Here is a 47,231-nt window from a genome sequence, read left to right as displayed (position 1 = left end):
GTTCACGTTATGTTCTACGCCGTTTCAGGCCACCTGTCACCACATGATGTGGTCCCGGACTCAAAGGGATAAGCCTTTAATTTTAATGTGTCATCCCGAATGAGCGAAGCGAGACGAGGGATCTCGAGAGGCCCGCTCCGACAGCGAGGAACATGCCGCCATGTTAACCTGAACCCGTTGCCCTGACGCCCGGGACCGCGCCCGCTCACCCCATGGGCTGCGGCGCGCCCCGGCGAACCCGGGCGATCACATCACGCACGGCCCCGCGCACGGCGCCGGTTTCCTCCCGCAGTCCCGCACAGTCATCGCCGATCAGCTCGGCGTAATTGTCGATCGCCCCGAGGGCGTTCACCAGGTCATGACGCAGCACCCGACTGTCCGCGCGGGTCTCGCCGTTGGCATCGAGGGTGTCCGGCCCCGTGGCGTCCATCCGGGCCAGGATGTCGCGGGCGTCGGCCAGGCGGCGGACGATGACCGAGACATCCTCCGCCGCCGCGGCGTCGCCGGCGGCCCGCCGGGCGAGACGATCGACCTCGCGCGACAGGCCCTGCACCGGGTCGTTCATTCCGCCCCCACCACGCGACGCGGGTCCATCATGGTGTCCCATCGCAGCCGCCAGTCCTTGAGGGCGGCGGCATCCATGGGGCGCGCGAAGTGATAGCCCTGCCCCACATCGCAGGCCATGTCGGCCAGTTCACGGACCTCCTCCTCGGCCTCGATCCCTTCGGCGACGGTGGTGGCGCCCAGGGTCTGACCCAGGTTGACCATCAGGCGGACGATCTGGCGGGAGCGGCTGTTGCGCAGCAGGGTGGCGACGAACTGCTGGTCGATCTTGATCTCGTTGAAGGGCATCCGCTGAAGGTGCAGCAACGACGAATGGCCGGTGCCGAAATCGTCCAGCGAGATGGAGAAGCCGCGGATGCGCAGGCTGGTCAGAATGCGCTCGACCCGGTCCGGGTCCTTCAGGGCCGCCGTCTCGGTCAACTCCAGCGTGAAATCGCCGGGCCCCAGGGTGGTGCCTTTCAGGCCTTCGGTCAGCAGGTCGGACAGGCGTTCATCGGAAAAGCACAGCGCGGACATGTTGACCGCGCACCGCACCCCGGCATCCTTCCAGGCGGACGCGTCGTCGGCCGCCTGGGCCAGCACGTAGCGCAGCAGCCGCAGCGACAGGCTCTCGTCGCGCTCCACCACCGGGATGAACTGCCCGGGGGAGATCATGCCCTCCTGCGTGGGCCAGCGGATCAGGGCCTCGACTCCGCGATACTGTCCGCTGCGCAGGCAGATCTTCGGCTGGTAGTGCATCACCATCACCTTTTCGTCCAGGGCGGCCTCGATGGTGGCCGGCGTGATGCCGCACCCGTCCACCTCGAACCGGCCGAGAACCTCGCGGATGTGTTCGCCGGTCACCGGCTTCTGGATCGGCGTCAGCATCCGGATTCCCAGGCGCTCGCCGATCCGGTGGGCCGAGCGCAGCACCTCGGGATCGCAGCCGCTGATGAGCACCACGGCCGTATCGTTGGCCCGCGGGGCCAACTCGGACAGCACCGCCAACCCGTCCATATCGGGGAAGGACAGGTCCAGGAACAGCAGGTGCGGCGCGAACGAGTCCATCGCCGGAATCCCCCGTTCCGGGCCTTCCACCGCCAGGGGAACCCAGCCGGTTCGGGCACAGGCCCGCAGAAAGAACGAACGGAACGCAACATCGTCGTCGATGGTCATCACCTTCAGGCCCTGCCGCGCCGCAGTCATGTGCCAAGCCCCTTTTCCATGGTCTCTTCGGGTATCCAGGCGCGGATGCGCGCCAACAGGTCCGCCAGGTTCACAGGTTTGGGTGCGAAATCCACGCACCCGACCCCCAGCGCCGCCTTCTGATCCTCCAGCATGGCGTGGGCGGTCAGCGCGATGACGGGAATGTCCGCGCAGGCGGGATCGGTCTTGATGCGCCGCGTGGCCTCCAGGCCGTCGAAGTCGGGCAGACCGATATCCATCAGGATGAGGTGAGGGAGGGTTTCGGTCGCAAGCCGCACCGCCTCGGTGCCGCTCGCGGCCACCGAGACCGTAAACCCGCGCCGGGCCAGCAGCCGTTGGAGCGCGCGGGCGTTGTCGGCGTTGTCCTCCACCAGAAGAAGGGACGTCATGAAGTCGGCTCCGTTTCAGAGGCCACGAGGATCCCGCCGGGCGGGCGGATGAGCCGGTCCGGCGCGGTGGCCGGCTGCGCGGATCGCAGCGTCGCCAGCACCTGTTCGGCCAGGTTCTCCAGGTCGAATTCCCCCTTGCGCATGACCACGACACATTGGCTCTGCAGCCACAGCCAGTCCTCGCGGTCCAGGTCCAGCGCCGTGACCACGGCGATGGGCAGGTCCTTGAGGGCCGGGCTCTGCTTGACGGCCCGGATGATCTGCATGCCGCTGACATCGGGCAGGCCCAGGTCAAGGATCAGGATCGACGGGCGCACGCGCGCGAGAAACGTCAGGGCATCGGCGCCGTTGTCCAGCTTGACGGCGGCCAGACCGAAATGATTGACGGCCCGCCCGATGGCGCCCAGCAGGGCCAGATCGTCTTCCACGATCAGCACCGCGCAGTCCGAGCCCTCGCACAGGTCCGCCGCGACCTCGACCGGCATCTTCTGCTCCAGCGCCAGTTCGATCGGACACCGCAGCGCCGTGGCGGAGAAGTCGGCCACCGTGACCGCGGGCCTGTCGCGCAAGACCCCGCGGCGCGGCCCACCATTGCAGCCCGGGCGTCCCGGGCAATCGGTCTTGGTGCAGGATTTGCCGTCGTCCTCGCAGCCGGGCGCCGGCACGGGCGGCGGCACCTCCGGGCTCGGATCCGGCGCGGGGGCCCCGGCGTGCGTGCCCTCCGGGTCCGGATCGGGCGCCGCATCACCGTCGTCCGGCAGAGGAACCACGATCTCGAACGTGGTGCCGACGCCCGGCGCGCTTTCCACCGTGATCGTGCCGCCCATCATCTCGACGAAGCGCTGGGTCAGCGCCAGCCCGACACCGGACCCGCCATGGGCTCCATGAACGTAACTGTTGGCCTGCTCGAACATGCGGAACACCCGCGCCACCTCTTCGGGTTCCATGCCCTGGCCCGTGTCCTGGACGCGCAGGGTCAGCGCCCCCGGCGCGCGCCGCATCGCGAAGGTGATCGTTCCGGACCGGGTGAACTTGGCGGCGTTGGAGACCAGGTTCAGCACGCACTGCCGCAGGCGCACCCGATCCAGGGTCACCTTGGCCGGCAAGCCCTCCGTCTCGATCCGGAAGGTGTTGCCCTGCTTGCGGGCGAGCGTCTCGGCGATGACCTCCAGATCCTCGACGAAGTCGTCCAGGTCCATTGCGGCGGGCACCAGTTCCAGGCGCCCCGACTCGATTCGCGCCAGATCGAGAATGCCGTTGATGAGGTCCAGCAGATGCTCGGCCGCCCGCTGGATCAGTCGCGAATCCTCCTGCAACTCCGCGTCGTCGGTCTCCTCGGCCCGGTCGGCGATCATCTCGGCGTGCAGCGTCACCGCATTCAGCGGCGTGCGCAGTTCGTGGCTCATGTTGGCCAGGAAGCGCGACTTGGCGGCGCTCTCGGACAGGGCGAGATCCAGCGCGGCCTCGCTGGTCATGTCGCGCAGGATGACCAGGAAGCGGCGCCGGAACGGCTGGCCCAGATCGCTGATCCCGAGCGCGGCGGGGAAGCTGGTGCCGTCGCGACGCACGGCCCGCACGGCGCGATAGCGGCCGGGTTCGTCGGCCATGGTCTCCGGACCGTCCGCCTGCGAGAGGTCGTCGGTCAGGGTTCCGGCGTCGTCCGGCGCCAGCAGGGCCGACCAGCGCCGGCCGATGACATCCTGTAGACGCCAGCCGAACGTCTGCTCGGCGGCGCGGTTGAAGCCCTCGATCACCCCCTGGTCGGTGGAGATGATCATGGCGTCGGCGGCGGTATCGAACACCCGCTGGCTTTCCTCCCGCGCCGTGCGGGCGGTGCGCATCTGGGTTTCCGCGCGCATGGTCATGCCGTGCAGGCCGCGGGCGAGCGCGCCCAGTTCGTCCCGCCGGTCCAGCATGTGGAGACCAGGGGCCGGACCCGGCCCGCCCACCTGATAGGCGCGGATCTCGCTCAGCAGGCGTCGCATGGGCGTGACCAGAAGCCGGCCGACCCCCAGGAACAGCACCACGCCGCCCGCCAGCAGGCCCGCCAGAAGCCAGATCAGCCGCGTGTCGCCCAACCCGGCGGCGGCCGGGAGGACGCCCGGGCCCGGCAGCGAGACGGCCAGGATCAGCGCCCGATCCGGGTCCGGCGTCAGGGAAACCCGGCGAAGGTGCACGATCCGGTCGGCCGTGCCCGGCGGCGTCACGATGGCGCCCCGCGCGGCCGCCTCGCCCCGTGGCGGGTCCAAACCGAGAACGTCGGTCAGACTGGTGCCGCGCCCGGTCTCGAAATCGAACGCCAGCGACTCGTCCGGATGGGCGATCACGAATCCCTCGCTGTTGAACAGCATGGTCCCCGCGATATCGCCGAGCAGGGCCTCCAGCCCGAACGTCAGGGAGTGAAACGACACGTTCAGCACGATCAGGAGAAGCGGCCCACCATCGGGGCCGGGCGCCACCGTCCCGAACCGGATCGTGGGCCGGTGCGGCTGTTCGATCCGCCCGTTTTCGCGATTGAGGTTGACATCGGAAACGTACAGGGTGCCCGGCGCCAAGCCCGCCAGATCGCGCACGTAGTCCCGGTTCGCCTTGTTCTGCAGCGGGCCGGGCGCGACCAGGCCGAACTCGCCGGTGCTTTCCACCCGGACCAGCTCGTCGCCCGTCCGGGCGTCGATCACGCGGGCCTGATAGATGGCCGGGCGGGTGGGCACGAAATCCAGCAGCAGGCGTTCCATCCGCTCCGCGAACCGTCGGTCATCGTGGTCCGCCCCGGTCACCATGGCGGTGCGCAGGTTCTTGAGCGGCTTGCTGTTGGCGAGGTAGCGCAGGTCGCGCGCGATGGCGGCGACGAAATCCTGGATGAACCCGGACGCGGCCAGTCCGGCGCCCTGCAGGCGCTCGCTGGCGACCGCCCGATGCTCCGAATAGGCCTGACGATGCACCAGGACACCCAGCACGGACAGCATGACGAGGGAATACGCGACAAAGACCAGCGCGACCTTCGCCCCGAGCGACATGTGCCGGAAGACCTGGAGTCTGGGCAGAGATAAGGACATGCTCTTGCTCCAAGGGCGGCTTCTCCGCCCGTTGAGCCGGATCGGTCCGGTGCAGGACGGGGCTCCCTCCGCGTCCTGCCGCACCGTGGCCGGTGAACGGCCCCCCCGATACCCCCGTGTCCGTCGAGTGTTCGCGATCCTCCCCGATCAGCCGGCCGCCCGGCCCACTTTCGCGCCGAGCAGATCCGGCGGCATCACCATCGGCAACGTCCGCCACGTCTGTTGGGTGGAATGCCTTGGGGGACGCCGCCCCGCCAGCAGACGCTCCGCCAGGCCCCGCATCGCGGACAACCGGAAGGGCTTGGCCAGCACCGCATCGGCGCCGGCGCGCCGCGCGATGTCCAGGCCCACACCGATCGGCCGGCCCTTGCCGGACATGGCGATGACGGGCCTCGCCCGCCCGGCGCGCTTGCCGGCGGCAATCACCTCCAGGCCGGACCGGCCGGGCATTTCAAGATCGGTCAGGATCAGGTCGAACGAGTCGCCTTGATCCAGGCGGGCCAGCGCGATCGCGCCGTCGGCCGCCTCGGTCACGTCGTGGCCGGCCCTGTGCAGGGCCCGCGCCAGTACGGCCCGAAGATCGCCGTCATCTTCCACCACCAGAACGGAGGCCATCCCCATCGCTCCCTTTTCAGACTAAAGGCCAAGCGGTCAACCCAGGGACGAACATACCAACGGGCTGGGCAGACTCCAAGGGCGAAATACGACCATGAAGGATCAGGGAAAACTAAATACTCGCGATATATGATGTCATTCTGACGACCCTCTTTGAGTGCGCCCCCATTGCTCCGGCGCGTTATCCTGTCTCCTCTGGCACCTTGACCCTCAAAATGACCCGTCCGGCGCGTGCGAAACTTGATGATTACACGGCCAGGTGCTGCGCGCTGATCTCCGGGTTGGCGTCCAAGTCGGCGAAGGTGCCGGCGAATCGCACGCGGCCGCCTTCGATGATCGTCGCCCGGTCGGAGATCAGGCGCGCGAAGTGCAGGTTCTGCTCCGACAGGATCAGGGTCAGGCCCTGACGCTTCATCTCGATCAGGGCCTGGGCCATCTGCTCGACGATCCGGGGCGCCAGCCCCTCCGACGGTTCGTCCAGCAGGACCAGCGAGGGATTGCCCATGAGCGTGCGGGCGATGGTCAGCATCTGCTGCTCGCCGCCGGACATGTGGCCGCCCTGCCGCTTGCGCAGTTCGGCCAGATTCGGGAACAGCTCGTAGAGCATCTCCGGCGTCCAGTGGGGCACGCCCGGGCGCGGCGGCTGGGCGCCGACCATCAGGTTTTCCTCGACCGTCAGGCCGGTGAAGATGCGCCGGTCCTCGGGCACGTAGCCCAGGCCGCGCCGCACGATCTCGTGCGCGGGCCGGCCCTGGATGGGCTCGCCGTCGAAGGTGACGGCGCCGGTCACGGACGGCACCAGCCCGATGAGGCTGGCGAAGGTGGTGGTCTTGCCGGCCCCGTTGCGGCCCAGCAGGGCCACGACCGTGCCGCGTTCGACTCCGAGCGTCACATCGAAAAGAATATGGGCGCGCCCGTACCATGCGTTCAGGTCCCGCACCTCCAGCATCATGCCGACGCCTCCGCCCCATAGAGCGCGCCCGAGCCCAGATAGATCTGCTGCACTTCGGCGTTGGCGCGCACCTCCGACGGCGTGCCCTCGGCCACCAGCCGGCCCCGGTCCAGCACCATGACGCGGTCGGCATGGCCGAACACCACGTCCATGTCGTGTTCCGTGAACAGCACGCTCACCCCCTTGTCGCGCACGATGTCGGCCGTCAGCCGCATGAGCTGGACCCGCTCCTGCGGGGCCATACCGGCGGTGGGCTCGTCCATCAAGAGGACCCGCGGCTCATTGGCCAGCGCCACCGCCAGCTCCAGGCGTTTCAGGTCGCCATAGGCCAGGGTGCCGCAGGCCCGCGCCGCCTGATCGGCCATGCCCACCAGATCGAGCAGCGCCATGGCCTCGTCCCGGTACAGCGCGCCCGCGTAGGGAATCAGGGCGCGCAGCCGCCGGTGATGGGACAGCAGCGCGACCTGCACGTTCTCCATCACCGTCATCGACCCGAACGTGGCCGTGATCTGGAACGTGCGGCCCACACCCAGACGCCAGACGGCGCGGGGCGGCGTCCCCGTGATGTCGCGCCCGAACAGGCGGATGGTCCCCACGTCCGGCCGGATCTGGCCGTTGAGCATGTTGAAGCAGGTGCTCTTGCCCGCCCCGTTGGGGCCGATCAGGGCCAGCAACTCGGTCTCGCCCAGGGTGAAGGAAACCTCGTCCACGGCGCGCACACCACCGAAGGACTTGCACAGGGTATCCACCTGGAGGGCCGTCATGAGCGGGCCTCCCAGCCGCGCCCGGTGGCGGCCCGCAGCCGGGGCGCCACCCGCGCCTGCCAGAAGCCGGCGATGCCCTCGGGGAAGGCCACCACCAGCACCACGATCAGGCCACCCAGGATGAGTTGCCAGTACTCCACCTGGCTGGTCATGTAGATGGACAGCGCCTTGTAGGCCACCGCCCCCACGATCGGGCCGGCCACGGTCTGGATGCCGCCCAGCAGCACCATCACCAGCCCGTCCACCGATGTGGCGATGGAGATAACATCCGGAAACACGCTGCCCTTGAGGTAGGCATAGAGCGTGCCGCCCACCCCCGCGAACGCGCCCGCCAGCGCGAAGCACATCCATTGCACCCGGCGGCGGTCGAGGCCGATCGCCTCGGCCCGGGTGGTGCTGTCGCGGCAGGCTCGCACGGCGTAGCCGAAGGGCGAGAAGATGACGCGCCGGATCGCCACCAGACCGGCCACGCACAGCACCAGCACGATGTAGTAGTAGACCTTGGGATCCGAGGCCCAACGCGCCGGCCAGATGCCCAGAATGCCGTTGTCGCCGCCGGTGACGTCGTACCACTGGAAGATGATCGACCAGACGATCTGCGCGAAGGCCAGCGTCAGCATGGCCAGATAGACGCCGGACAGCCTCACGATGAACCAGCCGAACAGGATCGCCCCGGCCAGCGCCAGCAGCGGCCCCAGCAGAATCCCCAGTTCCATGGGCACGCCCAGAAACCGGACCAGCAGCGCGGCCCCGTACGCGCCCAACCCGAAATAGGCCGCGTGGCCGAAGCTGACCATGCCCCCCACGCCCATCATCAGGTGCAGGCTGGCGGCGAACAGGGCGAAGATGAGCAACTCCATGGTCACGATGACCAGATAGGGGCCGGCGACCAGCGGCAGCGCCGCCAGCGCCGCCACCAGCAGACCGGACACGGCGAGCGAGACCGGCCCCATGCGCCGCAGCGGCTCGATCGCCTGCCCGATGGAAGCCCGCGCCTCGGCGTCCGGCTTGCCCAGCAGACCCCAGGGACGCACCACCAGCACGACCGCCATGACCAGGAACATCAGGACCAGGCTGATCTTGGGGAACAGCAGGATGCCGAAGGCGTTCAGTTCGGCGATCAGCACGGCGGCCAGGAACGCCCCGAGCACGTTGCCCAGGCCGCCGACGACGACGATGACGAACACCTCGACGATGATTTGCAGATCAAGCGCGTGGTGCACCGCCTCGCGCGGGATCTGCAGCGCGCCGCCCAGCGCGGCCAGGAAGATGCCCAGCGTGAACACCGAGGTGAACAGCCACTTCTGATTCACGCCCAGCGCCGCCACCATGGTGCGGTCCTGCGTGGCCGCCCGCACCAGCACGCCCCAGCGGGTGCGGTGGAACAGCAGCCACAGGCCCAGCAGCACCAGCGGCCCCATGGCGATGACGAGCAGGTCATAGGTGGGGAACAACTGCCCCATGATGGGGATGGCGCCTTCCAGGCCGGGGGCGCGCGGCCCCAGCAGGTCCTCGGGGCCCCAGATCATCACCACCAGATCCTCGACCATCAGCGTGATGCCGAAGGTCGCCAGCAACTGGAACAGTTCCGGGGCGGCATAGATGCGGCGCAGCACCGTCATCTCGACCACGGCCCCGATCGCGGCCACGACCAGCGCCGACAGCGGCAGCGCCAGCCAGAAGCCGAACGGCTGCGGGATGGTCGTCGCCAGCGTGTAGGCGATGTACGCACCCAGCATGTAGAACGCGCCGTGGGCGAAGTTCACGATGCGGGTGACGCCGAAGATGATGGACAGGCCGCTCGCCACCAGGAACAGCGACGAGGCACTGGCCAGCCCGTTCAGGAACTGCGCAACCAGGAAATCCAAGGCGGCACCCTCACCTTCTGCAGGCACCCGACCCGAGGGCGCGGAGGACGGAACCGGACCGGCCGATCCGCCCCCCGCCCGTCGGGTCGATCAGCGCGACGGCGTCCACGCGGTCCGGTCGATGTCCAGGTCCGCGAAATCATCGGGGTTGAAGACCGGATGTTCGCGCCCCTCCGCCAACTGATGGCGATAGTCCTTCAGCAGGCGCATGCCCACCGGGAACAGCATGGTCAGCGCCACCAGGTTGACCAGCGCGAGCACGCCCATCAGCGGATCGGAGAAGAAGAACACCGCCGTCGCCCCCGGCGCGGTCGCGCCCAGAAACACGACGCCCACGATCGCCAGCCGCATGACATGGCGCATCATCCGGCTTTCCGTGAACACGGTCAGCGCGTTTTCGCCCAGGGTGATGGCCACCGCCACACCGGCGATGTTGCCGCCGCCGACACGGCCGCCGACGCTGACCAGCAGGGCCTCGCGCGAACTCACCCGGTTGGGGCCGACGCCCGTTTCGGGCTTGTAGAGCACGCGGAACATGCGCCCGAAGAACTGGAACTGCACCAGCTTCGAGATCAGCGTGAAGAAGACCCCGAGCACAACGAGGAACGGGATCAGCGACCACCCCCAGGTCAGGTCGCTGATGCGTCCGAAAATGCCTTCGATGAACTCCATGCGGTGCCCCCCTGCCGGTTCAAGGCCCGACCGCCCACGGTCGGCCGCCCGGATCGCTGGGCACAACCAGACCATCGGTTCGCAAGGATGGCAAGAAAACTGTGGCACCCGGTCGGACATTCGGGGGCGGTCCGGCCATGGGGCGCAGGGGACATGCGCGAAGGGCCGCGACACGCCGGTCGCGGCCCTGATCCTTGATCCCTTTGCCGTGCCTGATCGGCCTACTCCGTCAGGTCCTCGAAGAACTCCTTGACCTTCTTGAAGAAGCCGTGGCTTTCGGGACTGGTGGAGTGATCGCCGCTTTCCTTGGCGAACTCCTCAAGAAGCTCCTTCTGCCGCTTGTTCAGGTTCATGGGGGTCTCGACCACGGCCTGAATGAACATGTCGCCGCGCGCGCTGGAGCGCAGCACGCTCATGCCCTTGCCGCGCAGGCGGAACTGGTTGCCCGTCTGGGTGCCGGCGGGGATCGTGACCTTGGCGCGGCCACCGTCGATGGACGGCACCTCGATGGACCCGCCCAGCGCCGCCGTGGTCATCGGAATGGGCACGCGGCACTGGATGTTGGCGCCGTCGCGCTGGAACAGACGGTGCGGAGCCACGGACAGGAATATGTACAGGTCCCCCGGCGGTCCGCCGCGCAGGCCGGCCTCGCCCTCGCCCGCCAGACGGATGCGGGTGCCGTCCTCGACCCCGGCGGGGATGGTGACCTCCAGGGTTTTATCCCGACGCACGCGCCCGGCCCCGCCGCAATCGCCGCAGGGATCGGCAATCACCTTGCCCTGGCCGTGACAGGCCGGGCAGGTCCGCTCGATGGTGAAAAAGCCCTGCTGGGCGCGCACCCGGCCCACGCCGCCGCAGGTGGAGCACGCCTTGGGCTGGGTGCCGGCCTTGGCGCCGTTGCCGTCGCAGGTCTCGCAGGTGACGGAGGTGGGCACCTGGATCGCGGATTTCTTGCCCGCGAACGCCTCCTCCAGCGAGATTTCCATGTTGTAGCGCAGGTCGGCGCCCCGGGTGTTGGCCCGGCCGCCGCCGCCGCGCCGGCCGCCGCCGCCCATGAATTCGCCGAACATTTCCTCGAAGATGTCGGCGAAGCCGCCGGCGCCCGAGAAGCCCTGGAACCCGCCGGCTCCGCCGCCGCCGCCCTCGAACGCGGCGTGGCCGAAGCGGTCGTAGGCGGCCCGCTTCTGGTCGTCCTTCAGGACCTCATAGGCTTCGTTGAGCTCCTTGAACTTCTGTTCGGCGTCCGTGTCGTCCGGATTTCGGTCCGGGTGATACTTCATCGCGAGCTTGCGATACGCCCGCTTCAGATCGTCGGCCCCGGCCGACTTCTCGACGCCAAGGACGTCATAGTAATCCCGCTTGCTCATGGCTTCTGGCCCCTCCGGCGCGCTGTGCGTCGTCCCTGGCATGCGCCGGCCCGCGAGCGACCCGGGCGCATCCTTCGTTCGCGACGGCAACGGGCCGCCATCCGGTCGCGCGGCGGCGCTGCGAATGGCGGCCCGAAGCGTCGGTCAGACGGGCCTATTTCTTCTTGGCGTCGTCCACTTCCTCGAAGTCGGCATCAACGACCCCGTCGTCGGCCTTGCCCGCGCCGCCGGCGGCGGCCGCGCCGCCCGCGTCACCGGCCTCGCCGCCGGCCGCCGCTTCCTGCTGGGCCTTGTACATGGCCTCGCCCAGCTTCATGGCGGACTGCTGCAGGGCGTCGGTCTTGGCCTTGATGTCGTCCACGTCCTCGCCCTGCATGGCCTCGCGCAGGGCCGCAAGATCGGACTCGATCTTGGCCTTGTCCTCCGCCGGGATGCCGTCGCCGTGCTCGCTCAGCGTCTTCTCGGTGGTGTGGACCAGCCCGTCGGCCTGGTTGTGCGCATCCACCAGTTCGCGGCGCTTCTTGTCGGCCTCGGCGTTCTGCTCGGCCTCCTTGACCATGCGCTCGATGTCGTCGTCGGACAGGCCGCCGGACGCCTGGATGCGGATGGTCTGCTCCTTGCCGGTCGCCTTGTCCTTGGCCGAGACATTGACGATGCCGTTGGGGTCGATGTCGAACGTCACCTCGACCTGCGGCACGCCGCGCGGGGCCGGCGGAATGCCGACCAGATCGAACTGACCCAGCAGCTTGTTGTCGGCCGCCATCTCGCGCTCGCCCTGGAAGACGCGGATGGTCACCGCGTTCTGATTGTCCTCGGCGGTCGAGAAGACCTGGCTCTTGCGGGTCGGGATGGTGGTGTTGCGGTCGATCAGGCGCGTGAACACGCCGCCCAGGGTCTCGATGCCCAGCGACAGCGGGGTGACGTCGAGCAGCAGCACGTCCTTGACGTCGCCCTTCAGCACGCCGCCCTGGATGGCGGCGCCGATGGCGACCACCTCGTCCGGGTTCACGCCCTTGTGCGGGTCGCGGCCGAAGAACTCCTTCACGACCTGCTGCACCTTGGGCATGCGGGTCATGCCGCCCACCAGGATGACCTCGTCGATCTCGCTGGCCTTCAGCCCGGCGTCGGCCAGGGCCTTCTTGCAGGGCTCGACGGTGCGCTGGACCAGATCGTCCACCAGGGCTTCCAGCTTGGCGCGGGTCAGCTTGATGTTCAGGTGCTTCGGGCCGCTCTGGTCGGCGGTGATGAACGGCAGGTTCACCTCGGTCTGCATGGCCGAGGACAGCTCGATCTTGGCCTTCTCGGCGGCTTCCTTCAGGCGCTGCAGCGCGAGCCGGTCCTGGCGCAGGTCGATGCCCTGCTCCTTCTTGAACTCGGTCGCGAGGTATTCGATGACGCGGGCGTCGAAGTCCTCGCCGCCCAGGAAGGTGTCGCCGTTGGTGGACTTCACCTCGAACACGCCGTCGCCGATCTCCAGCACCGACACGTCGAAGGTGCCGCCGCCCAGGTCGTAGACCGCGATGGTGCCCGTGTGCTTCTTGTCCAGGCCATAGGCCAGCGCGGCCGCGGTCGGCTCGTTGATGATGCGCAGCACCTCAAGGCCGGCGATCTTGCCGGCGTCCTTGGTGGCCTGACGCTGGCTGTCGTTGAAGTAGGCCGGCACAGTGATGACCGCCTGGGTGACCGGCTCGCCGAGATGGGCCTCGGCGGTTTCCTTCATCTTGCCCAGGATGAACGCGGACACCTGGCTGGGGGCGTAGTTCTCGCCCTGGGCCTCGACCCAGGCATCGCCGTTGTCGCCCTTCACGATCTTGTAGGGGACCAGGCCCTTGTCCTTCTCCACCGTCGGATCGCTGTAGCGGCGCCCGATCAGGCGCTTGATGGCGAACAGCGTATTCTCGGGGTTGGTCACGGCCTGACGCTTGGCCGGCTGGCCGACGAGGCGCTCGCCGCTGTCCGAAAACGCCACCATCGACGGGGTGGTGCGGGCGCCCTCGGCGTTCTCGATGACGCGGGCGTCCTTGCCGTCCATGACCGCGACGCACGAGTTGGTCGTGCCGAGGTCGATTCCGATCACCTTGCTCATAGGTCAGTCTCCATTCTGGCGAAACGCGGCGGCCCCATCAGGCACCGCGGCGAGTCCCGGGAGGGGATGTGGGTCTGCGTTTTGAGGTTCAAGATCCCGATCCCGGCGGGCCGGGGGACGGGCGAATTGGCCGCTATATAAGAACCGGGTCCGGACGCCGCAACAGAAACTGCACACGCCCGAGCCCGCCGGCGCGCTTGCCCGCGCTTGACGGTGTGCGACCCCCGGACGATGCTTCCGCAGAGCAGCCGGCCGTCCCGGGCCGCTGCCCCCGGTCACGCCCATGGGAGGCCCCACATGGTTCACAGGACCCGCAGTGCTTCGCCCTTCGCCACCCTGGCCGCCGCCGGCACCCTGGCCGTGGCCGTCTCCATCGGTCTGCCCGCGCCGGCCCACGCCGACGAGATCGAGGACTCCATCACCGCCGCGCTGGACGCCTACCGCGCCGGCGACGTCGATCTGGCCAAGGAGGAACTGGACTTCGCCGCCCAGCTTCTGGCGCAGATGAAGGCCGAGGGCCTCGCCGGGTTCCTGCCGCCCGCCATGTCCGGGTGGACGCGCGAGGACGGCGAGACCCAGGCCATGGGCGCCGCCATGATGGGCGGCGGCCAGACCGCCGGCGCGACCTATACCCGCGGCAGCGACACGGTGGACATCCAGCTTGTGGCCGACAACCCGATGATCGCCGCCATGGGCGCCATGTTCGCCAACCCCGCCGCCATGGGCGCCATGGGCTCCATCAAGCGCATCGGCCGCGAAAAGGTCATCGTCACCAACGATGGGGAGCTTCAGGCGCTGGTGAACAACCGAATCCTGGTGCAGGTCTCGGGCTCGGCCTCGGTGGAGGACAAGACGGCCTATTTCGAGGCGATGGACATCGCCGGCCTGAAGGATTTCTAGGAGAACGCGCCACGTCATCCGCCATGCTGATCGAGATCACGCCGGAGTCCTACGATCTGGAGTTGGACCTCCGCTACGCCACCGCCGACAACATCACGGGCCGCCCGATCTATGGCCGGGCGGCCTGCTACCTGCACCCGGACGCCGCCGCGCTGCTGGCGCGCGCGGTGGCGCTGGCGCGGCCGCTGGGGCTGCGGTTGCGGGTGTTCGACGCCTTCCGCCCGGCCGAGGCGCAATGGAAATTGTGGGAGGCCAGCCCCGATCCCGCGTTCCTGGCCGATCCGCGCCGGGGCTCGCCGCATTCCATGGGCGCGGCCGTGGACCTGACGCTGGTCGATGCCCTGTCGGGCGAACCGCTGGAGATGGGCACGGGCTTCGATGCCATGGTGCCGGAGTCCCATCACGGCGACCTGCATGTCTCGGTCGAGGCGCAGCGCAACCGCGCCCTGCTGCTGGGCCTGATGACGGCGGCGGACTGGGACTTCTACCGAAATGAATGGTGGCATTACCAGGTGTTCCGGCCGCGCGGCCGCTATCCGGTGCTGACGGACGCCGCCGCCGGCACCCGCATGATGCCGGGCGCCACCCCGTGAGCGCGCCGGGCGATGGGCCTGTTCTCGCGCTGGACACCGCGGCGGGGGCCTGCAGCGTCTGCCTGTGGCGGGCCGGGACCGTTCTCGCCGAGGAGACCCAGGCCATGGCGCACGGCCACGCCGAGGCCCTGGCCCCCATGGTGGACCGGGTGGCGCGGGCCGCCGGGGTCGGTCTCGCGGAACTGGGCGCGGTCGCGGTGACGGTCGGTCCCGGCAGCTTCACCGGGCTGCGCGTGGGCCTGGCCTTCGCGCGCGGGCTGGGGCTCGCGGTGGGCTGCCCGGTGCTGGGCGCGACCACCACGGCGGTTCTGGCCGCCATGGCGCGCGCCCCGTCGGAGTCCTCAGGAGTGCCGATCGCCGTGGTCCTCGATGCCCGGCGGGCCGAGGTCTACCTTCAGGTCTTCAACGCGGACGGAACGCCGCGCGGCGCGCCCGTCTCGGTGGCGCCGGAGGCCGTCGCGGACCGGCTCCCGGACGGGCCGGGCCGAATCACGGGCGACGGCTCGGCCCTGCTGCCCCGGCCCCTGCCGCCGGAGTGGGTCGAGGCCCCCGACCCCGCGCGCCCGCCCGCGCCCGCCATACTGGCCGCGCTGGTCTCGGCCCCCGGCGCGGAGACCGTGCCGCCCCGACCGCTCTACATCCGGCCGCCGGACGCCACCCTGCCCCCGCCCAACGCCCGGGCGCCGGCCTCGGGTCCCGCATGACCCCGGCCTTACGCGCGGCCCCGCGCCCCCGCCTCCAGCCCGCCACGCCGGCCCATGCGGCCGTGCTGGCGGCGCTGCACGCCGTCTGCTTCCGGGATCAGCCCTGGCATCGCCCCTGGCGCCCGGACGAGATGGCGGACGTGCTCGCCCTGCCCGGCGTGCGGGGCTGGCTGGCGCTGGCCCCGGACCCCCCCCCGGCCGATGGCGACACGGAGGCGACGGACATGGACACCCCGGTGGGCCTGCTGCTGGTTCAGGCCGTCGGCTTCGACGCGGATATTCTGACCCTGGGCGTGCTGCCGGGCGGCTGGCGGCGGCACGGTCTGGCGCGGGCTCTGGTCCAGGAAGGGGAAAAGACCCTTGACGTGGCGGGGGTCGAGCGTGTTCATCTTGAAGTTGCCGAGCGCAATATCGCCGCGCAGACGTTCTACGCTCGGTTGGGGTACTCTCAGGTCGGCCGCAGACCCCGGTACTACCATGACGAAAACGGCGTCTCACAGGACGCGATCACCATGTGCCGGAGTCTGTCACAGAGCCACCCCGCCGCGAACGAACCCCGGCCCTGATTGCAACCGCAGGGATCCAGTTTCGTTGAATTCATTGCCGTGAACTCAACCCCATGCGTTTTCGGTCTTCCTCAAGACGAGCCGATGAATACCTTCCGAGCCCTGGCCCGGCTCCGCTTCCAGGGAAATGATCTCGTGGCCATGCTCCAGAATGGAGCGGGGCACATTCTTCAGCGGTTCCAGACCCCTAAGACGAACCGTCGCGACCTCGCCACACTGCATTCGCTCAACAAGCAGCTTCGTTTTAACAAAGGTAAAGGGGCAGACATCACCCGTGATGTCAATTTCATGGTCCGTGACGGGACCCTCATTTCTCATTGACCGTGTCAAACCTCGTCTCCTCACCTTTCTCAACACTTGCCGAGCTTGATTTTGCGCCTTATAATTGGCGTCCAACGAATCGTACTACGCCCCAACGAAACAGGCACAGAACCCCTGCCCCGCCCATTCTCCCTGGATATCGTCACCAGGGCTGCCCTCGCCAACTCTCGTCACATCAAGAAAGGCTGCGTTTATGTCCGCGTCAGATGCAGACAAGGAAGTTCTTCGCTTGACCGCTCAGATCGTTGCCGCGCACGTCGGCAACAATTCTGTGGCGGTCGCCGACCTCAACACGCTGATCCAGGACGTGCATCGCAGCCTTTCCGGGATCGGCAAGGCGCAACAGCAGCCGGAGACGCCCCAGCCCGCCGTCCCCATCAAGAAATCGGTCCAGCCCGATTACATCGTCTGCCTGGAGGACGGCAAACATCTGAAGATGCTCAAGCGGCATCTCAAGACCGCCTACGACATGACGCCCGAGGAATACCGGGAACGCTGGGGCCTGCCGGCGGACTATCCGATGGTGGCGCCGAACTACGCCAAGCACCGCAGCGCCCTGGCGAAGAAGATCGGACTGGGCACCCGCGCGCGACGGCAATAGCGGTCGGTCGCCGCCTGCGCCGACCACCCGGTCATCAGCCGCCGGGCTCCCCTCCGCCCCGGTTCCCTTGTCCCGGGGCGGTCCGTTTTTGTTGACACGATGCGCCGCAAGGGCCATCTGTCGGCGCGCGGGTCAAGCCCGGCCCGCGCCCGCGGGCGCATGCCTTTCCTTTTTGGGCCCGCGCCCCTAAGATATCCGTTCTCACTGTTCCACCCATCGAGCTGTGCCCGCCCATGACATCCCGTATCGAGCAACGGTGCATCGACAAGGGCATGAAGATGACGGGGCAGCGGCGTGTCATTGCCCGGGTCCTGTCGGAGGCGGAGGATCACCCCGACGTGGAAGAGGTCTATCGTCGCGCCACCGCGATCGACCCGCGCATCAGCATCGCCACGGTTTACCGCACCGTCCGCCTGTTCGAGGAGAACGACATCCTTGAACGGCACGACTTCCGGGATGGTCGCGCCCGCTACGAGGAGGTCTCCGACGATCACCACGATCACCTGATCGACCTGGAAACCGGGCGCGTGATCGAGTTCCGCAACACGGACATCGAACGCCTCCAGGAAGAGATCGCACGGACCCTGGGGTACGAGTTGAAGGGGCACCGGCTGGAACTGTACGGCCTGGCCCTGAAGGATGGAACGTCCGATGACGGCACCTGACGCGTGCGGACGGTCCGCCAGCGCACCTGCCGCCGGGTCGCGCGGCCGCCCGGTCGGCGCGCATGGTGACGGTCCGTGACCCGTCATGGTCTTGAAACAGGGAACCCTGCTCCGGCATCATCCCGCCACCGTGACGGTGCGCGGCCCGGACCCGGGCATGGAACGGACGGCCGCACGATGACGGCCGGCAGCGCACAGGCCCGGACCACGAACCGGGCCCTGCCCGGCAGGGGTCGGGGCAGGCTTTCAGGCAAGGAGTGACATGGGCTCTCTCGGTGATTTGCGCGCGGGCGACCTGGACGTCGTGCTGGCCGATTCGGAGGACGAGATCCACGCCGCACAGGCGTTGCGATACCGCATCTTCTACAATGAGCGCGGCGCACGCCCGTCGTCCGAGACGGCGGCCTGCCAACGCGACTTCGATTCCTTCGACGACATCGCCGATCACCTGCTGGTGATCGACCATTCGCTGGGTGACGGACCGGAGCGGGTGGTCGGCACCTATCGGCTGATGCGGCGCGAGCACGCGGCCCGGGCCGGCCGGTTCTATTCGGCGGCCGAGTACGACATCTCGGCCATCGTGGACCAGCCGTGCGAGGTCATGGAGCTGGGCCGGTCGTGCGTGGACATGCGCTACCGCAACCGCCATACCATGCAGCAACTGTGGCGCGGCATCGCGGCCTATGTGTTCCGCCACGACGTGGGCCTGATGTTCGGCTGCGCCAGCCTGCTCGGCAACGATCTGACCGAACACGCCGCGGCGCTCAGCTACCTGCATCACAATCACCTGGCGCCGGTGGAGATGCGCCCCGTGGTGCTGCCGCAGTTCTACCAGACCATGAACCTGGTGCCGGCCGAAACGCTGGACGCCCGCCGCGTGCTGGCCAGCCTGCCACCGCTCATCAAGGGCTATCTGCGCCTGGGCGGGTATGTGGGAGACGGCGCCTACGTGGACGAACAGTTCAACACCACGGATGTCTGCGTCATCGTGAAGACCGACCTGGTGGCGGAAAAGTACTTCCGGCACTATGACCGCACCGCTCGCTCGGTCCCCACCGGCGCGCCCCTCTAGGGCCTGTTGACATGAGGGGCGCGGTCACGGCGGGCCGGCCGTGTCGAGCCTCGCAGAGGACGCCCATGCCCGGCATCGCCTCCCCCATCCGCGCCGTGTGGCGCTTGTCGCTGTTCTTCCTGTGGACCCTCGTGGTGGTGCCGCCCTACGCCGCCCTTCTGGGGCTGCGGCTGCCCTCGCGCCCGGTCGCGCGGCTGTACTGGGCCGGCACCGCCGCCATCATCGGGCTGTCCGTCCGCGTGATCCGGGGCAAGGTCACCCGGCGGCGGCCCCTGCTGATCGTGTCCAACCACACGTCTTATCTGGATATTGTCGTATTGGGCTCGCTGATCGACGCCGGCTTCGTGGCCAAGTCCGAGGTGGGCACCTGGCCCGGGTTCGGCCTGATCGCGCGCCTGGGCCGCACCGTGTTCGTCGAGCGCAAGCGGGCCAGCACCGGCAAGGGCCGCGACGACATCGCCCGCCGCCTCGCCGAGGGCGAGCCGCTGATCCTGTTCCCCGAAGGCACCAGCAACGACGGCAACCGCGTGCTGCCGTTCAAGAGCGCGCTGCTGGCCGTGGCGGAACCGCCCCGCAAGCGCGGTGTGCCCAAGACCGCCGACACGCCCCACGCCGCCCCCTCGATGGTCGTCCAGCCCGTCTCGCTGGCCTATACCCGCGTGGACGGCCTGCCCATCGGCTACGGCCTGCGGTCGTTCTATGCGTGGTACGGCGACATGAGCCTGGCCGGCCACCTGTTCGCGGTGCTCGCCCTGGGCAACGCCACCGCCGAAGTGATCTTCCACGAGCCGGTGGACCTCGCCACCCTGGGATCACGCAAGGCCGTCGCCCGGCACTGCCATCAGGTGGTGTCGGCGGGTGTCGGCGAAATGCTCTCCGGGCACGCGCCACCCCCGCCGGCTCTGCCGGACCCGGCGCCGGACGAGACCCCGGACAAGGCGGCACTCGCCCGCTCTTGACCGCGTCCAGGCCGGGTCCCCCAAAACAACATGCGACCCAAACAAACAACGGGTCGACTCAGAACGGGAGGATTCGCACCATGGCCGGACTGGCGCCCGACACGCCCGAACACATCTTCACCGTGGAGACCGTGCCCCTGAAGTACGGGCACGGCGCCCTGCGCGAGCTGGGCCACGACATCAAGGCCCTGAACGCCCGGCGCGTGGCGCTGTTCACCGACCGCCACCTCGCCGACAGCGAGCACGTGGCCATCGCCCGCGAGGCCATCCGGGGCGCGGGCCTGGACGTGGTGGTCTATGACGCCGTCGCGGTCGAGCCCACCGACGCCTCGTTCCGCGACGCCGCCGCCTTCGCCGTGGACGGCAATTTCGACGGCTTCGTGTCCGTGGGCGGCGGCTCCGTCATGGACACCTGCAAGGCCGCCAACCTGTACGCCACCTGGCCGGACGACTTCCTGGCCTACGTCAACGCACCCATGGGCCAGGGCAAGCCCGTGCCCGGCCCCTTGAAGCCGCATCTGGCCTGCCCCACCACCTGCGGCACCGGCAGCGAGATGACGGCGGCCGCGATCTTCGACTTCGTGTCGGAAAACGTGAAGACCGGCATTTCCCACCGCGCCCTGAAGCCCACCCGGGCGGTGGTCGATCCCACCACGACCTACACCCTGCCGGTGGGCGTGGTCTGCTCGACGGGCCTGGACGTGCTGACCCACGCCATCGAGAGCTGGACCGCGCGCGACTTCCGCACCCGCGACTATCCGGCCGACCCGGGCAGCCGGCCGCCCTATCAGGGCTCCAACCCGTGGTCGGACATCGGGTCGATGAAGGCCATCGAGCTGGGTGGGCGCTACCTGGAACGGGCCTACGCCGACCCCTCGGACCACGAGGCGCGGGACTGGCTGATGTTCGCCTCGACCCTGGCCGGCATGGCCTTCGGCAACGCGGGCGTCCACATCCCGCACGCCATGAGCTACGCCGTGGCCGGGCAGAACCACCGCTTCGTCGCCACCGGCTATGAGACTGAAAAGCCCATGGTGCCGCACGGCATTTCCGTGGTGGTCAACGCCCCCGCCGCCTTCCGCTTCACCGCCTCGGCCAACCCCGAGCGCCACCTGGAGGCGGCGCGCGGCCTGGGCGCCGACGTGCGCAACCTGGGGCCGGAGCACGCCGGGGAGGCCCTGGCCGACCGGCTGGCGGCGATCATGCGCAACACCGGCTGCCCCAACGGCATCGGCGACCTGGGCTACACCGAGGCGGACGTGCCGTCCCTGGTCAAGGGCGCGTACCAGCAGAAGCGCCTGCTGGTGCAGGCGCCGCGCGCACCCGACGAGGCCGACCTCGCCGCCATCTTCCGGGACGCGCTGCGGTACTGGTGATCCGGCCGGTGACGCGCGCCACCGGCCGCCCGGCCTTACGCATCGCCCAGCAGGAACTCCACGTCGTCCTCGCTGATGTCGAACGGCGTGGCGCCGTCGGGATCGTACAGGCCGTCGGCCAGGGCCTGCTTGCGGTCCTTGAGCGTCTGCATCTTCACCTCGATGCTGTCCTCGGCGATGAGGCGGTGGACGAACACCGCCTTGTCCTGGCCGATCCGGTGCGCCCGGTCGGTGGCCTGCTGCTCCACGGCCGGGTTCCACCACGGATCGTAGTGAATCACCGTGTCGGCGGCGGTCAGGTTCAGCCCGGTGCCGCCCGCCTTCAGGCTGATGAGGAACAGCGGCATGTCGCCGGTCTGGAACCGCTGGACCACCGCGGTGCGGTCCCGGGTCTTGCCGGTGAGCATCACATAGGGCAGGCCGGCGCGGGTGACCGCCGCCTCGATCAGGTCCAGCATGCTGGTGAACTGCGAGAACAGCAGCACCCGCCGGCCCTCGGCGACCAGCTCGGGCAGCATCTCCATCAGCCGGTCCAGCTTGGCCGAGCCGGCGGCCGCCACCCGGCCTCGGCCGGCGCGCGCGGCCTGCCGCGCCCCCGCCACCAGACGCGGATCGCAGCACACCTGCCGCAGGCGGAGCAGCGCCTCCAGCAGCTCGATGCGGCTGCGCGCCAGGCCCTTGCGGGCGATGGCCTCGCGCACCTTGCCGTGCATGGCCAGCCGGATCGCCTCGTAGACGGCGCGCTGCCCGGCCTCCAGCGTCACATGCTCGACGATGTCGGTGCGCGGCGGCAGGTCGGCCAGCACGTCCCCCTTGGTCCGGCGCAGCAGGAACGGCCGCAGCCGCCGCGACAGGCGCGCCTGCCGGTCCGCATCGCCGTGCTTCTCGATCGGCGTGCGCCACTGTTTGGTGAAGGTCTTGCGGTCCCCCAGCAGGCCGGGGGCGACCGCGTCATAGAGCGCCCACAGCTCGCCGAGATTGTTCTCCACCGGCGTGCCGGTCAGCGCTAGGCGGTGGCGCGCGGTCAGGCGGCGCAGGGTCTTCGCGGCCGTGGTGCGGGGGTTCTTGACCGTCTGGGCCTCGTCCAGGATCAGCAGGTGCCAATCCTGGCCGGCCAGCACCTCGGCGTCGTGACTGAGCAGCGGATAAGTGCTGAACACCAGATCGTGTTCGGCCAGCCGCCCGAAGTCGGCCTTGCGGTCCGGGCCCTGCAGCACGAGCGTCTTCAGGTGGGGCGCGAACTGCGCCGCCTCGGCCCGCCAGTTGCCCATCAGGCTGGTGGGCGCAATCACCAGCGACGGGCGGTCCAGCCTCCCCTCGGCCTTCTCCACGGACAGGTGGGCCAGCGCCTGCACCGTCTTGCCCAGCCCCATGTCGTCGGCCAGGATGCCGCCCAGCCCGACCTCGCGCAGCATCTGCATCCAGGCCACGCCGGCCGCCTGATAGGGCCGCAGCGTGCCCGTGAACACGGACGGCAGCGTGACGGGGGGCGGCGTGCCGTGAGCCTCGCGCAGACGGCGGCCCAGCGCGCGCACCTGATCGCCGCCCCGGAAGGCGACGCCGCCTTCGGACACCGCGTCCTCGAACGCCGTCAGGTCGGCCATGTCCAGGGCCGAGAGGCGCGCGCCCTCGGCCGGATGGGTATCCGTGCCCAGCAGGTCCACCAACGCGCGCAGAATGGGCCTCAGGCGGTCGAACGGCACCTGCAGGAAGCGGCCGTCGGGGATCCTGAAGGTCGAGGACGTGCCGTCGGTGTCCGCATCCTCCAGCAGGTCCTCCAGGATCTCCGCCGGGATCCCGTTCAGCATGTCCAGCAGGGCCGGCAGCAGATCAACCCGCTCGCCGTCCACCACCACGCCCAGGCTGAGGTCGAACCAGTCCATTCCAGATCCGGGTCCCGACCCCTCGCCGGCCTCGGTCAACCCGGCCTCGAAATCGCCGTCGATCATGACCGGACGCAGCGGGAAGTCCTCGGCCACCTCCACCATCCAGCCGGTCTCGCGCAGGCGGGGCACATCGTCCAGCAGCACGCGCAGCCAGGCCGTGTCCAGGTCCTCCTCCGGGATCAGGGTCAGGTCCTCGCGGTGCTCCGGCGGCACCAGGACATCTTTGCGGGCGGCCGCGCGGGTGAAGCCGAGCGCCGACAGCGTGCGCAGGGCCTCGCGCTCCCGGGTCCGGGACCGGACGATCCGCGCCAGCCCGTCCCCGTCGCGCCGGGTGACGGTCGCTTCGACCGTCGTGGGGGTGATGTCGTGGCCGGCGTAGCGGAACCACGGGCGGACCAGCCGCAGGGTCTCGCGCTCCTGCGCCCCTCGGAAGCGCATCCAATAGGGATCGCGGCGCATGTCGCGGCCGAAGATGCGCAGGCAGGGTACGGGGGCCTCGTCGATGATCCGGGGCGGTGGCAGGGGCCGGGGCAGCACGTCCGGCGCGGCCTCGGTGACGCCCGCGCCCAGCACCGACGCCAGCCGGTCGCGCACCGGCGCGATCTGATCCGGGCTCAGCGCCGGGGCCTTCAGCAGCGCCCCCAGCGAACGCGGCGCCAGGGGCAGCGTCAGCGGGCAGGCCACCACCCGGTCGGAGTCGTCGGGATCGGCGAAGATCGCCCACGGCGGCGCCACGGGAAGGACGGCAAGGGCGGGCGCGGTGGTGTCTGCGGTCACGGGGTCTACGGCGGGGCGCTGGCGGCCGTCGTCCTCCACGGCCCATGTCACGCGTCCGGGGCGGGGTTCGCCGCGGACCACGACGGGGCCGGCCACGGCTTCCCAGCGGACGCGCCCGGTCTCAAGCATGGCCTCGATCAGGGCCGCGCCCTCCTCGCCGGTCAGGGATCGGCTGGCCGACCCGCCGTAGCCGGTGTGGCGGACGAGCCGATCCAGGATGCGCCGGTCGGAGGGCCGCAGGAACTTGGCGCCGCCCTTGCTGCCGTGGACGTTGGTCGGGTCGTAGGCGTTGGAGACGTCGGACAGGCTGCCGTCCTTCAGCAGGCGGACGGAGAGCAGCCGCACCTGGGCTTCGCGCCGCCCCATGGGCCACACATGCAGGGACAAAGCATAGATCAGGCGATGCCGGACGGACTCCGGATACTCTTCGGAGTCCGACGCGCCGGCTGACTCCAGGGCCCGCAGCCAGTCGTGCACCGCCGCGGGCAGGGCGGCCGGATCGTCCCCGGCCGGGTCGGGGGACCGCGCGGGGACCGGGGTCCGCGGGCGCGATGGCCCGTCCCCGTCCGGCAGGCGCAGCGCGTCCTCGTCACGGGCCTGCAGGAGCAGCGCAACGCCGTGCTTGCACTTCAGCCCGACCGGACAGGAACACTCGGTCGTCACCGTCACCATGCCGTGCCGATCCAGGCCGAACCGGGCCTCGGTCCGGTACGGCTGCGGGCGACTGCCGGCAACCATGCCTTCCACATGGGTCCCGTCCGCCGCGGTCCGCACCACCGTCGCCCGGCCCGCGCGATGGAGTTTCTCGCCGCGCTGCCATGTCACGGTTCCGAACGCCAGTTGAAGCAGGTGGAGCGGCGGTGTGGTCACAGGGCCCCCAGAGCATCCATTCCATGCGTGGGGGTGCGTCCCCCACGGGGAGTGTGCGCGATCCGCCACCACGTTGTGAAGCCGGTTGCCGCCGGCGAGCGGATGGCCCGGGGCGATCCGGGCGTGGACGTGGGGTTCTCCCGCCTCTCGGAGGGTCAGGAGGAGATCCTCTGGTTGTGCGAGGCGGCCCATATCGCCGTGGTCTGGGCCACCGAGGTGCTGGCGCAACGGGTCAAGGGCGGCGTGGCGAGCCGGGGCGAGTTCACGGACGCCGCCCTTGGGGCCCGCGCCGAGTGCGTCATGCTGAACAGGGGCCCCTTCGTCGCCGAAGGGGTGCGCCCCCTGGCCGACGGTCTGAACCGAGCCGAGCGCCACCTGGACAAGAAAACCCCTCAACTCGCCCGCCTTCAGGCTTGGCAGGCGCCCCTCGCGTGAGACCGACGAGCCGCGCCGCCCGCCGAATCCGGGGCGGCGCCGGTCGGTATACGGTGACGCATCGGCCCTGAAACGGATAGGATGATACGCGGTTGAGTTGAAGACGCGGACCGGGCCTCGGGGCCCCGAGATCCGCGCAGGGACGAAGGATCGATGGGACGATGCTCGACATCATGCCGACCGGCAGCGTTTTCCTTGAGTTCTCCATCATCCTGCTGTTCTCCACGCTGATCGGGGCCGTCGGCCTGCTGCTGCGCCAGCCCCTCATCGTGTCGTTCATCGCGGCGGGCATCCTGGCCGGGCATTCGGTGCTGGGCCTGGTGCAGTCCGAGGAGCAGATCCAGGTCCTGGCCGAATTCGGCATCGCGCTGCTGCTGTTCGTCGTCGGCCTGAAGCTGGACCTGAGCCTGATCCGCACCGTCGGCGGCGTCGCCCTCATCACGGGGCTGGGTCAGGTCGTGTTCACCTCGGTGATCGGGTTCGCGCTGTGCCTGGGGCTCGGCTTCGAGCCCCTGCCCAGCCTCTATATCGCGGTCGCGCTGACGTTCTCGTCCACCATCATCATCGTCAAGCTGCTGTCGGACAAAGGCGAGATCGACGCCCTGCACGGCCGCATCGCGCTGGGCTTCCTGATCGTGCAGGACGTCGTGGTGGTGCTGGTGATGATCGTGCTGTCGTCGATGGGCGCGCGCGAGGGAGCCACGGCCGCCGACCCCGGCCTTCTCGGGTCGCTGCTGATGATCGTGGTCAAGGGGGGCCTGTTCCTGGCCGCCATCGCCGCCTTCATGCGCTGGCTGGCCACGCCGATCCTGCGCCGTCTGGCGGACTCGGCCGAACTGCTGGTGCTGTTCGCGGTCGCCTGGGCGGTCGTCCTGGCCTCGGTCGGCGAGGTCATGGGGTTCAGCAAGGAGATGGGCGCGTTCCTGGCCGGCGTCAGCCTCGCGTCCACGCCGTTCCGCGAGGCCATCGGCGCGCGGCTGGTCAGCCTGCGGGATTTCCTGCTGCTGTTCTTCTTCATCCACCTGGGCAGCGGCCTGGACATGAGCCTGATCGGCGAACAGGTGGTGCCGGCCCTCTGGCTGTCGCTGTTCGTGCTGATCGGCAACCCGCTGATCGTGCTGGTGCTGATGGGACTGCTGGGCTACCGCAAGCGCACCGGCTTCCTGGCCGGGCTGACGGTGGCCCAGATCAGCGAATTCTCGCTCATCTTCGCCGCGCTGGGCCTGTCGCTCGGGCACATCGGGCTGGACCATGTGGGGCTCATCACGCTGGTGGGGCTCATCACCATCGGCCTGTCCACCTACATGATCATCTATTCCCAGTGGCTGTACGCCCGCATGGAACCCGTGCTGGGCCTGTTCGAGCGCCGCGACCCCGCCCAGGAAACCGCCCTGATGGACCGGCTGTCCGAAAACGCGCGCTTCGACGTGATCGTCATCGGCCTGGGGCGCTTCGGCAGCAACATCGCCCATGGGCTGCGCCAGGAAGGCTGGTCGGTGCTGGGCATCGACTTCGACCCGGCGGCCGTGCGCGGCGGCCGGACCCGGGATTACCCCGTGCTGTTCGGGGACGCCACCGACCCCGAGTTCCTCAAGGACCTGCCGGTGCAGTCCGGCCAGTGGATCGTGAACGCCTGGCGGGTGCGGCCCGAGGGCGCGTCCGGCGGCAACACCATCCTGGTCATGCTGAAGACGCTGAAGGCGCAAGGCTATCCGGGCCGCGTGGCCGTCACCGCGCAATCGGCGGCCGAGGTGCCGTTCTACCGCGACCACGGGGCCGATCTCGTGCTCCTGCCGTTCGCCGACGCGGCCCGGCGCGCGGTCGAGCGGCTTGAAGATGCGCGGACCGACCGGACGGCCGACATCCCGGACCCGGAGGTGGCGTCATGACCCCCGCGCCCCCCCTGCATTGCCTTGCGGCCACGGACCTGTCCGCGCGCGGCGACCGGGCGCTGGTGCGCGCGTTCCGGCTCGCGGCCGCGTCCCAGGGCTCCGTCGTGGTGCTGCACGTGGTCGAGGACACGTATCCGCCGCCGATCTCCAAGCACATCCGCGACGATGTCCGGATCCTGCTGCACCAGCAGGTGCAGGCCATGCCGGAATCACAGGGGGTGCCGTGGCGGATCGAGGTCGTCGCCGGTCACGACTTCGAGGAGATCACCGCCCAGTCCCTGGGCTGCAACCTGATCGTCCTGGGGGGCGGTCGGGACATGCGGCTGGCGGACCCGTTCCTGTCCTCGACCACGCAACGCGTCATCCGGCGCGCCGATGTCCCGGTGCTGACGGCGAAAACCCCGTATCGCGGCCCCTACGGTCTGGCCGTGGCGGCGGTCGATGACACCGACCCGGCGGAACGCGCCCTCGCCTTCGCGCTGGCGGCCTGCCCGGACATGCGGGTCGTGTCCTTTCTCGCCGTCGATCTGCCGGGCGGCGCGGCAGGGGATCCCGATGACGGTCTGGACCCCTTCGCGCAGCCGGTCCGCGACCGGCTGGCCCGCCTGCCGGACTATGCGGCGCGCGGCCGGTTTTCCTGCGAACGCGGTGCGGCGGTGCCGGTCCTGGATGCCCTGGTGACCGAGCACGCGCCGGATCTGGTCGTGCTGGGCCGCCCGCGACGGGGCTGGTCGTTCCTGCTGGGTCAGGACCTGCCGGGCCATGCCCTGATGGGGTCGAAGGCCGACATCCTGATTGCGCCCTGATCCCCCAGAGGCCCCGGGTCCGTTCGCCCGCTACCGGCCCGGCCCCCGGTTGAAGGACCGCGCCGCCTGGCAGGTGCGGGCGGAGCCGCAGTGCGCACAGCCCTTGCGCCGCCGCCCCAGGTACGTCCGCCACAGATAGCCCAGGGCCAGCGCCATCAGGATCGCAACCAAGGCGATCTCCAGGACTCCGCTGGTGGCCTCGCGACTCAGGTCCACGGCGGTCGTGGATGCCATGCCGTCGGTCATGCCGCACCTCCTTGTTCGGGACGATAGGCCGGGCGCGGCAACGTCCGGCCAAAGGGGGACTTGAACAGCCCGACCGCCAGCAGCAGGCCGAGCGCCACCAGATAGATCGCCGTCATCATCTCCAGGCCCGACAATGCCAGCGCCGAGCCGATCGAATAGGTCAGGCTGGCCACGGTCAGGGCGAGGATGGTCGGGAACACGATCGAGAACGCCATCCAGGCATAGGACCCGGTCTGCACCCGGATCATGATCGTGGTCGCCAGACAGGGCGGATAGAGCGCGAAGAACAGCATGAGCGCCACCGCCGTCAGGGCCGTGTAGCCGGCGGCCTTCTGCTGCGCGCCCATGCGCTCTTCGAGCGTCTGGTTTTCGCCCTCCGGCTGGTCGAACAGCACGCCCAGGGTGGCCACGCTGCTTTCGCGGGCCGCGAACGAGCTGAACAGCGCCACGTTGATCTTCCAGTCGAAGTTGGCGAACTGCGTGACCGGCTCCAGCGCGCGGCCGAACTGCCCGAGCGCGCTGTTGACGATGCGTTCATCCTTCATCTCCCGGCGCAGTTCCTTGCGGGTCGTGGCCAGATCCCGCAGGGCCCCTTGCGCCGCGCGGGCGTCCGGATCGCGCGAGCGCACGATGAAGGGCGCCAGGGCGGGATGGGTTTCCCGCACCCGTTCGTCCAGGGCCTCGGCCGCCGCGCGGCTGCCCACCATCATGCGGTCGCTCCGGTAGTCGGTGTACAGGTTCACCAGCCGGGTCAGGCTGTCCTGGTCCGGCACCGCCGCCAACAGGGGATTGTCCGCCAGGATGGCCCGGAAGTCCGCGATCGCCGCTTCCGCCCGGTCGTGATAGTGCGCCTGCCGCTCCGGCGTCAGGCCGGGAAACTGCAACAGGACGTAAACCACCGTGGCCACCGCCACGACCACGGTGCCCACCTTCTTGATGTACAGCCACGTCCGGTCCACCGACCGGCGCAGAACGCCGGTCACGGTCGGCAGATGGTAGTGCGGCAGTTCCATCACGAACGGCGCCGTCTCCATGTGCCGCAGCACCGAAACCGACAGCAGTTTCGCGATCAGCAGGGCAAAGATGATCGTGATCGTGGACAGGTAGAACAGCACCAAGCCGCCGCTCTCCGGGAAATAGATGGAGATCAGCAGCGTATACAGCGGCACCTTGGCCAGGCAGTTCATGAACGGCACGGTCAGGATGGTGGCCATGCGCGCGCGCTGGTCCGGGATGCCCTTGGTCGCCATCACGCCCGGCACCGCACAGCCGCCCGCGAACACCCCGGCCAGGATGAACGGCAGCGTGGACTGCCCGTGCAGCCCGAAGCGGTGCAGGATGCGGTCCAGGATGAAGGCGATGCGGGCCATATAGCCGCTGTCCTCCAGGATCGCGATCAACGCGAACAGGATCAGGAAGATCGGCACGTAGTTCAGCAGGGCGTTGGCGGAATCCACCATCCACAACCCCATGGACCGCAGCACGGGATCATGCAGGAACCCGGCCGACGGCAGCACGTCCCCGGCCAGATCCCGGAATCCGGCCAGCAGGGGCCAGGTGACCTTGGTCAGCTCGTAGCCCTGCACGATGGAAAGCTGATAGATCGTCCAGACCGTCAGCACCAGGAACGCCGGCGCGATCCAGCGGTTCAGCAACACGCGGTCGATGCGCTCGGTCAGCGGCCGGCGGCCCGTGTCGGAGCGGGTCACGCAGGTGGCCAGGATGTCCCCCGCCAGATGGTCCCGGCACCCGGCGATGTGGTCGCCCACGCTCAGCCCCGCGCGCGCCTCGAACGCCACGGCGGCCCGCCGCGCCTGATCGAGCAGGCCATGCGCGTTGTTGACATGCGCCCGCAGCACCCGTTGGGCCTCGTCATCGCCTTCCACCAGCTTGACCGCCAGCCAGCGCGCCGAGACCGTGTCGGTGATCGCCGGCAGGTCGGCGATGCGGACCTGAAGCGCGGTGACGTCCGCTTCCAGGTCGCCGTAATTCAGCGTCGCCGGCGGGATGGCGTCCCGACGCCCGGCGACGTCGCGAATGGCCGCGCGCAGGTCGTCCCGGCCGGTGCCCTTGTGCCCGACCACCGGCACCACGGGCGCGTTCAACCGCTCGGACAGCGTGGCCAGATCGAAGGACAGGCCCCGGCTCGCGGCGACATCCGTCATGGTCAGGGCGACGACCACCGGAAAGCCCATCTCCAGCAACTGGAACGTCAGGTACAGCCCGCGCCGCAGGTTGGTGGCATCGATGACATTGACGATCAGGTCGGGCTGTTCGTCGCGCAGGAAGGCCCGCGCCACCCGCTCTTCCAGCGAGAACGAGGTCAGGCTGTAGGTGCCCGGCAGGTCCACCATCTCGACCGACAGGGCGCCGTCGCGGTAGCGGCCGCTCTTCTTGTCCACGGTCACGCCGGGATAGTTGGCGATGTGCTGGCTCAACCCCGTCAGGGCATTGAACAGCGTGGACTTGCCGCAGTTGGGCTGGCCGGCCAGGGCCACCCGCAGGCGGGTCGGCGCAATGTCGGACGGACTGGACGGGTCGGGCATCCCGGACCTCCCGGAGGAAAACGGACGGCGGCGGACGGACAGCGGACCGAAGCCCCCTGCCCGTCCCCCATGGCAGGCATGACGGCGCCTGGGGCGCCCTACTTCATCTCGAACGCACGGACCCAGAGCACGGCGTCTTGCGACACCTCTTTGCCGTCGTGCTCGGTGACGGGCCCGGAGCCCAGCGCGGCGAAGCCCCAGAACCCCGCCTTGGGCACACCGAAGGTGAAGACGCCGTTGGCGTCGGTGATCGCCACGATGGCCCCGCCCGGCAGCGGCCCGGCGGTGGGCGCGGTCGGTCGGTTGGTCGCCATGTCCGGGGGCGCGGCCATGTACTCGATCTCGATTTCGGCCCCGGCCACCGGCTGGCCGTCCGATAGCAGCACCCCCGAGAACGTGGAGCCCGCGATCACGTTGGTCGGCTTGTTCAGCGGCACGATCTCGGTGGGCAGGCCGACGGGCTCATTCCAGCCGGTGGGGATGCCGCCCTTGTTCAGCAGACTCTTGGTGATCTGCTGGATGTAGATGTCCTCGCTTTCCTCGTAGTAGGGCGCGGGGGTGAAGGCGACGATGTAGTCGCCGTTGCGCTTCACCGGGATGGTCGCCTCGTAGCCCTGGGCCGTGTTATGCGCGGCCTGGAAGGTGACCGGAGAGAGGCGGTCGGTCAGGTCGATCCGCTCGCCCTTGAAGTAGACCGACAGGTCATCGGGCGCGCCCATGTCCATGGCGTGGCCGTTCTCCATCGGATGCCAGAAGAAGAACTTCATGGGCACGTCGCCGGGCCGGTCCAGGTTGACCTCGGGCGTGTAGGCCAGTTGGAAGTGCGCGAAGGCGGGCGCGGCCGACAGCATCAGGGCGGCGGCGGTGGCCATCAGGGTACGGGTCATCGGTGCGGGCTCCTGGGTTTGGGTCTGGTCGCTCAGTAGATCTCGCTGGCGGGCACGGTGATCCGGTGGCCCTCGCCGGCATCGAACTGCACGCTGTAATCGCCCTCGGGCATGTCGAAGAGGAACTCGCTGTTGGCGTCCATCTGGGTCTCCCGGATGGCATCGCCGGCGCCGTCCAGCACCCGCACCGCCACGCCGGAGGCGGACGAGCCGTCGGAGAACCCGGCCTCGCACAGCACGGTGCCGTCGCCGTTGTCGTAACAGGAGAACAGCGGGGTATGGGCCAGCGCCGCGCCAGCGGGCGCGACCATCAGCGCGGCCCCCAGGGTGAGCGCGGACAGGCGGGGGATCGAAGTCATGGTGAGGTCCTTTCTCGGAAGGGATGGGAGACGGCACGCCCGTCCGCGCCGCGTTCGGCGCGAAGGGCCTGAAGGATCGGGTCGTCCGGGGACTCGTGGAGGCGGCGCGCCATCGACCACGCGGTCTTGTAGCTGACCCCGCAGGCCCGCTGGATGCGGGCCGCCAGGCCACGCCCCGGATCGTCCAGGAACAGGGCCATGGCGCGCAGCCAGGGTCCCGTGCCCACGTTGGAGCGTTCCAGCACCGTGCCCCGGCGCGCGGAGTACGGCTTGCGGCAGCGCGCGCACTTGAAGCGCACGCCGCCGGACCGCTCGCACACCATGCGATAGGCATGCCGCGCGCCGCAGTGCGGACAGACCGGCCCCCGCCGGGGCCAGCGCAGGGCCTCCAGCCGGGAGTCGGCATCGCCCCGGACGTCGTGGCGCAACGAAGCGGTGGTCTGAACGGGAGCAACGGCGGCGCAGATCATGGAACGTCCGAGGTCGTTGGCGATGGGAACCCGGGGACGGCGCGGCGGCGCCGAACGCCCGATGCCCGGTACAGTATTGAAAATAGGAATGAGTCGCAACAAAAACCCTGAGCCCGGATAGGGACACTCCAGGGCGCATTTTTCAGTGGAAATTCAGGGAGTTGGGATAGGCAACCAGACTGCGCGGCCAAACCCGAGCGGAGAAATGGGTCACCAAAGGGAAGAGTGCGCCCGGGCCACCACCGAGCCGGGCGGGATCACCCGCCGCCGGAGCCGTCCGGCGGACGGCGGCCGAGGCGTCCGGACGAGGACCCGCCCCCGGAGCTCCCGGAGGACGGCGGCGACGGCGGGGCTTTCGGCGGCGGTCTGCCGGGGGGCGGCGCGGCGGATCCCTTCGGGGATCCTGCGCCGCCGGGCGCGGGGCCCTGCACCTGTTTCGGCGAACCGCCCTGCCCCGCCCCGGGCGCGCCGCCGCGCGCGAACTTCGCCAGGATGTCCTTGCAGGGTCCCATCATCTCCACCTGCCCGTCGCGCAGCACCAGCACCGTCTCCAGGGCGGTCAGCAGGGCCGGTTTCTGGGTCACCATGACGACCGTCCGTCCCTCGTTGCGCAGCGCCGCCAGGGTCTGCAACAGCGCCTGCTCGCCCTCGCTGTCCAGGAAGGCGTTCGGCTCGTCCAGCACGATCAGGCGCGGATCGCCGTACAGCGCGCGGGCCAGCGCGACCCGCTGGCGCAGGCCGGCCGGCAGCACATGGCCGTTCTCGCCGATCGGGGTGTCATAGCCGTTGGGCAGTCGCAGAAGGGTCTCGTGCAGCCCGACCCGCCGCGCGGCCTGGATCACGTCGGCGGCCTCCACCACGCCCATGCGGGCGATGTTCTCGGCGACGGTGCCATCCATCAGGTCGATGTCCTGACTCACGTAGCCCACATGGCGGCCGAGCTGGTCCGTGTTCCAGTTGCGCAGATCGTTGCCGTCCAGGCGCACCTTGCCCTGGGCGGGCGGCCACAGGCCCACCAGCGCGCGGGCCAGGGTGGACTTGCCCGCGCCGGACGGCCCGATGACCCCCAGCGATCCGCCCGGCGGCAGGTCGAACGAGAGGCCCTTGAGCACGGGCACGCGACCCCCCGGCGGCGCCACCACGGCCTGCTGCACGGCCAGGGCCCCGGCCGGCACGGGCAACGGCATGCTGTCGCGGGCGGGCGGGCTGGCCTCGAACAGCGCCATCAGCCGGTCGCGCGCGCCGCGCGCGGCCATGACGTCCCCCCAGCCCCAGATCAGGCCCTCCAGAACCGCAAAAGCCCGGTCGGCCACCAGACCGGCGGCGATCACATCCGCCTCGGTCACATCGCCCAGGGTGTACAGCCACGCCGCCGCGCCCAGAACCGCCACCACCCCCAGATGGCGCAGCAGGGCGGTCCCCATGGCCAGAGCGGTCAGGCGCACGGCAATGCGGGCGTCGTCGCGCTGGCGGGCGTCGGCCGCGCGCCGCCAGCGGCGCGCGATCATGGGCGCCATCCCCATGACCGCCACGCTGGGGGCGTGGCGCAACCGCTCCTCCAATTGGCTGCGCATGGCAAGGTCCCGGCGCTGGGCCTCGCGCGCCCGGCGCAGGGTCAGGGGCCGGGCCATCAGCACCGTGACCGCCATCAACGCCGAGACCAGGCCGGCCACCAGCAACAGACGCGCATCGATCAGAGGCAGGGCGATCAGGAACACCGGAAACCAGACCAGATCGAGCGTGGCGATCTGTCCCCGCCCGCCCATGGACCGACACAGCACGTCCACGTCGCCGAGCGCCTGTCGGGTTTCCGGGCGCGGCCCGGCCCCCGCCACCTGCACCAGGATGTCCAGCACCGGCCCGGTCAGCCGGTGGCGCAGAGCACTGCCGGCGCGCAGCAGGAGCAGGCGGCGCAGCATGTCCAGGATGGCCATGCCCGCCAGCGCACCAGCGGCCAGGATCATGAGCATGACCAGGGTCTGTTCGGACCGGCTGGGAAGGACCCGTTCGAACAGTTGGAACGCGAAAACCGGCAGGACCAGCACCAGCAGGGTGACGAACAGGCTGAACGCCCCGGCGGCCAGGACCTGACCGTTGGCGCGCCGCAGCGCGGCCTTCAGCTCATCGGCCCGGGAGCGAGGCGCGCCCGGCCGCGCTGCCGCGGACTCAGCCAAGGCCACCCCGCGCCGTCATGCCGCCCCCTCGCGCGCGATGCGGCGCAGGTACTGGCCGTAATCGGTCTTCTCCAGCGCCGCGCCGAGCCGGTCGAGCTGGTCGGCGTTGATGAACCCCTTGAAGAAGGCGACCTCCTCCGGGGCCGAGATCTTCAGGCCCTGGCGGCGGTCGACTGTCCGGACATAGTTGCCCGCGTCCAGCAGGCTTTCATGGGTGCCGGTGTCGAACCAGGCGAAGCCGCGCCCCATGCGCTCCACGGTCAGCGCGCCGTCGCGCAGGTAGAAGGCGTTGACGTCGGTGATCTCCAGTTCGCCGCGCGGACTGGGTTTCAGGTCGGCCGCCACGTCCCCCACGCGGTGATCGTAGAAATACAGCCCCGTGACCGCCCAGTGCGACTTGGGCTGCCTGGGCTTTTCCTCGATGGAGGTGGCGCGGCCCTCATCGTCGAAGTCCACCACCCCGTAGCGCTCCGGATCCGGCACCCGGTAGGCGAACACGGTGGCTCCCTGGTCGCGGGCGGCGGCGGTCTGCAGTTTCTCGGTCAGGCCGTGGCCGTAGAAGATGTTGTCGCCGAGGATCAGGGCGCAGGGGCTGCCGTCCAGGAAGTCCCGGCCGATCAGGAAGGCCTGGGCCAGCCCCTCGGGGCGCGGCTGCTGGGCATAGCGGATGTCGATCCCCCAATCCGCGCCGTCCCCCAACAGGGCCTCGAACATGGGTGCGTCGTGCGGCGTGGTGATGACCAGGATCTCCCGAATACCGGCCAGCATCAGGACCGACAGCGGGTAATAGATCATCGGCTTGTCATAGACCGGCAGCAGTTGCTTGGAGACGGCACGGGTCAGCGGATGCAGGCGGGTGCCGGAGCCTCCGGCCAGGATAATGCCCTTCATGAACGCCCTCTCGCAGCGGTCGGACGAACGCGGGGCGGTCCCCACGCCTTGCGGCACTGTTTCCGATCGGGCGCGGGAACGCAAGCCCCGGCGGCGGCGGGCATCAGCGGGCGCCTTGTGGCGGCCCGCCCCGGACGCCATCATGGGCGCCGGGCCGGATGCGCCGGCCCGCCGGGAGGGTTCGTCCATGTCCCACGACCAGAGACCGGCGGAGGCGGGCGGTCTCCGCGCCATGACCCGGGCCGCGCGGGACCGCCTCGCCCGCGCCCTGGGCGGCCGGTCACGCCACGACGGGGCGACGGCGGACGACGCCGATCAGGCGGCGGACCCCTCCCCCGGTCGGCGCGGCCAGTGGCACTTTCCGCCGGACGAGACCTGGGGGCCTCGGGTTTCGGTCGCCGCGACGGCCCGCCGGACGGACCCGGGCACGCCGGCCCTGGCCGACCCGGACCCGCCGCTGGACTTCGGCGGCGGCGCGGCCGACGCGGACGCGGTCGACTGGGAGATCGTGGCCCCCTTCGCGGCCCTGGAGATGGCGACGCAGCGGGCGGGCCTGGACCCGAACGCGGTCCGCCGCACCGGCCCCGACGACGATCCGGCGGCCGAGGCGTCCGTTCCGTTCCCCTCGGCGTTCTGCACGGACCCGGTGGTGTTCCTGGGGATTCTGGCGGTGCTGGTGCGGGCCACGCCGCACGTCCGGCTGTTCCGGGTGCGGCCGGGCGCCGGGGACGGCGCCGACGCCGCCCTGGTCAAGGTGTTCCCCGAGCCGGGCGCGGAGACCCTGGCCGTATTGGTGGCCTTCCACCCCGACGCGGCCGAGCAGGTGCGCGCCACCACCCGCATGGTGGCGGACGCCCTGGCTCACCTGGAGGTGCGGACCGAAGAGGGAGACGGACGGACCGCGCTTTGAAGGCCCGGCCCCACGATCCAGGGCCATCGGGTGAAAGGACGTGTGGTCGAAGAGACGCCGGGTCGGGCGGATTCGACCCCGCCCGTTTCCCGGCAGGGAAACGCGGTGGGGACAATCCGCCGCATGGCTGGTTTGCGGCGGGTTGCGCCTTCGGCGCGAACCCGCCCTACGAGGTCTCGCATTTCGCCAAAGGTGCCTTCACCCGGTTGCCCGGCCCCACGATCAGGCGTGGTTGCCCTCGGCCACGAAGCGTTCCAGCCACCGGATGTCGTAGTCGCCGGAGATGAACGCCTCCGCCGTCATCAGGCGCTGGTGCAGCGGAATGGTCGTCTCCACGCCCTCGATCACGTATTCGCCCAGGGCGCGCTGCAGCCGCATCAGGCATTCCGTCCGGTTGGCGCCGTGCACCACCAGCTTGGCGATCATGCTGTCGTAGTGCGGCGGCACCTTCAGGCCCGTGTAAAGCCCCGATTCCACCCGGACCCCCATGCCGCCGGGGGCATGGTAGCGTCCGATGGTGCCCGGCGAGGGCGCGAAGGTCACCGAGTTCTCGGCGTTGATGCGGCACTCGATGGCATGGCCGTGGAAGCGAATGTCGTCCTGGCCGTAGCCGAGCGGTTCCCCCTGGGCGACGCGGATCTGCTCCTTCACCAAATCCAGGGTCGTAATCATCTCGGTGACCGGGTGTTCCACCTGCAGGCGGGTGTTCATTTCCATGAAGTAGAAGTTCCCGTCCTCGTACAGGAACTCCATGGTGCCGGCGTTGTAGTAGCCCAGGGCCGCCGCCGCGCGGCAGGCGATGCCGCCGATGCGGGCGCGCTCGTCCGGGGACAGCGCGGGCGACGGCGCTTCCTCCAGCACCTTCTGATGCTTGCGTTGCAACGAGCAATCACGCTCGCCCAGGTGCACGACGTTGCCATGCATGTCCGCCAGCACCTGCACCTCGATATGGCGCGGGTTGGCGAGGTACTTCTCCATATAGACCTCGCCGTTGCCGAAGGCGGCGGTCGCCTCGGCGCGCGCGGTCTGCCAGGCCTCCACCACGGTCTCGGCGGACTCGGCCACCTTCATGCCGCGTCCGCCACCGCCGGCGGAGGCCTTGATGAGCACCGGATAGCCGATCTCGGCGGCCATGGCCCGGGCCTCGTCGGCCGTCTCCACGGCCCCGTCGGATCCGGGCACACAGGGCAGCCCGGCCTCGGTCGCGGCCTTCTTGGCGGCGATCTTGTCGCCCATCATGCGGATCAGCTTCGCGGGCGGGCCGATGAACGCCATGTTGTGGTCATGGACCATCTCGGCGAAGTCCGCGTTCTCGGACAGGAAGCCGTATCCGGGATGAATCGCGTCGCTGCCGGTGATGGTCGCCGCGGCCAGGATGGCGGCCTTGTTCAGGTAGCTGTCGCGGGCCGAAGGCGGACCGATGCACACCGACTCGTCGGCAAGGCGGACGTGCATGGCCTCGGCATCGGCCGTGGAGTGGACGGCGACGGTCCGGATCCCCATTTCGCGGCAGGCGCGCAGGATGCGCAGCGCGATCTCGCCGCGATTGGCGATGAGGACTTTGTCGAACACGATCGGCGGACGATCGGCGGAGGCGGACGGCGACATGGCGGAATCCATACCCTATTCGATGACCACCAGCGCCTCGCCGAATTCCACCGGCGTGGCGTCGTCCACCAGGATGGCGGCGATGCGGCCGCCGCGCGGGGCGCGCAGCGGATTGAAGGTCTTCATGGCCTCGATCAGCAGCAGGGTGGCCCCCTCGTCCACCGTGTCGCCCACCTTGATGAAGTTGGGCGCGCCCGGCTCCGGCGCCATGTAGACCACGCCGACCATGGGCGAGGTCACGGCCCCCGGATGCCCCTCGGCCCCGCCGGCGGCGGGGTCGGCGCCGCCCGTCGCCGACGGCGCGGGAGCCGCGGCGGGCGCCGGCGCGGTGGCCTGGACGGTCACGGTCCGGGCGACGCGAATACGCGTATCGCCGGTGTCGTACTCGATCTCGGTCAGTCCGGATTCGCCGAGCAGCTCGGCAAGGGCGCGGACCGCGTCGGTATCGATGGGAGTGCTGGCCATGGCGGTGTCTTCGATCTCGGGTCTGGGGGAGCCGGTGCCGCTGCGGCCCCGCGGATCGGGGCGAGGCGGCCGGCGCCGGCTCATGTGGACAGGGAACGCGGGCCGTCGGCGTTGGCGGCGTCTGCGTCAGCGATCAGGCGGGCCATGGCGTCCAGGGCGAGCAGATAGCCCTGGCTGCCCAGACCCACGATGACGCCGGTGGCGACCGGCGAAATATAGGAATGGTGGCGAAAACTCTCGCGGGCATGCACGTTCGACAGGTGCACCTCGATGCAGGGCAGCGCAACGGCGCGCAGCGCGTCGGGGATGGCGACGGACGTATGGGTGTAGGCGGCCGCGTTCAGGATGATCCCCCGCACGTCGGCATGGCTTTGCTGGATCCACTCGACCAGCTCGCCCTCGTGGTTGGTCTGGCGGAAATCGACGCGGATCCGCAGCTTTTCGCCGCGCACCCGGCACGCCGCCGCGATGTCGTCCAGGGTCTCCCGCCCGTACACGGACGGTTCCCGGCGGCCCAGCAGGTTCAGATTCGGACCGTTGAGGATCAGGACGGTGTTGGGCACCGGATGATGTTCCCTCCGGACGCACGGGTGGGCTCGGGATGCGGCGCGGCCCGGACCGGATCGGCCCCGGGGATCGTTCGGCCCCGGCCGGCCACTGCAAGAGTCGCGCGCCTGTCCTATATCAGCACGGGGCCCGGGGCAATATACTGTTGCGTTCCTGTTGCGCAGGGGCGGCATCAGACGCCCCGTGCGATCCCCGCCGACCCGATGTCACAACCAGCGGAGGCGTTGACGTGGACCAACAGACGCGAACGGAGATCGAGGCGGCGGCGTTCCGCAGCCTGGTGGCGCACCTTCAGTGGCGCACCGACGTCCAGAACATCGACCTGATGGCGCTGTCCGGGTTCTGCCGCAACTGCCTGTGGAAGTGGCTGAGGGCGGCCGCCGAGGAGACCGGCGCCCCCCTCGACAAGGCGGAGGCGCAGCGCTGGGTCTACGGCATGGACTACGCCGACTGGAAGGACCGCCACCAGCCCGAGGCCACGCCCGCGCAGGCCCGGGCCTACGAGGCGAGCAAGCCCCTGCATTCCGCCATCAGCAAGGGCTGAGCCCAGCGGCGCGGCCGCTGCCCTCGCAATCGGGCCGCGGCGCCCCCATGTGAGCGCAGGCCCGAGGGGGACGCGATCAGGCGTCGCCGGATCGTGGCGTGCCCTCCCGCACAAGGAGTTCCAGCCGTGAGCATGATCAAGGTCGGCGATCGTATCCCCGAAGTCACCCTGCACCGGATGACCGATGAGGGGATCAGGCCCATCACCACCGCCGAGGTGTTCGCGGGCAAGACGGTGGTGCTGTTCGCGGTGCCCGGCGCCTTCACGCCGACCTGCTCGGCCCGGCATCTGCCCGGGTTCATCGACCACATCGACGCGCTCACCGCGAAGGGCGTGGACACGGTCGCCTGTATCGCGGTCAACGATCCCTTTGTCATGGCGGCCTGGGGCGCCCAGGCCGGCGCCGACGGCAAGGTGCTCATGATCTCCGATGGCAACGGCGCCTTCGCGGCGGCCACGGGCACGGAGATGGACGCCAGCAAGGCGGCCATGGCGACCCGGTCGCAACGGTATGCCATGGTGGTGCGGGACGGCGTGGTGGCGCACGTCTTCCTCGATTCGCCCGGCGCCTTCGAGGCCTCCAGCGCCGAAAACGTGCTGGCTCACCTGTAGCCCGGGCCGCCCGCGCAGCCTTTTAATGGACGGCCGAATCGACTAGGGTGACGTCGGTCATCGCGCGGCGTCAGGCCGGACCCGAAGAAGGGGCATCCATGCGGGTCCTGATCTACAGCCACGACAGCTTCGGGCTTGGTCACCTGCGCCGCTGCCGCCGCATGGCCCACGCCATGGTCGGCGCCAGCAAGGACCTCACGGTTCTCATCATCTCCGGGTCGCCGATCATCGGCAGCTTCGATTTCCGCGCCCGGGTGGACTTCGTGCGCGTGCCGGGTGTGGTGAAGCTGCAGAACGGCAATTACACGGCGCTGAACCTGCTCATCGACATCGAGGACACGCTGGCGCTGCGGGCCTCCATCATCCAGCACACGGCCCTGGCGTTCGCGCCCGACCTGTTCATCGTGGACAAGGAGCCCCTGGGCCTGGGCGGCGAGGTGGAGTCCACCCTGCGCCGCCTGAAGAAGCGGGGCACCCGCCTGGTCCTCGGCCTGCGCGAGGTCATGGACAGCCCGGACCGCCTGTCCGCCGAATGGAAACGCAAGCGCGTCATGCCGGCCCTGCGCAATCTTTACGACGAGGTGTGGGTGTACGGGCCGGACGGCTTCCACGACCCGCTGGCCGGCCTCAGCATCCCCGACGGGGTGCGCGACAAGCTGGTGTTCACGGGCTTCCAGCGGACCCACGTGCCCTCGGAATGGGGCGGACTCGCCGAGCGGCCCATCGACGAGCCCTACATCCTGGTCACCGCCGGCGGCGGTGGCGACGGCGCCGCCCTGATCGACTGGGTGCTGTCGGCCTACGAGAGCGACCCGGGGATCCCGCTGGCGCCGGTGTTCCTGTTCGGCCCGTTCATGGACGCCACCCTGCGCGAGACCTTCGGCGAGCGGGTCCACGCCCTGGGCCGGGGGGCCGCCCTGGAGTTCGACGCCACCCCCGAACACCTGATGAAGGACGCCACCGCCATGGTCTGCATGGGCGGCTACAACACGTTCTGCGAGGTGCTCTCGTTCGACAAGCCAGCCCTGATGGTGCCCCGCACGGAACCGCGCGAGGAACAGCTTGTCCGGGCCCGCCGGGCCGCCGCGCTGGGCCTCGTGGACATGCGGGTGCATGAGGAGGACGCCAGCCCCGAGACCATGGCCCAGGCCCTGCGCGGCCTCGCGGACCGGGCGCCGCCCTCCGCCCGGCTGCCCGCCGGCTGGCTCGACGGCCTGGATTTCATCTGCCGTCGCACGGGCCTGACTCCGCCCCATACGGCCCGGTCCACCGCCCGGCGCCCGACCGCCCAGAGCCGGTCGGGCTGAGGAAGGACGCACCCCATGACCCGCACCCTGGCCGTGGTCCTGAAGGGCTATCCGCGCCTGTCCGAAACCTTCATCGCCCAGGAGCTTCTGGGGCTGGAGCGGCGCGGCCTGAGCCTGCGCCTGGTCTCGCTGCGCCACCCCACCGACACCAAGACCCACCCGGTCCACGCCGAGATCGCGGCCCCCGTCACCTACCTGCCGGAGTATCTGCACGACGACCCCGCCCGCATGCTGCGCGCCTGGCGGACGGTGCGCGGCTGGCCGCGCTACGCCGAGACGCGGCGGCTGTGGCTGCGCGACCTGCGCCGCGACCCCACCCGCAACCGGGTGCGCCGCTGGGGTCAGGCGCTGGTTCTGGCGGCGGAGATGCCGTCGGACGTGGAGGCGGTGTACGTCCATTTCCTGCACACGCCCGGGTCGGTGGGCCGCTATGCCGCGCGGCTGCTGGGGCTGCCGCTGTCCATCTCCGCCCATGCCCGTGACATCTGGACCATTCCGGACTGGGAGAAGGCGGAGAAGCTCGCCGACACCCGCTGGACGGTGACCTGCACCGCCTCGGGGGCCGCGCACCTGGACGGGCTGGCGCCGGGCCGGGTGCGGCTGCTGTATCACGGCTTCGACCTGGACCGCTTCCCGGCGCCCGATCCCGTGCCGCAGAGCGCGCGCGACGGCACCGATGCGGCCGATCCCGTGCGCCTGCTGGCCGTCGGCCGGGCCGTGCCCAAGAAGGGCTTCGACCTGCTCTTGCGCGCCCTGGCCGCCCTGCCCCCGGCGGCGCACTGGCGGCTCGTCCACATCGGCGGCGGCAAGGAGCGGGACGGCCTGAAGGCGCTGGCCGCCGAACTGGGACTCGCGGACCGGATCGACTGGCAGGGGGCGCGCGATCAGGCCGAGGTCCTGGAGGCCTACCGCGCCGCCGACCTGTTCGTGCTGCCCTGCCGGGTGGATGCCGACGGCGACCGCGACGGCCTGCCCAACGTGCTGATGGAAGCCCAGAGCCAGGGGCTCGCCTGCCTGTCCACCCGACTGTCCGGCATTCCGGAACTCATCGTGGAGGACGACACCGGCGCGCTGGTGGAGCCGGAGGACATCGCGGCGCTGACCGCCGTGCTGGCGGCCCTGATCGCCGACCCGGCCCGGCGTGCTGCCCTGGGCGCGGCCGGCATGGCGCGGGTGCGGTCCGCGTTCGACAACCGCGCGGGGCTGGACCGCCTCGCCGCCCTGTTCCTGGAGGACGACGAACCCGCGCCCCCATGAACCGCCCCCATGACCGACCCTTGCCCGGGCGCGCGCATTCCCTATACTCGCGCCCTTTCCAGATCATCCGCGAACACGAAGGCAATGGGCATGAGCAAGGGTCTCGGCAAGGGCGACGTCAAGAAGGTGGTGCTGGCCTATTCGGGCGGCCTGGACACCTCGATCATCCTGCGCTGGCTGCAGGACACCTACGGGTGCGAGGTGGTGACCTTCACCGCCGACATCGGCCAGGGCGAGGAGGTGGAGCCCGCCCGCGCCAAGGCCGAGATGATGGGGATCAAGGAGATCTACATCGACGACCTGACCGAGGAGTTCGTGCGCGACTACGTGTTCCCCATGTTCCGCGCCAACACGGTCTACGAGGGTGTGTACCTGCTCGGCACGTCGATCGCCCGGCCCCTGATCGCCAAGCGCCTGATCGAGATCGCCGAGCAGACCGGCGCCGACGCCATCAGCCACGGCGCCACCGGCAAGGGCAACGATCAGGTCCGCTTCGAGCTGACCGCCTACGCCCTGAAGCCGGACGTCAAGGTCATCGCGCCGTGGCGCGAATGGGACCTGAACAGCCGCGCCAAGCTGATCGACTACGCCGAGAAGCACCAGATCCCCGTGCCCAAGGACAAGCGCGGCGAGTCCCCCTACTCCATGGACGCCAACCTTCTGCACATCTCCTATGAGGGCAAGGCGCTGGAGGACCCCTGGACCGAGCCCGACGAGGACATGTTCCGCATGACGGTCTCGCCCGAGGCCGCGCCGGTGACGCCCGAATACGTCGAGATCGATTTCGAGAAGGGCGACGCCGTGGCCATCAACGGCGAGCGGCTGTCCCCGGCGAATATCCTGCGCCGGCTGAACGACCTGGGCGGCAAGCACGGCTGCGGCCGCGTCGATCTGGTGGAAAACCGCTTCGTCGGCATGAAGTCGCGCGGCGTCTACGAAACCCCGGGCGGCACCCTGTTGCTGGCCGCGCACCGGGCCGTCGAGTCGATCACGCTCGACCGCGAGGCCATGCACCTGCGCGACGAGATGATGCCGCGCTACGCCACGCTCATCTACAACGGCTTCTGGTTCGCGCCCGAGCGCGAGGCGCTGCAGGCCCTGATCGACAAGACCCAGGAGCGGGTGACCGGCACCGCGCGCCTGAAGCTGTACAAGGGCAACGTCATCGTTGTCGGCCGCAAGGCCCCGGTCAGCCTGTACAGCATGGACCACGTCACCTTCGAGGAAGACGAGGTCTACGACCAGTGCGACGCCGAGGGCTTCATCAAGCTGAACGCCCTGCGCCTGCGCCTGGGCCGCATGGCGGGGTAATTCCCGTGGCGGGTTGCGCCTGCGGCGCGAACCCGCCCTACGGGACGCCATCCGCCGCCCCCCCGGCGTCGATCAGGCGCCCACGCCGGCCATGGAGAACGCCACGCCGGTGATGATCAGGCTGATGGTGAAGTTCATCACCGTGGCGCCGGCGGCGGACCACCAGGGCACCTCCAGGCCGAAGCGGGCCAACGCGGCCACGATCAGCAAGGACGCCGTGATGATCGTCAGCCCCACAAGGGCGGCGAAGTCCTCGGGCATGTCCACCAGACGCCCGATCAGCGCGGGCACCATCAGGATCAGCCCGACGGGCAACTGAATCCAGTTCAGCGGCACCAGGAAGCGGAACAGCGTCCTGTCCAGGCCCATCGCCGGGGCCAGGGTCACCATGACCAGCGGAAAGGCCACCCAGTCCACCACATAGGCGATCGTCTCGATTGAGACATACCGCAGCGCCGCCCCGGGACCGCCCAGGTCCAGCATCAGCACGTCCAGCACCAGGTAGAGCAGGAACACGGGCAGCAGGAACGCCGCCACCCAGAAGGACTTGAGCAGCCCGGTGGCGGTCGCCTCGAAATAGTCGAACCCCTTCGGGTCCAGCCGGGCCAGCCGGAGCAGACCATACAACGCGGCGGCAATGTCGGACGCACTCAGGGGCGGCATGGGCGGGGGATCCTCTGCCTTTTTATGATCCTGATCGGCCGTGAAGCGGACGGGTCTGCGCAGGGCCTCCGCGGCCCAGATCAGGCCGCGAAATAGCCGTCGATGACCTGCCGATAGATCTCGGTCAGCGACTCCAGATCGGCAAGGGGGGCGCACTCGTCCGCCTGATGGATCGTGCGGCCCACCAGACCGAACTCGGCGACGGCGGCGATGTCCTTGATGAACCGCGCATCGGAGGTTCCGCCCGAGGTGGAGATTTCGGGCCGACGCCCGGTCACCCGCTCCGCCGCGCCCTGGAGCAGGTCGCTCAGGCGGCCCGGCGGCGTGAGGAAACTTTCGCCCTGCACCGTGGCGTCCATGTCCACGGTGCCCGGCCGGCCCTTCTGCACCGCCAGAATCGTGTCGCGCAGGCGCTCCACCAGCGACCGCCCGGTGTGCAGGTCGTTGAAGCGGATGTTGAAGCGCGCCGTCGCCTTGCCCGGGATCACGTTGGTCGCTGGGTTGCCCACATCCACGGAGGTGATGACCAGGGTCGAGGGCTCGAAGTGTTCGGACCCGTGGTCCAGCGGTTCGGCGGTGAGGGCCGCCAGCATGTCCATCAGGCGCGGGATCGGGTTGTCCGAGCGGTGGGGATAGGCCGCGTGCCCCTGCCGCCCGTGCACGGTGAGTTGGACGTTCAGGCTGCCCCGGCGGCCGACCTTGACCATCTCGCCCATGGTGTCCGGATTGACGGGCTCGCCGACGATGCAGTCGTCGATGTGCTCGCCCTCGGCGGCGAAGGTCTCCACCATGCGCTTGGTGCCGTTCAGGCCCGGGCCTTCCTCGTCGCCGGTGATCATCAGCGACAGCGAGCCGGAGGGCGGACCGCCCTCGGCCAGACGGCGCGCAAAGGCGGCCACGAAGCAGGCGATGCCGCCCTTCATGTCGGCCGCGCCCCGGCCGTACAGCACGCCGTCTTCGATCTCGGCGGCGAACGGGTCGCGGGTCCAGCCATGGCCCACGGGCACCACGTCCGTATGCCCGGCGTAGCACAGATGCGGTCCGCCCGCGCCCAGGCGGGCATAGAGGTTGTCCACGTCCGGCGTGCCCGGCTGCGAGAACGGCATGCGCCGGCACGAAAAGCCCAGCGTTTCAAGCGCGGCCTGGAGCACGTCCAGCGCGCCGTCGTCCACGGGGGTCATGCTCTGGCGCTGGATCAGCGCCCGGGCCAGGGGAACCGGATCGGCGAGGCCCGCCACGGTCCAGTCGAGGACGGGGGCGGGCCGCCCGGCCGTGTCGCCGGGCGCGAGGGGGGCGGGATCAGTCACGCAGCAGTTCGTTGATCGAGACCTTGGCGCGCGTCTTTTCGTCCACGCGCTTGACGATGACGGCGCAGGCCAGGTTGGGGCCCGGGCTGCCGTCGGGCAGCGGCTTGCCGGGCATGCTGCCCGCGACCACCACGGAATAGGCCGGCACGCGACCCATGAAGACTTCGCCCGTGTTGCGGTCGATGATCTTGGTGGACGCGCCGATGAACACGCCCATGGACAGCACGGCGCCTTCCTCGACGATCACGCCCTCGACCACCTCGGAGCGGGCGCCGACGAACACGTTGTCCTCGATGATGACCGGGTTGGCCTGCAACGGCTCCAGCACGCCGCCGATACCGACACCGCCGGACAGGTGCACACCCTTGCCGATCTGGGCGCAGGACCCGACCGTGGCCCAGGTGTCCACCATGGTGCCGGAGTCCACATAGGCGCCCAGGTTCACGTAGCTGGGCATCAGCACCACGCCGGGCGCGATGTAGGCCGAGCGCCGCACGGCGCACGGCGGCACGGCGCGGAAGCCGGCGGCCTTGAAGCGGGCGGCGTCCCAGCCCTCGAACTTGGACGGCACCTTGTCCCACCAGGTGGAGCCGCCCACGCCGCCCTCGATGGGCGCCATGTCGTTGAGGCGGAAGCCCAGCAGCACGGCCTTTTTCAGCCACTGGTTGACCTGCCAGTCGCCGCCGATCTTCTCGGCCACGCGGTAGACGCCGGAATCCAGGCCGTTCAGCGCGGTCTCGACTGCGTCCCGGACCGGGCCCGTGGTCTCGGCCGTCACGGAGTCCCGGCTCTCCCAGGCGTCCTCGATGGTGCGTTCCAGATCTTCAAGCGTCATGGCGGGGTCCGTCAGGCGAGGATGGGCGAAACGGGGCCGGGCGCACCGGGGCGACGGACCCGCGCCCGACCATACCCGGGCCGCCGGGCAAGTCAACCAAGGCGGCGTGAGCGCCAGGGCTCCGAATCCGGATGACAGGGCTGTTTTCATTCGTGCCCCCTCACGAGATCCTTCGCGCCCCAACGGGCGCTCAGGATTGTCTGTTTGATTTGTGGCATTGTGGAGATGCCGGGTTGCGGGGCCCCGGGTGGCCACCCGGGGCCCCGCACCGGATCGTGTGATCGTCTCAGGATGGGGTCTTTGCCCGTTGTCATCGTGATCCGCGATCCGG

44 protein-coding genes are annotated in these 47,231 nt (G+C 69.8%); 18 read left to right on the top strand and 26 right to left on the bottom strand.

All coding sequences use genetic code 11. The features are described from left to right. Window positions 1-205: 205 nt before the first annotated feature. The 11 genes from GHC57_RS11820 to dnaK all read right to left on the bottom strand — a co-directional run bounded on the left by GHC57_RS11820 (window position 206) and on the right by dnaK (window position 13,518). Entirely contained in the window at window positions 206-565 is a 360-nt protein-coding gene (locus GHC57_RS11820; RefSeq protein ID WP_153344458.1) for a hypothetical protein, read from the bottom strand. Beyond that, window positions 562-1,749, bottom strand: coding sequence for an EAL domain-containing response regulator (locus GHC57_RS11815; protein WP_153344456.1), 1,188 nt, complete (start codon window positions 1,747-1,749; stop codon window positions 562-564). The genes GHC57_RS11820 and GHC57_RS11815 overlap by 4 nt, the downstream gene beginning before the upstream one ends. Next, complete coding sequence (locus GHC57_RS11810) at window positions 1,746-2,138, bottom strand: response regulator (protein ID WP_153344454.1); 393 nt, start codon at window positions 2,136-2,138, stop codon at window positions 1,746-1,748. The genes GHC57_RS11815 and GHC57_RS11810 overlap by 4 nt, the downstream gene beginning before the upstream one ends. Continuing rightward, window positions 2,135-5,155, bottom strand: a complete 3,021-nt coding sequence (locus tag GHC57_RS11805; protein WP_211369182.1) for a hybrid sensor histidine kinase/response regulator — start codon at window positions 5,153-5,155, stop codon at window positions 2,135-2,137. The genes GHC57_RS11810 and GHC57_RS11805 overlap by 4 nt, the downstream gene beginning before the upstream one ends. 186 nt (window positions 5,156-5,341) lie before the next feature. Further along, window positions 5,342-5,809 carry a response regulator gene (locus GHC57_RS11800; RefSeq protein ID WP_170294852.1) on the bottom strand — a complete coding sequence of 156 codons (468 nt, stop codon included), beginning with the start codon at window positions 5,807-5,809 and terminating at the stop codon, window positions 5,342-5,344. 247 nt (window positions 5,810-6,056) lie between these two features. Next, window positions 6,057-6,761, bottom strand: coding sequence for an ABC transporter ATP-binding protein (locus GHC57_RS11795; protein ID WP_153344448.1), 705 nt, complete (start codon window positions 6,759-6,761; stop codon window positions 6,057-6,059). Further along, complete coding sequence (locus GHC57_RS11790) at window positions 6,758-7,525, bottom strand: ABC transporter ATP-binding protein (protein ID WP_153344446.1); 768 nt, start codon at window positions 7,523-7,525, stop codon at window positions 6,758-6,760. Before GHC57_RS11790 ends, GHC57_RS11795 begins: the two co-directional genes overlap by 4 nt. Beyond that, entirely contained in the window at window positions 7,522-9,393 is a 1,872-nt protein-coding gene (locus GHC57_RS11785) for an ABC transporter permease (RefSeq protein ID WP_153344444.1), read from the bottom strand. The genes GHC57_RS11790 and GHC57_RS11785 overlap by 4 nt, the downstream gene beginning before the upstream one ends. A 90-nt stretch (window positions 9,394-9,483) precedes the next feature. Continuing rightward, entirely contained in the window at window positions 9,484-10,065 is a 582-nt protein-coding gene (locus GHC57_RS11780) for an alanine:cation symporter family protein (RefSeq protein WP_153344442.1), read from the bottom strand. 221 nt (window positions 10,066-10,286) lie between these two features. Then, window positions 10,287-11,432 (bottom strand): molecular chaperone DnaJ, encoded by a 1,146-nt coding sequence (gene dnaJ, locus GHC57_RS11775; protein WP_153344440.1) that lies wholly within the window; start codon window positions 11,430-11,432, stop codon window positions 10,287-10,289. A 154-nt stretch (window positions 11,433-11,586) separates the two neighbouring features. Next, complete coding sequence (gene dnaK / locus GHC57_RS11770; RefSeq protein ID WP_153344438.1) at window positions 11,587-13,518, bottom strand: molecular chaperone DnaK; 1,932 nt, start codon at window positions 13,516-13,518, stop codon at window positions 11,587-11,589. Between the two features lie 297 nt (window positions 13,519-13,815). Here dnaK and GHC57_RS11765 point away from each other — a divergent pair, with 297 nt between their 5' ends. From GHC57_RS11765 to GHC57_RS11750, 4 genes are read left to right on the top strand one after another with little or no spacing between them, the layout of a single operon-like run. After that, window positions 13,816-14,418: a hypothetical protein gene (locus tag GHC57_RS11765; protein ID WP_153344436.1), complete on the top strand. Its 603-nt coding sequence runs from the start codon at window positions 13,816-13,818 to the stop codon at window positions 14,416-14,418. A gap of 23 nt (window positions 14,419-14,441) precedes the next feature. Further along, window positions 14,442-15,011 carry a D-alanyl-D-alanine dipeptidase gene (ddpX, locus tag GHC57_RS11760; RefSeq protein WP_153344434.1) on the top strand — a complete coding sequence of 190 codons (570 nt, stop codon included), beginning with the start codon at window positions 14,442-14,444 and terminating at the stop codon, window positions 15,009-15,011. Continuing rightward, a complete protein-coding gene (tsaB, locus tag GHC57_RS11755) occupies window positions 15,008-15,715 on the top strand; it encodes a tRNA (adenosine(37)-N6)-threonylcarbamoyltransferase complex dimerization subunit type 1 TsaB (protein WP_343031168.1) in 708 nt (235 codons plus the stop codon). Before ddpX ends, tsaB begins: the two co-directional genes overlap by 4 nt. Further along, on the top strand, window positions 15,712-16,281 hold the full coding sequence (locus GHC57_RS11750) for a GNAT family N-acetyltransferase (protein WP_153344430.1): 570 nt from the start codon (window positions 15,712-15,714) through the stop codon (window positions 16,279-16,281). Before tsaB ends, GHC57_RS11750 begins: the two co-directional genes overlap by 4 nt. 45 nt (window positions 16,282-16,326) lie before the next feature. Here the strand turns inward: GHC57_RS11750 and GHC57_RS11745 are convergent, their stop codons facing one another. Continuing rightward, window positions 16,327-16,599, bottom strand: coding sequence for a sulfurtransferase TusA family protein (locus tag GHC57_RS11745; RefSeq protein WP_153344468.1), 273 nt, complete (start codon window positions 16,597-16,599; stop codon window positions 16,327-16,329). Window positions 16,600-16,795: 196 nt separating this feature from the next. Between GHC57_RS11745 and GHC57_RS11740 the strand changes: the two genes are divergently transcribed. The 5 genes from GHC57_RS11740 (at window position 16,796) to GHC57_RS11720 (ending at window position 21,275) form a co-directional block, all read left to right on the top strand. Continuing rightward, on the top strand, window positions 16,796-17,203 hold the full coding sequence (locus GHC57_RS11740) for a Ros/MucR family transcriptional regulator (RefSeq protein ID WP_153344428.1): 408 nt from the start codon (window positions 16,796-16,798) through the stop codon (window positions 17,201-17,203). A 233-nt stretch (window positions 17,204-17,436) separates the two neighbouring features. Next, the gene (locus GHC57_RS11735; RefSeq protein WP_153344426.1) at window positions 17,437-17,868 is read left to right on the top strand and encodes a Fur family transcriptional regulator; all 432 of its coding nucleotides are present in this window, start codon (window positions 17,437-17,439) and stop codon (window positions 17,866-17,868) included. A 262-nt stretch (window positions 17,869-18,130) separates the two neighbouring features. Further along, a complete protein-coding gene (locus GHC57_RS11730; protein WP_153344424.1) occupies window positions 18,131-18,940 on the top strand; it encodes a GNAT family N-acetyltransferase in 810 nt (269 codons plus the stop codon). 65 nt (window positions 18,941-19,005) lie between these two features. Then, a complete protein-coding gene (locus GHC57_RS11725; RefSeq protein WP_153344422.1) occupies window positions 19,006-19,899 on the top strand; it encodes a lysophospholipid acyltransferase family protein in 894 nt (297 codons plus the stop codon). A gap of 80 nt (window positions 19,900-19,979) precedes the next feature. Beyond that, a complete protein-coding gene (locus GHC57_RS11720; RefSeq protein WP_153344420.1) occupies window positions 19,980-21,275 on the top strand; it encodes a hydroxyacid-oxoacid transhydrogenase in 1,296 nt (431 codons plus the stop codon). Window positions 21,276-21,310: 35 nt separating this feature from the next. Here GHC57_RS11720 and GHC57_RS11715 read toward each other — a convergent pair whose 3' ends face one another. Continuing rightward, the gene (locus GHC57_RS11715) at window positions 21,311-24,676 is read right to left on the bottom strand and encodes a DEAD/DEAH box helicase (protein ID WP_153344418.1); all 3,366 of its coding nucleotides are present in this window, start codon (window positions 24,674-24,676) and stop codon (window positions 21,311-21,313) included. A gap of 234 nt (window positions 24,677-24,910) precedes the next feature. Here GHC57_RS11715 and GHC57_RS20000 point away from each other — a divergent pair, with 234 nt between their 5' ends. The 3 genes from GHC57_RS20000 to GHC57_RS11700 all read left to right on the top strand — a co-directional run bounded on the left by GHC57_RS20000 (window position 24,911) and on the right by GHC57_RS11700 (window position 27,941). Beyond that, complete coding sequence (locus GHC57_RS20000) at window positions 24,911-25,243, top strand: pyruvate kinase (protein ID WP_246152281.1); 333 nt, start codon at window positions 24,911-24,913, stop codon at window positions 25,241-25,243. 161 nt (window positions 25,244-25,404) lie between these two features. Next, window positions 25,405-27,132, top strand: a complete 1,728-nt coding sequence (locus GHC57_RS11705; protein WP_170294851.1) for a cation:proton antiporter — start codon at window positions 25,405-25,407, stop codon at window positions 27,130-27,132. Next, on the top strand, window positions 27,129-27,941 hold the full coding sequence (locus tag GHC57_RS11700) for a universal stress protein (protein WP_153344414.1): 813 nt from the start codon (window positions 27,129-27,131) through the stop codon (window positions 27,939-27,941). Before GHC57_RS11705 ends, GHC57_RS11700 begins: the two co-directional genes overlap by 4 nt. Before the next feature lie 30 nt (window positions 27,942-27,971). Here the strand turns inward: GHC57_RS11700 and GHC57_RS11695 are convergent, their stop codons facing one another. The 7 genes from GHC57_RS11695 to rfbA form a co-directional block, all read right to left on the bottom strand. Beyond that, on the bottom strand, window positions 27,972-28,187 hold the full coding sequence (locus GHC57_RS11695) for a hypothetical protein (protein WP_153344412.1): 216 nt from the start codon (window positions 28,185-28,187) through the stop codon (window positions 27,972-27,974). After that, window positions 28,184-30,733, bottom strand: coding sequence for a ferrous iron transport protein B (gene feoB / locus GHC57_RS11690; RefSeq protein WP_153344410.1), 2,550 nt, complete (start codon window positions 30,731-30,733; stop codon window positions 28,184-28,186). The genes GHC57_RS11695 and feoB overlap by 4 nt, the downstream gene beginning before the upstream one ends. A 98-nt stretch (window positions 30,734-30,831) precedes the next feature. After that, window positions 30,832-31,620 carry a DUF4198 domain-containing protein gene (locus GHC57_RS11685; RefSeq protein ID WP_153344408.1) on the bottom strand — a complete coding sequence of 263 codons (789 nt, stop codon included), beginning with the start codon at window positions 31,618-31,620 and terminating at the stop codon, window positions 30,832-30,834. A 32-nt stretch (window positions 31,621-31,652) separates the two neighbouring features. Continuing rightward, a complete protein-coding gene (locus GHC57_RS11680; RefSeq protein WP_211369181.1) occupies window positions 31,653-31,979 on the bottom strand; it encodes a hypothetical protein in 327 nt (108 codons plus the stop codon). Continuing rightward, window positions 31,976-32,449, bottom strand: coding sequence for a transposase (locus tag GHC57_RS11675; protein WP_153344406.1), 474 nt, complete (start codon window positions 32,447-32,449; stop codon window positions 31,976-31,978). The genes GHC57_RS11680 and GHC57_RS11675 overlap by 4 nt, the downstream gene beginning before the upstream one ends. A 257-nt stretch (window positions 32,450-32,706) precedes the next feature. Then, entirely contained in the window at window positions 32,707-34,623 is a 1,917-nt protein-coding gene (locus tag GHC57_RS11670) for a type I secretion system permease/ATPase (RefSeq protein ID WP_153344404.1), read from the bottom strand. A 15-nt stretch (window positions 34,624-34,638) separates the two neighbouring features. Continuing rightward, window positions 34,639-35,514 (bottom strand): glucose-1-phosphate thymidylyltransferase RfbA, encoded by an 876-nt coding sequence (gene rfbA / locus GHC57_RS11665; protein ID WP_153344402.1) that lies wholly within the window; start codon window positions 35,512-35,514, stop codon window positions 34,639-34,641. 187 nt (window positions 35,515-35,701) lie between these two features. On the opposite strand from rfbA, the gene GHC57_RS11660 reads away from it, so the two are divergent. Further along, window positions 35,702-36,424 carry a hypothetical protein gene (locus tag GHC57_RS11660; RefSeq protein ID WP_153344400.1) on the top strand — a complete coding sequence of 241 codons (723 nt, stop codon included), beginning with the start codon at window positions 35,702-35,704 and terminating at the stop codon, window positions 36,422-36,424. 222 nt (window positions 36,425-36,646) lie between these two features. Here GHC57_RS11660 and accC read toward each other — a convergent pair whose 3' ends face one another. From accC to aroQ, 3 genes are all read right to left on the bottom strand, one after another. Then, window positions 36,647-37,996 carry an acetyl-CoA carboxylase biotin carboxylase subunit gene (gene accC, locus GHC57_RS11655; protein ID WP_170294853.1) on the bottom strand — a complete coding sequence of 450 codons (1,350 nt, stop codon included), beginning with the start codon at window positions 37,994-37,996 and terminating at the stop codon, window positions 36,647-36,649. Between the two features lie 51 nt (window positions 37,997-38,047). Beyond that, complete coding sequence (locus GHC57_RS11650) at window positions 38,048-38,497, bottom strand: acetyl-CoA carboxylase biotin carboxyl carrier protein (RefSeq protein ID WP_153344396.1); 450 nt, start codon at window positions 38,495-38,497, stop codon at window positions 38,048-38,050. Between the two features lie 80 nt (window positions 38,498-38,577). Continuing rightward, complete coding sequence (aroQ, locus tag GHC57_RS11645; RefSeq protein WP_170294848.1) at window positions 38,578-39,060, bottom strand: type II 3-dehydroquinate dehydratase; 483 nt, start codon at window positions 39,058-39,060, stop codon at window positions 38,578-38,580. 233 nt (window positions 39,061-39,293) lie between these two features. Here aroQ and GHC57_RS19995 point away from each other — a divergent pair, with 233 nt between their 5' ends. From GHC57_RS19995 to GHC57_RS11620, 5 genes are all read left to right on the top strand, one after another. Continuing rightward, window positions 39,294-39,608 (top strand): DUF1244 domain-containing protein, encoded by a 315-nt coding sequence (locus tag GHC57_RS19995; RefSeq protein WP_343031167.1) that lies wholly within the window; start codon window positions 39,294-39,296, stop codon window positions 39,606-39,608. A gap of 132 nt (window positions 39,609-39,740) precedes the next feature. Further along, window positions 39,741-40,220 (top strand): peroxiredoxin, encoded by a 480-nt coding sequence (locus tag GHC57_RS11635; RefSeq protein WP_153344462.1) that lies wholly within the window; start codon window positions 39,741-39,743, stop codon window positions 40,218-40,220. A 98-nt stretch (window positions 40,221-40,318) separates the two neighbouring features. After that, on the top strand, window positions 40,319-41,527 hold the full coding sequence (locus GHC57_RS11630) for a glycosyltransferase family protein (RefSeq protein ID WP_153344390.1): 1,209 nt from the start codon (window positions 40,319-40,321) through the stop codon (window positions 41,525-41,527). Window positions 41,528-41,542: 15 nt separating this feature from the next. Then, window positions 41,543-42,784, top strand: coding sequence for a glycosyltransferase (locus GHC57_RS11625; RefSeq protein WP_153344388.1), 1,242 nt, complete (start codon window positions 41,543-41,545; stop codon window positions 42,782-42,784). 90 nt (window positions 42,785-42,874) lie between these two features. Then, window positions 42,875-44,095, top strand: a complete 1,221-nt coding sequence (locus GHC57_RS11620; RefSeq protein WP_170294850.1) for an argininosuccinate synthase — start codon at window positions 42,875-42,877, stop codon at window positions 44,093-44,095. A gap of 72 nt (window positions 44,096-44,167) precedes the next feature. On the opposite strand, the gene GHC57_RS11615 is transcribed toward GHC57_RS11620, so the two are convergent. From GHC57_RS11615 to dapD, 3 genes are all read right to left on the bottom strand, one after another. After that, window positions 44,168-44,758 (bottom strand): hypothetical protein, encoded by a 591-nt coding sequence (locus GHC57_RS11615; protein ID WP_153344384.1) that lies wholly within the window; start codon window positions 44,756-44,758, stop codon window positions 44,168-44,170. 80 nt (window positions 44,759-44,838) lie between these two features. After that, a complete protein-coding gene (dapE, locus tag GHC57_RS11610; protein WP_343031169.1) occupies window positions 44,839-45,996 on the bottom strand; it encodes a succinyl-diaminopimelate desuccinylase in 1,158 nt (385 codons plus the stop codon). A 61-nt stretch (window positions 45,997-46,057) separates the two neighbouring features. Further along, complete coding sequence (gene dapD / locus GHC57_RS11605; protein WP_153344382.1) at window positions 46,058-46,900, bottom strand: 2,3,4,5-tetrahydropyridine-2,6-dicarboxylate N-succinyltransferase; 843 nt, start codon at window positions 46,898-46,900, stop codon at window positions 46,058-46,060. Window positions 46,901-47,231 lie beyond the last annotated feature (331 nt).

The sequence above is a fragment of the Roseospira navarrensis genome, from assembly GCF_009601025.1.
GTDB lineage: Bacteria > Pseudomonadota > Alphaproteobacteria > Rhodospirillales > Rhodospirillaceae > Rhodospira > Rhodospira navarrensis.
The sequence above is the reverse complement of the archived record's forward strand: the minus strand, read 5'-3'. Positions and strand labels throughout refer to the sequence as shown.

Bases quoted from the DNA above. Each gene is read 5' to 3' on its own strand.
- GHC57_RS11820 (WP_153344458.1), bottom strand. From the start codon at position 565: ATGAACGACCCGGTGCAGGGCCTGTCGCGCGAGGTCGATCGTCTCGCC.
- GHC57_RS11745 (WP_153344468.1), bottom strand. From the start codon at position 16,599: ATGAGAAATGAGGGTCCCGTCACGGACCATGAAATTGACATCACGGGT.
- GHC57_RS11780 (WP_153344442.1), bottom strand. From the start codon at position 10,065: ATGGAGTTCATCGAAGGCATTTTCGGACGCATCAGCGACCTGACCTGG.
- GHC57_RS11685 (WP_153344408.1), bottom strand. From the start codon at position 31,620: ATGACCCGTACCCTGATGGCCACCGCCGCCGCCCTGATGCTGTCGGCC.
- GHC57_RS11740 (WP_153344428.1), top strand. From the start codon at position 16,796: ATGTCCGCGTCAGATGCAGACAAGGAAGTTCTTCGCTTGACCGCTCAG.
- feoB (WP_153344410.1), bottom strand. From the start codon at position 30,733: ATGCCCGACCCGTCCAGTCCGTCCGACATTGCGCCGACCCGCCTGCGG.
- GHC57_RS11635 (WP_153344462.1), top strand. From the start codon at position 39,741: ATGATCAAGGTCGGCGATCGTATCCCCGAAGTCACCCTGCACCGGATG.
- GHC57_RS11800 (WP_170294852.1), bottom strand. From the start codon at position 5,809: ATGGCCTCCGTTCTGGTGGTGGAAGATGACGGCGATCTTCGGGCCGTA.
- GHC57_RS11725 (WP_153344422.1), top strand. From the start codon at position 19,006: ATGCCCGGCATCGCCTCCCCCATCCGCGCCGTGTGGCGCTTGTCGCTG.
- GHC57_RS11730 (WP_153344424.1), top strand. From the start codon at position 18,131: ATGGGCTCTCTCGGTGATTTGCGCGCGGGCGACCTGGACGTCGTGCTG.
- dapD (WP_153344382.1), bottom strand. From the start codon at position 46,900: ATGACGCTTGAAGATCTGGAACGCACCATCGAGGACGCCTGGGAGAGC.
- GHC57_RS11625 (WP_153344388.1), top strand. From the start codon at position 41,543: ATGACCCGCACCCTGGCCGTGGTCCTGAAGGGCTATCCGCGCCTGTCC.
- GHC57_RS11620 (WP_170294850.1), top strand. From the start codon at position 42,875: ATGAGCAAGGGTCTCGGCAAGGGCGACGTCAAGAAGGTGGTGCTGGCC.
- ddpX (WP_153344434.1), top strand. From the start codon at position 14,442: ATGCTGATCGAGATCACGCCGGAGTCCTACGATCTGGAGTTGGACCTC.
- GHC57_RS11675 (WP_153344406.1), bottom strand. From the start codon at position 32,449: ATGATCTGCGCCGCCGTTGCTCCCGTTCAGACCACCGCTTCGTTGCGC.
- GHC57_RS11810 (WP_153344454.1), bottom strand. From the start codon at position 2,138: ATGACGTCCCTTCTTCTGGTGGAGGACAACGCCGACAACGCCCGCGCG.
- GHC57_RS11615 (WP_153344384.1), bottom strand. From the start codon at position 44,758: ATGCCGCCCCTGAGTGCGTCCGACATTGCCGCCGCGTTGTATGGTCTG.
- rfbA (WP_153344402.1), bottom strand. From the start codon at position 35,514: ATGAAGGGCATTATCCTGGCCGGAGGCTCCGGCACCCGCCTGCATCCG.
- GHC57_RS11650 (WP_153344396.1), bottom strand. From the start codon at position 38,497: ATGGCCAGCACTCCCATCGATACCGACGCGGTCCGCGCCCTTGCCGAG.
- GHC57_RS11700 (WP_153344414.1), top strand. From the start codon at position 27,129: ATGACCCCCGCGCCCCCCCTGCATTGCCTTGCGGCCACGGACCTGTCC.
- GHC57_RS11695 (WP_153344412.1), bottom strand. From the start codon at position 28,187: ATGACCGACGGCATGGCATCCACGACCGCCGTGGACCTGAGTCGCGAG.
- dnaJ (WP_153344440.1), bottom strand. From the start codon at position 11,432: ATGAGCAAGCGGGATTACTATGACGTCCTTGGCGTCGAGAAGTCGGCC.
- GHC57_RS11795 (WP_153344448.1), bottom strand. From the start codon at position 6,761: ATGATGCTGGAGGTGCGGGACCTGAACGCATGGTACGGGCGCGCCCAT.
- GHC57_RS11630 (WP_153344390.1), top strand. From the start codon at position 40,319: ATGCGGGTCCTGATCTACAGCCACGACAGCTTCGGGCTTGGTCACCTG.
- GHC57_RS11805 (WP_211369182.1), bottom strand. From the start codon at position 5,155: ATGTCGCTCGGGGCGAAGGTCGCGCTGGTCTTTGTCGCGTATTCCCTC.
- dnaK (WP_153344438.1), bottom strand. From the start codon at position 13,518: ATGAGCAAGGTGATCGGAATCGACCTCGGCACGACCAACTCGTGCGTC.
- GHC57_RS11735 (WP_153344426.1), top strand. From the start codon at position 17,437: ATGACATCCCGTATCGAGCAACGGTGCATCGACAAGGGCATGAAGATG.
- GHC57_RS20000 (WP_246152281.1), top strand. From the start codon at position 24,911: ATGGCCCGGGGCGATCCGGGCGTGGACGTGGGGTTCTCCCGCCTCTCG.
- GHC57_RS11660 (WP_153344400.1), top strand. From the start codon at position 35,702: ATGTCCCACGACCAGAGACCGGCGGAGGCGGGCGGTCTCCGCGCCATG.
- GHC57_RS11750 (WP_153344430.1), top strand. From the start codon at position 15,712: ATGACCCCGGCCTTACGCGCGGCCCCGCGCCCCCGCCTCCAGCCCGCC.
- GHC57_RS11815 (WP_153344456.1), bottom strand. From the start codon at position 1,749: ATGACTGCGGCGCGGCAGGGCCTGAAGGTGATGACCATCGACGACGAT.
- GHC57_RS11720 (WP_153344420.1), top strand. From the start codon at position 19,980: ATGGCCGGACTGGCGCCCGACACGCCCGAACACATCTTCACCGTGGAG.
- GHC57_RS11680 (WP_211369181.1), bottom strand. From the start codon at position 31,979: ATGACTTCGATCCCCCGCCTGTCCGCGCTCACCCTGGGGGCCGCGCTG.
- GHC57_RS11790 (WP_153344446.1), bottom strand. From the start codon at position 7,525: ATGACGGCCCTCCAGGTGGATACCCTGTGCAAGTCCTTCGGTGGTGTG.
- GHC57_RS11765 (WP_153344436.1), top strand. From the start codon at position 13,816: ATGGTTCACAGGACCCGCAGTGCTTCGCCCTTCGCCACCCTGGCCGCC.
- GHC57_RS11715 (WP_153344418.1), bottom strand. From the start codon at position 24,676: ATGGTTGCCGGCAGTCGCCCGCAGCCGTACCGGACCGAGGCCCGGTTC.
- GHC57_RS11705 (WP_170294851.1), top strand. From the start codon at position 25,405: ATGCTCGACATCATGCCGACCGGCAGCGTTTTCCTTGAGTTCTCCATC.